The following is a 54,729-nucleotide window of genomic DNA, read 5'->3' as shown; positions in this document are numbered from 1 at the left end:
AGTTGCAATAAGGTAAATGTTCAAGATCTGGTAGAAGATATCGTGATTCTATCTAGCTTTCAGGCTTTCACTATATCTGATGACACACTAAAAAAGGGATTTATTGAGTTTATAAATGATACTATTCTCAACACGGCATATCAAAAAAGTTCCAGTGGTAATGACCCACTTCTCGGTATGAATCATGATGTTTTCGGCAATCTAGTTCTTAAGTACAACCACTTTAATGAGGTAAAGCCAAAATTTCACGATGAACTTTTCGAAAATTCATTTGATTCAGGCATCGAGTTAAAAGATGCTTGCCTTATACAAAAACACTTTTCTGGGAAAAGTGAATTCAACAAGCTTCATCCTGTCCTTCGCCGCTCTATGCTCCCTACGCAAATGGTTAGAAATTTTGAAACCACGGGAAATAGTTATTTCTTATTATACATAGATTGCATTCTAAGGTACATTAATGTAAGATATGTGGAATATGCTGAAGCATGTGCAAGAAAAATTGGCATAGCAACGCAAAAGAAAAGAGAAAACCATTGATGATTGAAGCAGGCTCGCCCTGCTTCTCTACTTAAATCATTAATTAATTAAATAAATAAATTGAAGGAAAGAGACAGATGAATCCTCATGCTCAGATTTTAGATAACAGTGCAATTGAAACATATCAATCACTAATGCTACGTGATGATAAAGGCAGCTATGAACACTACTTGGCTATGGTGTCATTTGCGAACAAATGCAGCACTCAGTATTACGTAAATGATGTTTCAATCATTCCTGATGCAGATTATGACATTCTGTACCGAGAGATTCAAAAGTTCGAAAAATCCAACTCAAACAATATTGAGTCTACCTCACCAACTCAGCGTGTTGGTGACAAGCTTTCTGATAAGTTCAAGTCCGTTAAGCATAAGAAGCCTATGCTTTCACTTGATAACGCCTTCGATAACGAAGAACTTAAAAAAACAATGCAAGGTAAAGCAAGCGTTGGTGGCAAGTACGTAGCGGAATTGAAACTGGATGGTCTAGCACTATCTATTTTTTACAAGAACAACAAGTTTGCATACGCTCTAACAAGGGGCGATAAAGAATATGGCGAGGATGTGAGCCATACAGTTAAAACCATCACCGACATCCCTATGGAACTTGATTGCGACATTATCATCCCTGAACTTGAAGTTCGCGGTGAAGGCTTTATGCTCAAGAAGCAATTAGAAGATTACAATGCCAAAGCCGAAGCAAATGGCAAAAAAGGCTTAGCAAACGCAAGAAACGGTGCTGCTGGAGCAATCCGTCAACTTGATCCTAAACTGAGTAAAGAAAGAAACCTTAGCTTTATTCCTTATGGTCTAGGTTATATTGAAAGTGGCGATCTTGATATTTCTAACAGTCATTTTGAACGACTATCCATGCTGCATAAGTTTGGTTTCCGTAAAAGCCCATACACTAAACAACTTTCATCAATCGAAGATATGTATAATTTCTACGATGAAATTGAAAATATTCGTTCTGATATTCCTTTTGACATTGATGGAATTGTCTTCAAAGTTGATGATGTTGAAAGACAGGAAGAGCTAGGATACACGAACAGAATCCCTCGATTTGCTATTGCTAGAAAATTCCCTGCAATGACAGCCAACACGGATTTAAAGTCATCTGATGTTCAGGTAGGTCGTACAGGCATTTTAACTCCTATGGGGCGCGTAGAGCCTGTGCATTGTGGTGGTGTTACTGTATCCAACATTACCCTTCACAATTTTGAGAAGGTAGAAAAGCTCGGTTTACGAATCGGTGACACTGTAACTATCTCTCGCAGAGGCGATGTAATCCCACATCTTGAGGGCGTACTTGAATCAAATGGTGGAGAGTTAATTAAACCGCCGACTCACTGCCCAGTATGTAATGCACCTACTATGACCAAACCAGATATTATTGGTATCTTTTGTAGTGCAAGGTTAACTTGTCCAGCGCAGGCTATTGAAGCGATCTCGCACTTCACTGGCAAGAAGCAGATGAATATTGAAGGTATCGGTGACAAGATTGTTGAAGCGCTATATGAAAAAGGGGCAATTAAAAATGTCCTTGACCTGTACAAACTAGATATTGACGACATTCAATATCTACCAGGCAAAGGTATCGCAAGCGCTAAAAAAGCGATTGCGAGCATTCAAGCTTCAAAACATTGCCGCTTGGATAAGTTCATCAACAGCATTGGTATTCCTGGTGTTGGCGAATCAACGTCAAACGACTTAATGAAATACTTTGGCTCACTCGACGCGATTATGAATGCCAGCCATGATGAATTAATAAAAGTAAATGATGTGGGTGATGGTACTGCAAGTAACATCATTGAGTTCTTTGCTAGTCAAGAAAACATTGACCTTATCAATGGTCTTCTTGAGGTAGGGATTACCTTTGAAGAAGTCGAAGCTGCATCAAGTGAATTAGCAGGTCAAACGTGGGTTGTTACTGGCACATTGGAAAACTTTGATAAAAACAGCATCAAAGAACTCCTTCAACAGAAAGGCGCTAAAGTAAGCGGCTCTGTAAGTAAAAAGACAAGCGCTGTTCTTTATGGTGATAAAGCTGGAAGCAAGCTTTCTAAAGCACAAGAACTACAAAACAGCGGCGTTGATATTAAGATCTTGAACGAAGCCGACTTCATGGCTCAATATATGAGCTAAGAGTCATCTTCTTGCAAATCAAAGCCGCATCAACGATGCGGCTTTTTATTTGAATATAAATATTGTTGAGCGATCTGTCGGATGATATTATTCACATAATATAAATAATAATAAAAAAGAAATGACATGATTTTAAATAACCAAACTCGCCCAACAAGAAGCTATCAATTTGATAACGCTGACAACGCAATTTTATTCTCTGCAAGGAAAAGACCTCGCATATCTAAATCATATGCTGAATCGCACTTATCCTTATTAGAAGATATGAACAGATGCAAGCAAACCATTTCTGAATCAATTACAGAGTCATTACAAACTGTAAATGGAAAGGTTTGGAAGATTGATATCAAATCGCTTCCATCTATAGGCTTAATTTCATATGTTAGTGAATTAGGACGTGGAATAAGTAAGCCAAACTTTTCAATTGGTTCTGGCTGCTTTTACAATGAATTAGATGACTATCAAATTTCGGATGACCATGTTTATATAGTTTCCAAAAAACCCATAGAAAAGGACGTAATATCTGATGGTATTGCTTATTCTGTAGCTGAAGAAATTGTTGCCACGATTGAATCCTTATCATCAGAGAATGAGATTCAGATGAAAGCCGAAAAAGTAGGAACCAACCTCATTCTAACGATACCAAACGGAAAAAGGCTCGTCACTACACCAGAACTTGAAAAATACGATTTAATAAAAAAGACTGATTAATAATCAGTCTTTTTTATTTCGGCATAAACTCTAGGATTTTACCTTTAACATCATTGCAAACAGACTCAAAATCCACTTTCGAGATCTCACTTGCAAATCCTTTATAGCCACTAATGGTGCCAATTTGTTTAGAGCTAAATGGTGACTGTTCAGAGTTTCTCCAAACCTCCAAAATAGGAACCTTACCTGGACTATCTTCGCATATTACGGCAACCTGAAGCTGTGAATCCTTATAGATTAGCTTCATTGCCCTTTTCAATTCTAGTGACCCAAAATATTGAATAATCGCTTCTTGGTTATTCATCTTAATTTCTGCTTAATTTATTAGTTTTGTTGATTCACTGTTCGTCATTTTAAATAAAACGTAACTTCTAACTTTTGTGGCATCAATCGGGGATAACTTCTGGATTTCGTTTTCCAAAAATGACGATCTTTCGCAAGATTCACAAGTATCAATGTACCAGTATCTTTCCAGTGGAGTAAGCTTGCTTAAACAGCTTTTGCAAGATGTTGATTCAGAGCTAACTGATACAGCCTCTAAATTTTGCTTATGATTAATAACACCTAACCTTGCTTTATCATCGAAAATCAAGGTCATTCTTTCGATTATAGACTCTGCCTTTTGCGATATATCAAGACTCAAAACTTTTACCATTTGATTATTTTGTTTAATGCTATACCAAAAACAAGACAATAGTCAATAAAAAAGAAGCACTTAAAGTGCTTCAATCGACAATGTTTCTACTTCGTTCTGTAAATTGGTTTTCTATTGTAGTCAATTCTACCCTGATTTTGCTTTTCGTAATTCCACCAAAGCTTACATTCCTGGTAGTCATCCCAATCTGACATTTCATGAACCTGATCTCTACCGCTATACGGTACTTTAGATAACTGTGTTTTGATATCTGAAATTGTTTTTTGAGTATTGTATTCTTTTTGCTTAATCAATTTAGCGCGGTTTTCTTCATGCATTTCATTCTGCATTTGATAAGTGGATTCATATTGACCAACCAACTTTTCATAGCGTTGAATCTGCACCTTAAACTGAGCTAATGCCCTATAGGTATTGTATTGGAATTCATGCGCCTTACGCATGGTTTCATCAATAAATGCTCTATTGCTAGAACCGATTCTTGAAACCTTATCCAATTCAGCAGAAAAATGACCAAGCTCAGGGTAAGGACCATCATAGTCAGACACTGAACCAAATTCTCGGCTATAACCTACATTTTTGTACGTATCACAGATTGACATATAAAGCTTTACGTCAACATACCCATAGGAATCTTTTTGCAAAGAGACGTTTTGAGTGGAATATGCCATTGCTGGACTAGCTAATAAAGCAGTTAAGATTCCTGGCAGCATTAATTTCTTAAACATTTTTATGCCTTTGATTATTTATTGTTCTTTTAAATGTATGTTAAACCAATTTGTTTGACATGGCAAAGCATATGAATTAGATTTTAGTTGTGAAATTAAATAAGGAATAAAAATATGATTAAAATTAATAGCAATAGCTTAGAAGTCACTGATGCAATCCGTGCTCATGTTGATAAAGTAATCGGTAAGATCAGTGAGCACTTCCATATGGATTCCGCAAACATTTCATACTCTGCCGAAGGAAGTCAGTTCAAAGCAGTGATTGAGTTCCGCAGCGGTAAGCTTCAAGCTACTGGTACTGAAACTGATCACGATCTGTACAAAGCCTTAACTGATTCGGCAAATAAGGTAGAGAGACAACTCAAAGACCAAAAAGAGAAATCTCTATAACAAGAAAACCCAGACAAGAGTCTGGGTTTTTTTATAAATATAAACTTTGCTGTATAGTAATCCACCAATATGTTAATATTTAAATAATAAATAAAAAATAATAAAGGATTGCTTATGAACATTACTGATTTCAGAAAGGCTCATGACCAATTGTTCGATTGCTTATCAAAAAGTGAACAATTAAAAAATAAAAGCATTCAAGATACAATCAATGCACACGCTGACACCTATTCTCAGAGTGGAACATTTACTGCAAGTGACGTTGTCACGCTTTTGAAGAATCAAAACATAAGCAATCCAGACTACATCTCGTACCTGAATAGCTTATCTTCCATTTTGGAGAATGAGCAGTATCCAGAAATATCTGAGAAGGTCAAAAAGATCACTGAGCACATGAAAAAGTCTAAGGACATTCCTGAAGATATGGCTTCTGGTGTTCATTATGCCCTTAAAGAAATTGAAGGCTACAAGGGTAATGATTTGAAATTGCATACTGCTTATCTTAAGAAGATGCTTGGCAACAATGAAGACAAGGGGTTTGTAAGCGGCGCATTGCAAACCATAGAGTTCTTTAACAGCACCTATAAGGCTCCCGCAACATCTAGATCTAACAATATGTCTACGAAGCTTGGTATGCCAAAAAAGTTTGTGGGTTTTTTAGGAAAGCATGAAAATTTATTTAACTCCCTCAGTGAAACTGATAGACATATTTTTAAGCCATTTAAAAATAGGTTAAATAATTATATTGAGAAGTTATGCAGAGCTGGTGGAAATATAGAAAATATTTCTGTTTGCGATACAATTACTTCCCTATTGTACCAAAGCCTAAATGATCCAGAATATTCAAGATACTTAAAGCTTGTTGATAATATATTAGAAAACGAGCAATACCCTGAAGTATCTCAAAATAAGCTGCAAATCATCACACACATGAGGGAGTCGTCTAAAATACCTGAAGAGGCAAAAGACGGTGTTCAGTTTGCTTTGGAGAAAATAGAGGCATACAAAGGTAACGCATTAAACAAATACATCAGCGTTATGATGATAGATCTCGATGAAATGAAATCCGAAAAATCAAAAGATTTTATTAGCGGAGCAACACAAGCGTTGAAGTTTTTTAATCAACAATTCAAATTCCCGACACAGCAAAAATCGGTATCCATTGAAAATTCAATGAGTTAAAAAAGGAGGCTATGCCTCCTTTTCATATTTTATTATGGATTATGCGCTCTTGATAAGAAAGTCTTCTTTACTTGCGCCGCTATCAATAGCCTTCTGAATTGGAGCTGGTGTACGACCTTGACCAGTCCAGGTTTTTTCATTGCCTTCTTCGTCTTTGTAAACGTATTTAGGCGGAAGCTCTTTGCGCTTACCCTTTGACACAGCCTTGCCTTTAGCTCTCGCCAAGACATCTTCAGCATCAATTCCATCTTCTAGCATCATCTTAACGATAAGATCAAGTTTTTCAGCTTTTAGAGCTTCTTGCTCAGTTAATTGCTCGTCTTCCTTTTGACGCTCAACTAGTAACTCAGCAGCATTTTCTTGAATACGCTCAATTTGCTCAGTACTTAATTCACGCAACGCTGGACGCATTGAACGCAAAGACATTAGCTGCTTAATCTCAATAGTTTCAGACATTGTTTCACCTCGGTATTGTTCGGTAGCACCCTACTGTGAGAATACTAGACCAACATAACTTTCTATGTCAATTAAATAATTAATATTTATTAGTCATTTACACAAATCAGTCATTATTTTTTTCGTCTCATAGCAAGATTGATAGTTTTAGGGTTGATGCAAAACCCTATACAATCAACCGCTTAGGTGATTTTATCCTGCGTAGCGTTCTTAACAATAATAAGATCTATGTATTTTGCTGTATATAATCACAGATAAAAGTAAAGTCAATTTTTGTGAGATTGACCTAATTTAATTGATTATATGATCAGCAATTGACATCATTTCTCGATTTAAATCCCTATGATTTCCAGACTTTTATTGAAGTATTTTGAATTTTTCTGTAGTGTTCTAGAAACAACAATAATGAATCCAACTCATGAAAATCCGAAAAAAGTATAAGAAGAGAAAGATTGTGATGAAAGACAAAGAAGTGATGGTCTATCACTGCCCTTTCAAGGGTTGCCCTGCGAGCAAAGAATGGTTTGGTGATACAAAATCTTTACTCACACACATAGTTGACATCCACAGTGAAGATGAAATTGAAAAAAGGCTTAGAGTAAAGAAGAAAGCTGTTAAAATAAGCCCTACAAGCGATTCAGACGGCTTTAATGTTCCTCACTCAATTAGCATATTCGTAAACGATAGACTACTGGAAGACGTCCATATAGAAGATGTAGGCATCTATGAGACAGAGAACGAAGCTGTCCTATCAAAATGTGAAAGTCTCATAAACCTAAAGAACACCTTCGGACTAACCTTTATTAGTCAAGAGCACCATAGTAGCTCATCAACAACATTACAGTTTAAGAGATAACCCCCGCCTTGAGGGGGCTTTTTTATGCCGCTTCTTTCAAAGAAACCACATTCTTAACATTATTTTTCACATTTATTTTCCATCGTCTTTTTGAAACGGGAATAAGCATGTTATGTTTTGTAAGCTCTCTGATAACCTTAGAAGTAGACTTTTTGAATGTGTTCTCTAGAGACTTTTTACTGACATATTCAGAGTTTTTACAGAAGCAGGTTTCTATGGTTTTTCCTGATTTAAATATAAAAATATCATAGAGAAGCTGATCCCAAATTTTCGAAGTGTAAGACGTGTCTAGGGAAGCATGTGATTCAGTAACTTCATCAAGGAATCGTTGATTTAGAAGTCTGTCGTTGGAGAGTAAATGGACTGTGTCCGAAGGTGTTATATCATGGTCAGAGAGGTGATTCTGCAAGCTTTTGACTAGTAGGTTGTCAGCCTTATCCTTTTCTTGCCGATTAAATATTATAAATTCGATATGGTCGAAAGGGTTATTGTTCGAAAATATTTCTTTAGGTATTGGAACCTTATTTGAACAACAGATAATCAGTTTTGTTTTTTCGTGCGGTATTTTCCAATATGACAATACCTTACTATTACCAGTGTTTTCTATATCCCAGAAAAGCCAGTGCATACAGCCCCCTATATCAGGATACTAGTTTTGACTCATTGGAATCCCCATAGCTCGTAAGATTTTTGAGTTATGCCCATTTTTTTTGGCATCCTCTATTATTGCGAGCAAAATGTCATCCAGGCTTCTATTCTCCGCCACAAAACTATGTAACCTAAACTTATCAATTTTTTGATTTTTGTTATTAATCAGCGTATTTCTAAAGCTGCTATCTCCATCTTGGCAGCTTAAGAACAAAGGAATGTTATTTTGGAAACAAACAAGAGCAATCCTTTCAATTAAAGGGTGTATGTCATCAACATATACTTGTTCAATATCTTTACTTTCATTCATCATAAAATTCCTTTATTCCATATTAACATTAATTAAATTATAAAAAAACATTCTTCACATTAACATTGTATGAGTTATCAAACATTGTTAAGAAATCTCTTGAAGAAGGGCTGACAAGCACAAAACCACCACCATCGTTCTGAATAAACTTTCTCAGTGTTTCTTCAGATAGCTGTAGGATTGTTGACTCTAGTAAGTCACCCGTTGAAATTGCCTTAGAAATATCACACAACGTCCCATAATCACCATTAGAGTAAATCATCTGCATGATATCTTCACCATTACTAATCTTGTAAAGACTCAAGCAATCTGACGGATCGAAAGCTGGGTTCATTTTCGCCAAATCAATCAATGTATACTTCCAATATTGTGATAGCTGCTCTTTAATATGGTCAATATTGATAGTGTCTTTAGTTTTTGATAAGTCTACAGTCTCGTTAGACATCATATTGGTAAAAAGCTTAAGCCTCATTGGAGTGGAGTCCATTAATGTAGCCGCATCTGTACCGCTATTAACAAACCTTGCTGCGTATGAAGCTGCAACTCTAGACTTCCACGCGCTCAAAGAGTCACTATTAGGCTCTTGATATATCATAGTTGTGGCACTTAGATACCTAAATACATCATTAAAACTATTCACTTTGTCTCTAGTGAACATATAAAATGCACCTAACATAACGGAGTTAGATTTAGATACGTGTGATGGGTATTCTGATGACAATAATGAAAATGATGATCTTGATAGAACTTCAAGCGCATAGGCATTCTTATACGAAACACCCAAGTTCTTAGCTTTACTCTCTACGTCATTTCCAACATAGACAATATCAACACCCTGATATGACTTAAAACCCCCATTTCCAACCCTTTCAAGAAGGGATTTTACATCTGGCGTTTCAATCATCTCATACCCTTTTCCATTGGTATCCTTATCGATTTTAATCTTCAGAGATAAATAGTAAGCCTTACTAAACAACTCAATTACACGATCTCTAGAATCTGAATCAAATGAGATAATATATCTATCTTTAAAATACGGGTGATGTGATATTCCAGGTTCACCAATTTTAGAAAATATCCGCTCATCAAAATCTGATATCAAATCATTGCTTTTGATTTCTATAGCCTTACCGTAAGAAAAACCATTAGATGTAAGGTCTCCAGCCACTGCATGGCTGGAGACACTTAAAATAGAAAGTATTGACAGTGCTATTAATTTCTTAATATTCATATCCGATTTTTTCATAAACTTTTTTAATTTCGTTTATTATACCTAATTCACTGAGTTTGAATAGGTATTTCATTGCCAACTGCTTAAGTTCCTTTTCAGTTGTTGTGTTGTCAAGCACATACACGTACCCACTGTAAATAGACAAACGCGCTTTATCATTTGGGTGCTTGTACATTACGTAACACAATTTTCCGATTACTTTACCAGCTTTAGTAATCGTTATAGGTAACTTGCTGCAATTCCTTATCCAATTGACATTGTTTGCCCTATTTATTCCATAACCATCATGAAGATCCTTATAGAAATCGTAGTGATCAGAGAATGTATTGACAATGTCGAATCTGATACCATCAATTGTAAGTGAATCTATCAATAAATTTTTTCTTATATGAGATTGATTCAAAATTGATTTGATATCCGATTTAAATCTTTCTACCGATCTTAAAGAACTTTCTTGACTTATAAATGATCCCTCAATATCTATGTAAGGCTTATTGAGATATTCCCTGTTATTTCTATACAACTTGTACAATTGTTCATTTTCTTCAATAAACTTGATTAAAGAACCATATACATTTTGATGATATTTACTCTGTATTGACTCTAGCTTAGACCAAAACTCTGGGTAATATGATACTTTATTGTACTGTTTAGAGTTTAGAAGTCCTTTTTCAATTTTAACATCCTTAAGTGCAATAAGGTCTTTAATAACCTCCGCATGTCTTGGCTGCCTAACAAGTGCTTTCTCAGCTTGTTTTTTCGTAAAGTTAACAGGGATCAGTACATTCTTATTGCTAGAATAATAGTGATTTATGATATTTACCGCATGTTCTTTAAGAATGGCTGCGTAACCGATAACCTTACATTTAAGTCTCTTTTCGAGCAATTCTCTATGAACACCAGATGTAATATAGTCGGGTAATTCTAATGTTGTTGTTAAATCATATAAAGTTTGCTTATCTTTTTCTTCGGAGCTACTTCTCGGAGAATACTTAAATTCTTGCAAATGATAACCTGGCATCAAATGCTTAATAGAACCATATTTCTCTAAGTAAACTTTACCCATTTTTGGGATTTTATATTCCATTACATTGCAATAAAATGTATTGTTTCTCAATAGGGATACCAACTCAAGCTCTGACTCTAAAACATTTTCTCTAAAGGATTTATTATTGAGCAGAAGCGCAATATTCAATGCACCAAGCGTTCTTTCTTCGTCAAAATTCAATCTAAGCTCATTCTGTTTTTTAATTAGTCGTATAAGTGTATGGCTCGGTCTGGTTGCATTTGTAACTTCAAGCTTTAGCGAGTTTAAAAACATGAGAAACTGTGGCGTAAAGTAAATTTTCTTGGTCGTTAAACACACACCTACTTGAGTACAATTAATATCAAATCCTTTGAGGATGCTTGAAAAATTTCCACTAGGTGATTGCACTATAACTGAGTTAATTAACCTTTTTCTAAACACATCACAGATGCGGTATGTGTCATTAGATGTGGTGTTATGGTAAGAAAAATACCCGTTAACTATATCAATATTTATGGTGTGAGTTTTTTCAAGACATTTAAGGGTATTAGCATAGTCTTCAACATCAGTTTCCATATCACCTAGTCGAGAGAAATAATTCTTGATTAAATCTTGACTCTTATTTTCAAAAATAGATTTGTCTTCTGAAGACTTGAAAACCTGCAAGTTTTTTCTATCTAAAGATAAACCGTTCACTATCTGAAATGAGTTAAATTTTTTCTGCGAATAAGAGTTAGAAAACTTTTTAACAATGTGAAATATATCAATATCATTCAGAACTATTTCTTTTGATAATCCTTTTAGATACATCAAAACACCACAAACTGCCTGACCAGCTACAAATCCATGTTTTGGTAGTTCACAACTAAAGTTCTGTTCGATGAATTTTATTATTTTCTCACCATCATTATTGTAAATATTAATCATATTGCTAATTCCTCTAATTCATATACTTCATTATTATTATTTGATTCGAAATTATCAGAGTCTGGAACTTCTTCAATCTGCTTGTATTCACTATGTGTGATTAAGCTGATGTACCATACTGCTTCATCACTAAGCTCATAGGTATCTATATAGTAATAATCCGAATTCGGATTAAACATAGTTTCTCCAAGACCTTGAAGAGCTTCCCCTTTTGTTTCGTAGTTTGGGAAGAAGAGGAAATCGGTCTCACTCTCTTCGCCCAACCTTCCAAGCTCATAAGGATCAATATCAGTAATGTTTGGGTCTAGTGAAAATAGTAAGTTCCATGTTTTATCATCTACTTGATAAAAAATGAAAATTGCAAATTCATCGCTCTTAATCGTTTCAACATAATCTTCGCTGATGTGCTCTATCTGCATTTTTATTCTCTTTATTATTGGTTCGCGGACGGTTTATTATTTTTTTATTATTTATTAACGACTTTTGTATGAATATCAGGCTCAAAAGTCTGCTGTTCAGTTCCATGTCATAGTTACATAGTGTATCATTAGTTTGTTTAATAAAAAATAATTTGGAGTCAAAAATGAAGCAACCTTTGCTTTTTATCAATGTGACAAGGCAGTGTAATATTAACTGCCCTAGATGCTACCTCACAATTGAGCAGAGAACACGTAAGGAATGTATACCTTTCGAATACATAGACAAAGCACTTTCTGATCCGTTTTTTCTAGGGGATGATATCGAGCCTATCATTGCTTGGGAAGGTGGCGAGCTTACTTTAGTTGGTCAACATGTACTTCGCGACTACATGCAGAGGGTAAGAGATAAATTCCCTAAGGTTAGACAAACAATGGTTACTAATGCCTACAACACTCCTAATTGGCTTATTGACCTATGTCGCGAGTATATGGATAACCATTTCGAAGTAACATATTCAATGGGTCATAAATTCACGCTTGATGGCTCAAGCGAGAAATATCAAGAACGCTTTCTTCGCTCTATTCAAAAGGCAAGAAAGGCTGGTATGTCTGTGACTGTGAACGTCGAATTGAACAAAGAAACCTTTGAGGCTGGTGCTGGCGCTCTAGTCGAAATTATGAGGAAAAGTGATGCGAAAATTTGGGAATTCGACGCATCTGTACAATTTGATAAGTTTTTAGAAAGTCCTCTTTACAACCATATGATGTACCCTGTACTTCCACTTTCAATCAATTACGATCAATTCTCTAGCTACTTGATTGAACTTGTTGATAAGTACGGTCATGAGCTTCAAGAAATGGGTATTCAATCAAGTATTTTATGGCATTCACAGACCCAGGCTAAATCTCAGTTCTTCAATGTTAAGAACTCGGACATGATGTTTACCTTAAATCCAGATGGGACTGTTGTAACAGACGTTCTCTGGTGTGATATGGGCGCAATGATCTTAGGGAACATTAAAGACCAAAAAATTAGTGATTTTATGGATCACCCTATCAGAAGAAAACACAGCCGATGGGAAAATAAACTTCGCTGTAAATCATGTGTAAACTGTGAATACTACCATTCATGTCAAGGTGGACCATCACACGTACCAGTTTACGATGGTGTGACAAATGAATGTGCAGGCGCGAAGAAGCTTTATCAGTTTATGGAAAAGTACAAAGGACCATATGATTCTGAAAACCAAATGTTTGATCCTGTGAAATAAAAAAAACCTGAGCAATGCTCAGGTTTTTTATTGATAATTTCTGCGTTATGCAGGATTATTCAAAGTTTCATTGAAGAAATTAGACTGGCGGTATCTTACTCGGAATGATCGTCCAACATGAACTTTTTCACCTGTTTTAGGGTTACGACCTACACGTTCATCATACTCACGAACTGACATGCTACCAACACCGCGAATTTCCAATCTTTCACCGTTCTTAAGACCATCTTTGAGCACATTAAAGATCGTATCAACACCGTGACGAACTTTGTTTTTTGACATATCTGGAAGTTTACTTACTATATTTTCAGTTAATTGTGATCTGTTCATTTTCTTAATCCTCATTAGAATATTTATCTTTTAATATTATAGACTTAGGTTTTATTTTCATTTTTTACAATGTTATTACTTGCGCCCTATTCGAGTCAAGCAACTTTTCAACACTTTTTCTAGTTAAAATACTATCAATTAAGGATTTTTGGAAGATCTTAGCCTGCTCTTTCACCTTCTCTTCGATCTCAAGCTCTTCTTCATCAACAATAAAAACAAACCTACCCTCAATCGGGTCATATTTCATAACTGTTTTACCATCAGAGAGAGTCAACTTTTCTCTTTTTGACTCAACAATAATCGAAGGATCTTCTACAGGGTTATCTTCGTAAAATGCTCTCACTTCGATTGGGCTATTCCCTGTTACAAACATGTCAACTACCCACAAACGATCTGTAAGATTGAATTTACGATTGTCGTCAATTTCAACAATATATTTACCTGATGAATCAATCAATAAAGATGAGAAAGAGCCACTTGAAATTTTCTCAGCGTTAGCTGAGTTATCAAATATTAAGTCATAACAAACCGTTACCAGCTCATCTTTATCTTTCTTTGCAAGCTCAGACTCATAAGCTTCCCTATTCGCTTCATCTGAAATATCCCCTGACTGAATCCAGGATTCTACTATTGCCTTAGATAACTTATCCAAACTAAAAGTGTTATACAAAGTGCTATACACTTCGCTCATCACATACTCTTGTAGGCTTTCTATTTCATTCATTGTCTTTACTTTCAAATTAATTTATTTCATATTATTTTATGCTATTGATAGTAAAATTTAAATTACTTTAACTGTTACATTGTCACTGCCTTTAATGGCATAAAAAAAACCACCGAATTCGGTGGCTTTTTGGTTATCTAGTACAAGTGAATTTCCGAGATTCGTCCATTCATTGATACGGCTTCATCGAAATATGGTGAGTTTGACACATCTATTGAGTGGAAGCTGTTCTTGCTATCCACCGCCAATATTTTGTCAACCAAACCAATTAGCACCGAACTCTTATCGATCATAGACAAGATATGTTTCACCATTGCTGGGTTTTGACAAGCCGCTCCATCATGCACAACGCCTTTACTATGTAGCAAGTGCGCTAGAACCTTAACCACAACAGATGGTTGCAGTTGCATTGCTGGATGATCAGACTCAGTATGTTCTGATCGTTTGGCTTCAAACAAGGATGATGATGCCATATCTGTTATGACTCTACAGATATCTGGTGATAGTCCCAACTCTCTTCCGAACGTCACATTAAGAGTATCTGAATCGACACCAAACAAGCTTCTAATGATACTTGCAATGTGCTGATGTTGATTGACACTCATATAGTCTGTAAATCGGTTGAAATCTGAAAACTCCAAACAAGAGAACAAAGCTAAGTCACTGAAGTTATACAGGCGAGATGCTAAACGCATTTCGTCTAAATAGTCATCAGATAGACCAGTAAATGAATCACAATCCGACATCATCTCAATAATAGTGTACAAATAATGAACCATTTTTTCGTGCCTCGTTGTAAAGAACGCCTGCTCATTACAATCAATAACACTAGCCTGACTCATCCATAGAAGCATTTCATTTAACTCTTCAAGGCTAAAACATCGTGATAGACGAGAAGGTGTTAAAGGTTCCCTGACAGCTTCTAGCTTAGAGCCACCCTTGATTTGGCTAAATTTCACCGCATTACAATAAAATGTAATAGACTTTTCACACAAAGATCGAATATCGTCTTGATAAAAATCACTATCAATCAAGATCTCTATCTCATCTTTGACTCCAGCAGTTATCGGCAAGATATCATATGTCTTGTCAGAAAACTTGAAGCCACTTTCATTGATAAGACATCTACGCTTCTTAAATGTACCAGAAACCAAGCTGCTTTCATGATTAAGTGATGAGGTGATATCGCCTTTTAGGTAATCGCCAAAGTAGCTGTTAAACTTATCTGGAGAGCACCATAAAGTATCCATACCAGTCTTACTGAATTTATTATCCCTTAAATTAACCATATCCTCCTGAAACACAGAAAGATCAATGATTGTTTGACAACCTTCATTGTTTAAAATCGGATAAGCCCTAGAAACAGAATACGCGTAACAATGGTTTGTTATCCTGTAATCCGCCGATAATGATAATTCGCCAACTAACTCCTTGACTTTTTCAAGTGAAACCAACCTTTGCATCGGAATGAGGATCTGATAGTGCCGACCGCTCTTTCCCGTGAGAAACACTGCGTGGAGAGCATTATTTGGTCTTGGGATAACACTGTATCCAACACCTACGTAAGACTCTGTCGCAGATTTATTTATTGCTATTTTTTGCACATCAACCTCTAATGAACCTGATATGGTTTATTTTCGATTTGATAATCGAAGCGCATGTTATATTAATTAGTCACTTAGATCAAAGTTTTCTCTTACAAATTGTCGAAAAATATCCGACACACATCACGGAATTCTCTAGAGAAATGCAACGTTTTGCATAAAAAAGCCATGTAAGTGATTGTATATCTGAAAAATCCTATTTAACTGTACGGATTATCTGATATTTGCAGGATGATATCACAGCGAGTGTTGTTCTCGAAGTCTCAATATTAGTTTTCACATTATCCCAAAAAATGTCCGTGTCAGCTAATGAGTCAATAGAGTTGATAAGGTCGTCAATATATTGACTTAAACTCGATAAGTCTTTTGTTTTATATAGGCTATCGTGGTTAATCGTTTGCTTTTCCGTAATTGACACATGCCTTGATACCCACTCATCGAGAAACTCACTTCTGCTTTTCTTACCCAGCTCTAACAAGAAATTATTGGATTCATGAATGTATGAGTAATAGCAGATATGCGCCAGCGCAAGCTGAATATTATTGCATATTCCCATCAACTCAAGCAGTAATAAGCCACTTTTAATTTTATAGTGACAGCTTTTTGCAATAACAATTGAGTTTTTAATGTACTTACAAATATCCCCTTCATCAAAGGGGGCATCATCAATATATTTATTATTGATTTTACTAATTGTGTCGCGGTACATCGTTGAAGTTTCTGAAAGCCCTCTAAACTCTTTAATCAGCCTAGCTTTATACCTAACCATTAACCTATTATAAAATTTCTCAGAAAGTCGCTCCTTCTCTTTCCTTAGCCCGTTTACTCTTGAGTTTTCAAACTCTTTTTCTATCCAGTAACTTGCTGTATTGAGAACTTGTTCACAAAATTTAATATCATCTAAACCTTCTAAATAGGCAGCTAAATCGCTTTTTGTGTTTTTTAATCTATAAAGCATCGTTTTCTTAATGATGACCTTATCATTATCGGTGATACCACCAACACCAAGACCGAGTATAAACCCAATCTTCATCATATTATCATCGATTAAGCTTTCAATTCTTTTATTGTTCACAGGAGGGTGCGCTATTTAATATTTATTACAATGGTTTAAAAAACATGATATCTTATAGGTTGCACTCTATCAACAGCAAAAAAATAAAGAGAAAAGAAATGAATGGAGCAGAATTTTTAAGTAATTTAGAACAAATAAATAGACCTGTAAAATCCATTAAAAAGATTCGAAAGGCATTATTAAATCTGAAAGAAATTGATCTTATTGACACTCCTGTAATGACATCTATTGAGAGAGACGATCTCATTCTGAAAGGGAAAAGCTTAGCTGGAACAAAATACAGCTACAATATCCTATCTGGTGTTAAACCTATCCATACTCTTGGTTTTCTAAGCGCGATAGTAATTGGATCACCTACTCTTGCACTGACTAGCTCAGTCATAATTTCTAGCGCTTTAACATCAGGTGTTTTTTATTCATCATTCAAAATGAGAAAGGCATGGATCAGAGAAAGAATAGAACTCCTTTCTGAGCGAAAGGAATTTAAAAACGAAATAAATATCATAGCCGAAGGCATAAAGTATCTTGAAAGCTTAGAATTGACTTATAATCTAGGCTCAATTAAGCAGACCACATTCAAAATTCTTCATACTACAGATGAAATCTCTGCTGGAGAGATTATAACTCTTGTTGATGAGTTGGAAAAAGCATTCATTTTTAATGAAGAGATCGGTTTCTTAAGAGAACAAGCATTTGATGAATGCTATGTGCCACTCAACTACAGATCGGATGATGAAAATCTAAGTAAATTAGACTTCCTCACTATTGAACCAAACTACAAAACTGTCAAACAAGAAGCAGAACAGGTTCAATCAGAATTTGAGCAGCTAATAGACAGACCGTTCAAAGAACGTGATGTTGACGCTGTAAGGTTATCTAAGACACTTGCAGAAGCTAAGAAGGAAACACCTTTAGTTAAACATAAGTCTGAGCCAGACACAGAACATTCTCAATCAAATAACGATAGCCACGAGGGGGTTTCTAAGGCTTCTGTTATTGCTACTGGTGTGGCTACGGGTATCGCGATAACAGATAGTATTTCCGATAAGAGCGAAGAAACAGTTGATAATGATTCTGAAGCTGATAGCACACCATCTATTGATACTGATAGAAAAGAAGAAAATCAAGATTCTGGAAGTGATGAACTAAATACAAATGATCTAAATACTGAGATTCCTCAGTATGATTTGGATAAAGCTGCAAAAGCTGAAGACGAGTCTTCAGCCATAGAACAACGTTTTGTCTCTGAACAGAGTCTCTCTGAATTACTTTCTTCTGACGAAGATGAGGAAGATGACGAAAGTAATCTGGGTGATGATTTTGGTGATATTGAGGATGAACTTGATTTTGATTTACACGCTTCTGCTAGCGCACCTGATATAGAAATTGATGATGATTCAGATGATGGTCTATCCGAAGATGAGTTAGGTTCATTATTAAATGGTTTTGAAGACTAATCTATAAGCGGCTAATTGAGCCGCTTTTCTATTACCTTACCATTCATTAAAAGACTTGTTTTAATGGTGCTCAAACTATTGTTTAATTTGGGCATTTTTATTGACTTTTCACTATAATGCTGATAGCTTATTCTCTGATTATTTGAGGAAGCTTGATGAACATCACTATTAATGCTGACAATTCTTTGCGTCTATGTCCTATAAGAACCACTGAGAAAGATTTCGATGACATGAAGAATAGAGTAGCTTCCTATGTAAGAGTTGGAATAGATCCAAGACATATTATTAATGGCTATTTAAGTAAAGAAGATATAGACAGTCAACACAAGGTACTTCAATTGCTAGTGTCCCTTGCTCTATATGAACAGGTAATAAGTATGAGCGACTTAAATAATGATGTATCTTTATTTGTTAATCCACTAACCCTGGACATAAACAAATACAATCCAGACCAGGATTTGGTAGTAAATGTTATAAAGTCATCTGGCGAAAAGCTCGATTTTTCATTCAAAACAGATGAGTTTGTAAGATTTGCTATTGATTCAATGGGTTTGTCTGACAGCGACTTAGTCCCTGAAGATCTTCCAGCTAATTCCATTCTTTTTCATTCTGTATCTGTTGTAGCTAGAAACAACTCGCAGATGTTTGGTGAACAGATATCTGATGGAAAAGTTTCAGTCCTTCTATCTGAATGTAGACCAATGCTAATAAACAATAGCTCTACTGTATGCAGCCTTCATACAGCAAGCACCCCAAGATTACCACATTAAAAAAAACCGCACAGATAAACTGTAGCGGTTTAACATATTCATCAAAGATGCAAGCGTATCTTGCATCTTTCTTATTTGTAAAACTGTAGCTCGACTCTACGGTTACATGCTTTACCTTGACTGGTTTCATTATCGCAAATAGGTTGGCTTTCTCCAGCACCCTCAACCTTAATTCGACTGTAACCGACTCCATGAGATGCAATGTACCTAGCTACCTCATCAGCACGTTCCTGGCTTAGCTTTTGATTATGATCTTCTTTACCTGATGCATCTGCATGACCAGTTACTGAAAGCTTAACATCGCCAAACTCTTTCATTACTTTAGCCACACTTCGCAGTGTTGGTTTGGCTTCATAACTTAACTCCTTAGAGTTAACTCCAAAAGCTAAGTCACTCTCCATCACTAGAGTTAATTTACCTTCTTCTTTTGAAACCTGCACACCAGTTCCGACAAGTTCTGATCTCAGGGCTTCAGCTTCAGCATCAAGGTTTACACCTTCAATTCCAGCAACGATAGCTCCGCCAATACAACCAATAGCTGTGCCTCCACCAGGAGCAACTACAGTACCAGCAAGTCCACCAGCGGCACAACCCATGACAGATGATGATGACTGACTAGTAGGAACCTCATCACCAGTATATGGTTCTTCACGCGTTAACTGACACCCTGAAAGCGCCATGAGACCTGTAGCAATTAAAGCTAGCTTCATACCATTTTTCATTATAAACTCGATTTATATTTATTTATTTATTTAAATAAATATACAATGAAAAAAATACTGAAACAAGACATATGAATAAGAATTTGAGTTTTTTTATTATTTGACATATAATTACCTTCTTTATAACGGAGAATTTTATGTCTTGTTGTAATTTACTTCAGGTTTCGCCAAACTCTTTATCGGGGCAGTTCTTCGGCAATATTGATTACATATCTTTCGATTTTAAGTCGATAATTCACTCTCTTTCGAATCCTCAGTGGTTTAGACCCACAAGTTCAAAACCAAGTAATGATGCCATCTTAAGTCACTCAAAGCTATTATCCAAACTATTGCTATCATCCACTTTTAATATCATGGTGATTGATTTCAATAACTTTGACACTCTCGAAAAAATAAAAGCTGATTCTCTTTATCATTCAATACATAACTTTGCAGAACTACACAATATAAGTGTTGTATTTGCTGTCAACACATATAAAGTTCACATGCAAGGACTCAACGGGATTTTTGACCTTTGGGGGTTTGACGAGATTGTAGCCAATATGTTCATAAAAGACATGAACTCCAAACCTATCGGTTTAGAGTTCGAGACTTACAGGATTAATCATTTAACATCAATTTAGAATTATCTGAAAATAGCCTATACAGCTATCCTTATGTCTTTCTTTATCTTCTATGAGTGAGTTTATGTATCGCTCTGGCGGTATAGAAACGAATTTAACATTGCGATCCTGGATGTTGAAGCTAAGCGTTTTATCCATACCGCTGTCTATGAACGTCTTGACACATAGTGATAAAAATTCATTCACATTACGGGGGTTTTCAAACGGTACGTAAAGTATTTCAAAGCCTAGAAGTCTCTCTATGCCATCGCTATAGTAAGCAATTAGTTCGCCATCTTCTTCAGATGTTTTTGTGCAGAGATACCTATTTAGATATTCTTCTATCAGTGATGCCGTAATCTTTTTTTGAGAAAACATGAAAAACCCTTAGTAATGAAACTAAGGGTATGTTATATCAGCGAAAGCGACAGTGCAAAGATTACCTTACTTTAAGGTTTCTCTTCTGCTCCATATCCTGCGATTTCTTTTTCAGACTTTCTCGCTTATCGTAATTATTTTTGCCTTTAGCCAAAGCAAACTCGACCTTAAGCTTTCCATTTTTCCAATAAACAGAAGTCAGTACGCATGTCATACCCTGCTTGTTGATATCGCCTACAATTTTGGCAATTTCTTTTCTGTTAAGCAGTAGTTTCTTGATTCTTAACGGATCTGCTTTAACGTGCGTACTAGCCATAGACAGTGGTTCAATGCGAAGATTGCTTACAAACATCTCCCCGCCTTTTTCGAAAACATAGCTTTCCGTAACATTAATTTTTCCTTCACGTAAAGCTTTGACTTCCCACCCTTCTAGGCAAACACCTGCTTCAAATCGATCCTTTAGGTGATATTCAAAAGAAGCCTTTCTATTCTTTGCAATCGCTTTCATTATTAACCTTTTTTTATAAAAATCTTTCAGTATTGATAGTTATGTTACTATGTGGTACATTCCCGTTCTTTTAAGTAATTCTCAATAACAGATACTATCGTGAATCGCATAATCTTATATGTAAACATAGCTTTAACTATGGTTGCTACTATAGCCATAAGCCAAGTTTTTTTAAATTCTATTTTAAATGAAGAGTCAATTGTTGACTCTGAGTTATACTACATCTCTAATAAAATAAATACAATACCTTATAAGGAAAAACATAAAGAAATTCAAGCGATTCTTGAAAGCAGCATACTTTCAAAAAGCGGGTATTATCTCGAATTCCGTGAAAAGGATACCCCATTAATCAGAATCAACCCTGATAAACTACCTGCACAATCAAGCAGTAGCTTTAAGAACTTTATAGACAAGATTTTCGGAAGAAACCTATCAAAGTCATATCGAGTAAGTCAGCAAGCAACAATCTATGTAAATGGTAAGTTATTAGATATTACATTCTCTAAATTTTTCCTAAGCAGTACTCAACTACCATTCATATTGATTGCAGTCTGGTACGCAATATTTTCCATTTACTCCGCAATTGCTTACCGAGATGCAGTAAATTATATCCATAATGCTAAAAACTCTCTTATCAAAGGCTTACCTATCAGGACATCTAGAAGACATGTTTCATATAACATATTCAACGAGATAGAAGCTTTTATTGATGAGATTAAAAATAAACATCAATGTAACATTGATTACATAAAAATGTCATCAAAGAATGAGATCATCAATCTCCATAATCAAAATGATGAAATTAATAATCAGCTTGATCATATGATCTTAGAAGCCTCTTCCCTTGCTTCTTCTCAAAAGAAACTCATCAACAATCTAATGATGATGACTGAAGAGCTAAAGGGAAGAACTGCTGATAAGGACAGCACCCTAACCATTATACAGATGGAGCGTATGCTTAACTCATTGATGAGTAACAATAATAATTTTATCGATGCTCACGACATTTTAAGGAAGAAATTTGAGCCAATTGCTCAAGACTTTTTCTATCTTAGTGATGAATGTTGTATCAGCATCAATACGATTGCAGATTTGAACAGCATTGATATTTTCTATGTTGAGCAAACTGACATTCCTACTGAATTATTCATTAATAGCGCTATATTCAGAGATACACTACTTGAAATGGTTGAGCACGAGGCTTCAAGCTCGTTTACTAAATCAATTAATGTGTCAGTGAGTTATATTGACAGCCAGGATAGTCACTTGCTCATTGAGGTAAACACATGCTTCAATGGAACTGGACTGGTTTCGTACACAAGAAACCATCAACCCAGCTTTTCAAACCTACAGAAAAGCTTAAAAGCCATTGGAGGCAATCTGAAGTGCAAGTTCATTACAGACCATAATCAGAATAATTTAACTGTTGAGATACCAGCAATTCAAACAGGTAATGAAAGCTCATTGTATAAATCAACCCTGCTTAAGCTTTCTGATAAACAGACAAACATCTTGGTGATCGACACTAATCCGTCTACCACCTTTATTCTTACATCTAAGCTTCGTAAGCTTCTGTTCAACTACAAGAAGGAATCATCCATTCAACGCGCAAAAGAGCTGAATCAAGAGTTCGATGTAGTGTTTGTTATTGATGCACAAAATAATCAGAGCCTTATCTCTCAATCAAGAGAAATTGCTAGCCTGATCGTTGGCATCGAAAACACCTACTCACAATCAAAGCTTGATGAGATCCAGAGAAGAACGGACATTGATGTCGCACTCCCGTTAAACATTCCTTACGGAAGGCTGACAAACTGCCTAATGAAATGTGCAGAATATTGCTGCACAACAATCAAAAATAAGAGGGTTCTAAATGAATTCATCGCTACTGAGAGCTTATTGCATAAGCTCTCTTCAGATAACAACAGCTTTCAAGTAACAGGTAAACCAACATTCGCACTTGGCAATAGCGTAGTAGAATCAGTTAAAGCTAGGAAGAGTGTCGTTAGTGGCAAGCATGTGCTTGTTTACTCTCGTGACAGTGAGGATATGGGACAAATGTCTCAAGTTTTGTCCTCAATGGGAGCAACTTGCACTAGCACAACCAGCTATAATGAACTATACTCCTTCGCAATAAGTAGTGACGTGGATTGCATTTTTATCTGCTTACACTCACCACTGAAAGAAGAGTATGATGTTATTTATAAGCTTAAAAGAACACTGAGTGGGGAAAAGCCCTCGTTTTATCTCTTAGGTGCTCAAATTCCGAGCATACAAGATGTTGAGTTTTTGAATATTTTTAGATCCATATTGATCTATCCTATCACTCAGGATAAGGTTACAAAGGCGCTAAGCCAATAAATTCTCAGAGGTTAAGTCAACCTCTACAAGATGAGAGAAAAGTCATGCTAAGAGTAGTTGGAGATAATGCTAGTTACGAACAACACTGTTCTAACTATGAAAACTCTCCTTACATGATCCTTTTGAGTAGTGAAGCCTTAGAACAAGTAAAATCGGTTCAGCTACTACCTCTTAATGGCACTTTTGAATTCAATGCATTAGTCCGAATCAGCAACGACTATCGCTGGCATTGGATTACAGACCATATATCAGACATTGATTTTATAACCGAAACAATTTATCAAATGATAGACAGACATTTATCTCTATTCCCTGAGGATGAAGAAGTGTTCATCGATTGGAAGCGAGAGTTAAAAAATACAGATAGAATTGAAACTAATGGCATATCATTAATGTACGAAGAATTACACTAATAAAAATCCAGCACCAGATGCTGGATTTTTTAATATTACCTTGCTGTTAATTTTGTTTTTTGTAATACTCTCTTTGTTATTAACTAATAAAAAACAAAGACATTTATGAAAAAGACTATTATTTGTATGGCATTAGCCGCATCAGCAATGTCAGGTTCAACCCTGGCAAACCAAGACAAACCAGCAAATCCATTTATTGATCTAAATACTGATATTGTCGATATTTATCACGACTATATCCAAGCAAGCTACAATGTAAATGAGTCTCAGAATGGATTTTCTGTAAAAGCCAGCAAAAGCCTGAATCGATTTATGTTTGTCGATCTAGGCTTGAACTACATTGATCCAAAAGAAGAAGTAAGTGCTAACAGCTATGGAAAATCTATCGAAGTTGGTTTTGGTCTTAACTACCCACTTCCCATACCTGTAGATGTTATGGTCGCGGATCTGTACGTTAGAGGCTTTGGTCACTACTTAGATTCTGGCAATTACAGCTACAAAAATGTAAATATTGATGATATCAACAGAAGTTTAATTAGCAGTAATTCATACGGCGCAGTTGCGGGTATTAAATCTAACTTCGGTAGTGATAGCTTGTACCTAAATCTTTATGGTGGATTTGAGGTGAACAGCTTTACAGATAAAGTTGACTTTAAAGACAAAGACAACAAAGTAATTAATGATATTGATGATGAAACACTCCCAATTTACGGTGCAGAGCTTGAGTTTTTGATTGGCAAGAAAACATCATTAATCTTTGGTGGCGAGCATCGTCTAGATGAAAACTCTCTAAAAACATCACTAAGATACAGCTTCTAACTAAAAAGGTGCTTCATAGCACCTTTTTACTTTTAAGCCTACTGACAAGAGAGCTTCTGACTAAAACCGACTTATCAAGGTTTTGATTTCTGATTCAAGCTTGAAGTTGAGCAATGTATGCATACTTCTACATGCTCTATCTTTCATTTCATCAATATTTACCATTTCGTAAAAGTCTGCCTCAGGAACTTCATACTTTAGCTCATCAATGAATGTGCTTCTACACTTCAACTCTTTCACATCAAGAGAATCCACTTTTAGTATGTAAAGGTACAGATCTTTAAACTTATTGTAAAAAAACCAGCCGATATCAATAAGATCTTCTTCTTTTACTACCAAGCCTGTTTCTTCTTCCAGCTCGCGTACCGCCGTTTCTTTGGTGGTCTCGCCAGGATTTTGCGTACCTTTAGGGATATCCCAGTGATCTTGACCCGTCACATGCTGCATTAACACTAAATTGTTACTATCAACAACTATAACACCGCATGACAGCTTCTTTTTTTCTATCATATAGCTCTCAATCCTTTATTTATTATTCGATTTAGTGAACCGACTCTTTATTATTCATCAAAACACCTAAAAAATAAAGACATCTATATAAAATTGTTAACAGTATTTTCATTCAAAAATAAAAAAGGCGCGACAAACTGCCGCGCCTTTAATTAAAGCATTTCTCGTGCAATCTTACTTGCCATAGGCTTTTCAAACTTACCTGGATACTGTTGAGAAAGCTGTTTCATAGCATCCCCAATCGTTTCGAACTGTAGTTCTGACATTACCTTCCTTAGCTCGTCTTCACCCATCACATCAGGCAATAGAGTCTCTAAAAAGGCAATTTCCGCTCTAAGATTTGCACACTCTTTGTTTTCTAGCAGATCTTTATTAGCTGAAATTGTTTTATTGATACTATCAAAGATAGCAGCGTCAGAAGGCTCTGCTCCAGCGGATCCCCCTACTAAGCCATCTTTAGTATTTGCCATGCTTAGCACGTATGGTATCAAGCGTTTTGCAACACTGTCTTTTTCCTTGAGCGCTCTTACTTTTTCATTTCTTAATCTTTGATGCATGTTCATTTTATTGACTCCTTTTGTATTTAACGTATCATAAATCAATTCCAATTGAATTCAAAATAAAAATTAAGTATTTATGAAAAATCCAATACCTTTATTAAAAAAAGTTTCAACCATAATCAGTTACAATCTAGATTTTTTCAAAATGCTAGGTAACTGCATACTTTCAGCATGTTTAATTATCTATGCTGCAAACGTATGGCCTGTAATTGACGAACTACTAACCCTAAGCGAAAAAAGCTTAAAAGCAGGTGTAATTTCCACGTCCACCCTTACAATTCTTATTTTGTGTTCAACTTTATTTTTGAATTTTATACTAAGACTCGTTGGTCTGTTTCAACATGGCTTAGCGGGAATTACGGCTGTTAAAATCTCTGTTGAGATTATGCTAATGTTATCTGTAATTTCGTTCGCTAGTCGCGATTCGGTCTCAGTCATAATTGACCAACCAGAAAATCAGGCAATTATTTTATTCCTGTTAATTGTGTTTTGTTATCTGTTCAACCCTTTAAGACTATTCGAAAGAACAAGCTCAGATATGCAAATTGCAACTGCTGTAAAATACGTAAAATCATTCGATGACTCTCAATCCCGTCTTATCGCTTATCATGAGTGCGGTCATCTTATCGCCTATCTTGATTGTCTTGGAGATCAAGAAGACAATGGGCTTAATATTTACACATCAAAAGAAAGAGGTTGTGTTTACACTCCTAATAGCCATCTTTTGACATATGAGCAACATATCTACCTTTGCCTTGCTGGGTACGCAGCAGAATTGCTATACATGCCTTCTCTCGCTAACAACTGGCAGACATTTAGACAATCCTCTGACTATCAAAATGCTGCTAAACTAATTTATGCTATTAAAGGTACAGAAGAACCTCTTCATGATGATGAATTTGATTTGTATATGAAGCACACAATTGAGATTTTAGTCAGAAATAAACTATTATTTGAGAAGTTTTTTGATGAGGTTTTAAGCAAAAAAATACTATTGAGTAATGAAATTTACGAAATAAAAAGGGGCTTTGCCCCTCAATAACGACTTTTTACTTTTGCTTTGTTTTTATGGTGCCTCGAAGTGGAGTTGAACCACTGACGCGAAGATCTTCAATCTTCCGCTCTACCAACTGAGCTACCGAGACAAATTGGATGCGAGAGAGGGAATCGAACCCCCGACCTCCAGGATATGAACCTGGCAAGCTAACCTCTGCTCTATCTCGCAGACTGGTGGAGGCGAAGGGAATCGAACCCTCGACAATTGACTTGCTAAGCCAGCACTCTACCTACTGAGTTACACCCCCAATAAAATGGAGCCTAGAGGCGGATTTGAACCCCCGACCTGCTCATTACAAGTGAGCTGCTCTACCAACTGAGCTATCTAGGCATGGTTCCCCTTGCTGGACTCGAACCAGCGACCACATGATTAAAAGTCACATGCTCTAACCAACTGAGCTAAAGAGGAATTATTTCCGAAGTGCTCTCGTAAAAGCACTTGAGAAATGGCGGGTGATCCAGGATTCGAACCTAGCACCTGTTGGTTAACAGCCAACTGCTCTAACCAGATGAGCTAATCACCCAGATTTGGTTCCGCCTGCTGGACTCGAACTAGCGACCTTACCCTTATCAGGGGTATGCTCTAACCAACTGAGCTAAGGCAGAATTGTAATGGCGGAGATGACGGGGATTGAACCCGCGACCTCTTGCGTGACAGGCAAGCGTCATAACCACTAGACTACATCTCCAAATGTGGAGCACTGTGGCAGATTTGAACTGCCGAATAATGGATTTGCAATCCACCCTCTTAACCGCTTGAGTAACAGTGCATGGTGCCTCAGAGTGGATTTGAACCACCGACGCGAAGATCTTCAATCTTCCGCTCTACCAACTGAGCTACCGAGACAAATTGGATGCGAGAGAGGGAATCGAACCCCCGACCTCCAGGATATGAACCTGGCAAGCTAACCGCTGCTCTATCTCGCAAAATGGTGGAGATGGAGAGAATTGAACTCCCGACATGCAGCCTATGAAACCGCCGCTCTAACCAACTGAGCTACATCTCCAAAATATGGAGCCTAGAGGCGGATTTGAACCCCCGACCTGCTCATTACAAGTGAGCTGCTCTACCAACTGAGCTATCTAGGCATGGTTCCCCTTGCTGGACTCGAACCAGCGACCACATGATTAAAAGTCACATGCTCTAACCAACTGAGCTAAAGAGGAATTATTTCTGAAGCACTCTCGTAAAAGCACTTTAGAAATGGCACTGCCAGCGAGGATCGAACTCGCGTTACAAGCTTGAAAGGCTTGTGTCCTAACCAACTAGACGATGACAGCGCAATGGTGTGTCGGGCAGGAATCGAACCTGCGACCTACGGGTTAAAAGCCCGTTGCTCTAACCTACTGAGCTAACGACACAAAATGGCGGGTGATCCAGGAGTCGAACCTGGCACCTGTTGGTTAACAGCCAACTGCTCTAACCAGATGAGCTAATCACCCATAATTTATAAGACAACTAAAATCTAATTGTCTTATAAATTATTTTTATTCCTAAAAATAATTTAAGGTCGCCTTGGTTACAAATCAATCTATTCCCATAAAATATGTCTGAAATAGTCGATTTAGCGACCTAACCCGAATCAAATTTACAAATATATATTCTCAATTCGAATTATTACATTCCAAGTTGTTAAAGAACAAAAAAGCCCAGTGAAACCTTAGGAAGTCTCACTGGGCTAATCATAGCTTACGTGTAGTTTGAGACTTCCGCCTCAAACCTTTTTAAGTATGAGGCAAATCAAGTTGTAATTTCGATCTTATTATCCACATTCATTTTTTCCGCACAGCAAATATCAGTCACAATTGCGTTAAACATCGCATTGCACTTCTCAATTTTTACTGTCGTAAATGTCGTGGTAAACATAATAAAATCCTGATAAATGGTTTTTTAGATATAAAAAAGTCAGCTTAGCTATTGCCTCGCTGACTCTATACAAGAAAATCTTGAAATCTTTGAGGCAACCCTCAAAGATACAATTATCCTGAAGGTTTAAATATTGCTTTTACAGTCAAATTTCTTAGCTGTGTTCTTCTCACAGGCAAACATATTGTCTGTGTTTGTTTCAATCGTATTTTTCGCGATGATAATAAACATAACATTACCTGTGAGTTAAAAAATGGTTTAAGTGTTAGGCTCTTGCCTTCCGATGAGTTAATAATAAACCTAAAAGTTTTTTCAGGTCAACACTTAATTTCATATTTTTTATGTTTTTTTTGATAAAAAAACAAAGAGAGTCAAAAAGCCCCTTTATTCAATAACTTACAAAACTTTGTTTTTTGCGTTTTTTTCGCCAAACTTATAGTTTTTTAACTTAAAGTTGTTTTGTAGCCGCTCTTCCAACACACCCTTATCATTAAAAACTAGCTCTCTTCCCTCATAATACCAGGTAGATGTTCCACCTATTGGTTGAGAAAGATCGTATTTCACAGATGGGTCAAACAACTTGTAAGGATTAAATCTAGTAGATTTAGAGTGTTCAGTGCGGTCAAATTGATAATTGTATTCTACTCTTTCTGGAGAACCTAGACAAAGAAACACTTCAACCTTGTTCATACCATAATTAATTTCGCTAGACTTAATGCTGGAGTGATGAGCCTTACGAACTAAAGGCGACTTCAACGGATCTTTGTATACAATTCTGTTGATATCAAAAGGTACATTTACCCTTTCACCATCATTAAGTCTAACCACAAAACTAAATTGTGATTCATCTAATCCATACCCCGTATTTAACGAGTAATCAATTTTCTCAACTTTCAACGGTTGGTTATGTGGTATTCGAATCGTATCAGAGCTGTTTGTTCCATATACCGAGGTATTTGTTTTGTCAGCCCCTCGCCCTAAGACATAAATCGCCTTACCCACATGTTCTTCAGCAGTTCTCAAATCTGAATTATGGATTAGCTGTAGTTGCGATTGCATTTGTCTAAATGGAAAAACGCCATCCCTATCATCATTATTCTTATCAAATACTGATGCAAAATTTCCGAATTCAGGAATAACGACTTCAATCGATTTACAATTATCCAGAACGCCAGAATAAACACGATAGTGTCGAAGCTTGCCAGGCTCATTAGGGTCTTCATCTGTTTTTGAAATGAAGCGGGTTGTGTCGATTTTTAAATCACGACCATAAACGTCTGATTCAGTGAGAGGTGTCTCTTGATATCTTTCATACAGGTATGAGTAAGAATCTTGGGGAAGATTATTCATTCTATTATTGAACTTGAGTTCGGCAGAGACGTTCCCTGCTTCGAACTCAAACCCACGAATAACTTTGTAATTGCATTCGCTTGCGAATGCTGAAGATGAGATAACGCCAATAGCTAAAGCTATAGTCGTTTTGAGAAATTTATTCATTGAATTACCCGTTTATTATTAATTTGAGTAATATAATGGCATAAATAAATTTCCAATTCTAGGAGTTAATAACCAACTCTATTCTTTTTTGCATATCTGAAGATACTTCAATGCCGTTACATTGTAACACGCCCATCATATCTTTAATTAGCAGTACTGCATCACTTTCCACCTTATCTGAAGTTTCCATAACTTCACTATCAATCTCTGCATCAGGAGAAAGTTCTGTAACCGTACAAGAGAAAGCTGTAGCAAGCTTAATTAGTAATTCATTATTTACAGGAGCTTTACCATTAATGATCTGCGAGAAACCCGCTTGTGTTTTGAGTCCAAGCTTTGACTGACAGAATTCTTGTTGAGTCATACCTGTCATGTCTTGGTATTCGTGCCATCGCATTTTAATGTTTTTAGCTACATTTTTCAATTTTTCTGAGCTTAATCCACATTCGCTTGAGCGCTTTTCCTTTAAGAAGCTTTTGAATTCAGCATGATTAAAATCATACTTAATCATTTGAGGCTCAACATCCAGTCCAGAAGCGATCTTATCAATTACGCTGTCACCAAGTGGGAGTGTACCTTTCAAATAAGCTGAGAAATTTGAAGTTGTAGTCCAACCAATGCTTTTACAAAAAGTGCTACGTGTAACGTTTTCTCTTTCGGAATACTGCTCCCAAAGAAGATTTAAGTTTTCTCTGGCTTTATCCTGAATTTTTGATTCAATAAGTGACGCTGAATCACACTTGCTCAGGTATAATGCATTTAAAATAGAGCCTACTGTTCGATTTGTAGACATATTGTTCTCGTTTATTAGAAAATCTTTTACTTCACCACTTTGTATTGCTAAAGCTTTCATTAAATTCACCAATTTATTTAATTAATTAATAAATATTTATTCGTTATTCATTTTAAATTTATGGGGGTTAGTAAGGTAGTTCGTCTTTGTATTCGAACATATTTTCCCCATCTCTCAACTGGTTATGTTGTTGAGACTCTTGATAGTCTGACTGTGGAGACTGGTATCTTTGCTGTTGCGCTGTTGAATTGCCTAGTGCTTTTGATTCATTAATATATTTAGCGCCTAGTACAACTTTCATATCAGCTTGATTGCAAGAGAAACCAAGCCCAACAAATCTATTTGTGTTTATTAAGTAATGCTTTCCAGATAACATAACAATAGCGCCTATCCCAATAAGCCCTTCATTTATTACATTTTCTAGACTGTTTTTATTAGGGGAATAAATATTGCACTGATACCACTGATCTACAGATCTGCCATTAATGAAGTCATTAACGCAAAGCGGAACCTTTATAAAGTATCCATTTTTTCCTTGTTTTATTTCAGGGTGCTTTCCAACTCTACCTAATATTACCGTATTCTGAGACATTAATTACCTACTGCATTAACTAATTGTAATTTAATTGGTTCATGTTTTTCTTCATTCTTTTGGATTTCACTAATCATACTAAGAAGCTCTACAGACTCACCTCTTAAAGATTTCGGTACACCTTTAGATTGAATAAGTAAGTTTTTAATCAAATCAGAAGATTCAACTAACAGGTCATTAAAAAGTTGAGCTTTTTCACTATCACTTAATAATGATAAAAAATTGCCTAGTTCATTGGTGCTGGCATTACCTGAGCCTACTAAAGACGCGCAGCTAACTAGCCTTAACTTATTGTCCATATTATTTATTTTCTTTGATTTTCTGATGCTTCAGAGCATTATAACGAGATAAATATTTTCTGCAACCCCCTGATATAAAATTTCTTATATGCATTCTTGTGCTCAGTATACATAAAATGATAAAATATAATCAATTAAACAATAATAAAGGCAAAAAATCATGGCAAGCTCAAGAAACACAATCATAGCTAAGCTAAGCACTACGCAATCAAATGTGAGAAGTGTTCGTATCAATGTACATCCAAAGTACAATGAGACCGACTCTGGATATCCTATTACAATTTACGAAACACTAAACAGTAGAAATCTACCTCCACAGAAAGCATTTTTAAATCTAAAAGCTGGTGGAAATGATCAATGGCTATCAATTAGCACATCAGCTCGTGCAACAAACGAGAATGGTGATTATAAGCTAGCTCCAAAGAGGAATGAACAAGGATGCCTTGTTAATAGAAAGGGCGATGTTGTTCAAACTGAAGAAGAAGCAGCAAGATCTTTTATCTATGAAAAAGAGGATGGGCGTAGCTTCAATATAGAGCTAGGCACACTATCTATTAAAAACACTAACGCTGAAGGTCAACCAACCAAATGCACCCTGATAAACGCTAAACTTTACAGCGATAAAGAAGCTATTGCGATCAGACAAATGATGAAGGAAGCTAAGAATACTCCAGAAGAGTATAGGCAATCTCAATATGATAAGATTTCTGATTACAAACGTAATCATGGTGATTGGAAAACTTTGTTCATTTCAGAAGGTCATGATTTCCTAAGAGGTTTAGGATTTGAAGTAAGAGAAAATACTCCTAAAAACCAGCCTGGTAATGACTATAAAGACGACATTCCCTTCTGATTTATTATAATTAATAAAAAAGACTGCGTAGCAGTCTTTTTTTACATCGCAAGCGATGAAATCCGATTGGCTTCTTTCTTCTTCGTCTTTAACTCATAGACATTCCGCTTGTCTATTGTTACTACATTACCGATATTAGCGTCTATTTTATTAAGATCTTCTGTTGTACAAAACATCCAATCCATATGATCTTCTTCAATTTGGATGAGTCCTTTTGAAGAATACCATTGCAAAAGCTTTTCTCTGCTTTTTTCAGGATTCATTCCTAATGTGCGATATTGGTACGAAGAACTTAGGTGAGAGCATAGCTGTAATGGACAAGCTTGAAGCACCATTAAACCAAAGTGTTTTCCGTAGTGCTCAGGGAAGAATTTCAGCAAGTATTCACCAAAACCTTTACCCAAGAACCTTGGCTTTACTTTTAATTCCTTAATAAATATTACATTTCTTTTTATTTCTTTATTTGAATTTTCTAAATGAGATTTTACAGAATCATGAAATTCCAGATCCAGCTTGTTTGTTCTGTAATCGTAAGTATTATGCTTAGAAAGCCATGAGAAAGCTGTGGAAAACTCGCTATCTGCTGATGCTGACCTAGACATAACTGATAGAGGATTCCCTTCTACTAGCAATTTCTCTAATTCAAAGCACAAAAATTCCACTTCGCAAACCACTTCACCAGTTCCATTTTGCATAAGCTGCGCAACATTATTGGTGAGATACCCGTAACTATTTCGAACCTCTGACAAAACAGTAAGCTCTATTTTTTTAAAAATGCTTTTCATGAATTTATTTATTAATGATTTAAGATTTTTTACTTTTTCAAATACTCAGAAAAAGTTAGTTTTTCATTTTTTCCTGACGTTGACCAACTTAGAACCCACTTTTCGGCATCAATAATCGGAAAGAAGGTATCAGCATCCTCAACAACCACATCAACAACAGTAACCAACAACCGATCTGCTATTGAAATCGATTCTTTATATATCATACCTCCGCCAATAACAAGTAATTCTTTGAAATTATTATCTCTATAAACCTTTGTTATTGCGTCTGGAATTGAAGCTATTCCGCAAACTGTTACAAACCCTTTTTCCGAAAAAAAGCTCTCATCTTTTTCACTACAAAGAACAAAATTATGTCTATTTTTAAGAGGTGCTGAGTTGGGCAAAGAACGAGCAGTCCTTGCCCCCATGATGACGGGCTTGCGCATAGTGTTGGTCTTGAAAAACTCCATATCTTCACTGAATGAGAACAGCAAATCATTCCCTTTGCCAATGGCTAAATTTTTAGATACGCAAGCTATAAGTGTTATCATTCAATAACCACTCCCTGATAGTTACTAATCGCATAAAGTTGTGTGCCAAGATTATTTTGCTTAATCTCTTTTTTTAGTGATTCTGTTATTTCAGCACTATATGCAAATTTTCCGTTGTAGTAAACGTAAGCCCTACCTTGGAACTCATAAGTTAAAATTAACCCCTTTACAGTGCCTAACTCCCCGACCCCATCATGATAATTTAGCATACCTGATGAATCACTATACATCTTTTCATATACTGAAATGTTTTCGTAGTCACCATTTGTTCTAACTTCAAAGTCTGAAATAGATAACGCTGCACTTGATAAAAACACTCGGTTTGAGAGTCCCGTTAGCTCTTTATATTTTGGGTCAGCAAATGAGCTTGTTGAAGCTGTCATAAGCACAATGCCAGCTATCATCATGTGTTTAAGTTTCATTATTATTATTCTCCAATAGTTGTTTTCTTAGTTGTTCTACTTGGTTTATTCTTTCTCTTAACGTTTTATCAATGTCTAATGTCTCAGATAATAATGGAGCAACGATATCCACATCTGGATTAGTCATATTCTTTTCAAATTCTTTATGAATTTCATCTAATCGATTCGATAGCTTTGAGTAATTTGTTTGTTCTAAGCCTGACATTTACTTATTCCTTACATTAGTAAAACAGAATATTACATCCCGTTCAATATTTAATCTTGCTTGCTTAATTCGATTCTAGGGAATTCACGAACTTTTTCAATTTGGTTAATACCCACTCGCACGATACCATCAGACAAACTAAGTTTAGCTTCCCCTTCTTTTAGGTCATTCACGCTAGTAACAAGCGTCTCATCCTGATTCAGTAATGAGTATCCCTTATTTAAGATAGCAATAGGATTATTCATCATGATCATCATTAGCTTTTCTTTTCGAATGTTATCCGCTGAAACAAGAGTATCTTTCGAGATCGATGATATTGATGTGATTTTTTGATCTAGGGTGTTTCTTGCCCTCTCAATCACGACTGCACTATTATCAATAATTCTTGAAACCTTACCGTCCAACGCGCTCTTTGCAAGTAAAACGCTTTTTTCAGACAAACTTATGATTCGTTCAAAATTTCGAGCATCCTTCTCTGATGATGAAATGATTATATCTCTAATCATATTTACTACCATTGAAGGTGTGGCGCATCTGGTATGTGAAATTTCATCTATAATTGTATTGTCTCTTTCATGCCCAATACCGCAGAATATCGGTGCGTTAAGGCATAACAAAGATTTAGCTATTTCATACTCATTTAAAGCATACAATCCTGCTTTATCACCACCACCACGAATCACGCATACCGCATCGAATGGATTTCTTTCATGATCAGCATTTATCTTACTAACTGCTGAAGTGATCGTGTTTATGGAATTATTCCCCTGGAAAGTTGCAGAATAATAACTGAATTTACATAGACCCAAACTATCCAAAAGTGATGATTGCGTCTTAAAGTCACCCAAGCCAGCAGCCATATCTGGAGATAGAACAGCAACTCTGAAAAAGTTATCTGGTGCCTTCATTCTCTTGTTGTTAAGAAATATTCCCTCAGATCTTAATCTATCTCTAATTGCATTTAGCTTTGCTTCCATCTCACCGATAGTAAATGATGGGTTGATATCAATGATGTTCAGACTTAAGCCGTACTTCTCACTGAACTCAGGTTTTACACAGATAAGAACCTTCATGTTATGAGCCAGTTTCATGCCTGTTGAACGATCAAATTTGCTAATGATGTCTTTTCTCTTGCTCCAAATCATACCTCTAGCTTTCGCCAATTCAGACCCATTCGAATCATAATCGGAAAGTTCTAGGTACACATGTGAACTACCAGTAATATTTGAAATTTCAGCAGTAAGCCATGAGCCTTCAGTGAAGGTTTCTTCCATGAGGTTTTTGATTACACCCAAATATACTGACAAGCTTGATGGCTTATTGCTCTGCTTGTTCAGCATATGCTGAAACTTGGGTGTCCACCATTTCTTGAAAACTGTAACATCGATGCCTTTTGGTACGTACCAACAAACAAACGCACCATTACTTGAGTAAGGTAAAGCACCTAGTCTTTTTGCTTCTTCACGCTCCCCATATGGGACTTCGAGCCGTAATTTTCTATCTAGAATCATTGAAATCTCCATTTTTGGTAAATTATACATGAAATCTATCCCGTAAACCACTGATGATCATAATCAATTGATAAATTATCAATTTTTATCTTTCATACTATATGCTTTTGATGTAACATTGGTCAGTCTTTTAATAAGCCAATAAATATCAAGAGTAAATAGAAAATGAGCGATAAGTTAAATCAAAAAATCCAAACACTAAACCTAAAGAAAGATCCAGTAATAATCGACCTGGTTAAGAAAACCGCAATCTCGTTAGAGAAGAAGGGTATTAATCTGGACAAGGACGCTGCCCGAGTTGCTTTGTGCATGGACTTCTCAGGCAGTATGTATTGGCTAATTAAGAACGGTGCTGTCAGTGAGTTAACACAACGATCATTGGCTCAAGGCATCGTTATGGATGATGATGGTGATATTGAGGTCTTTGGCTTTGGTTCTGATGCAAAGTACATTGAATCCATCAACGCCGACAACTATGTAGAGTACTGTGAAGGTGTTCAACGAGACATGCCAGATTTCGGTTCAACCTATTACCATAAAGCAATTAATCTAATTGTAAGTCACTATGACCGCATTGGTTATGATAAACCTGTCTATGTCATCTTCGTAACTGATGGAGATACCTTCAGCAAAGATGAAACTGAGGAAGTACTAAAAGCAGCTTCAGGCAAGCCAATCTTCTGGCAGTTCATTGGTATTGGACAAGATGACTACGATCCTAATCAGGTAGATGCCAAAGTTGTTAAAAAACCTGGAGTAATCGGTCGTTTCCTTGGCGCTAAAGAAAAAGAAGTTCCTAACACGAAGTTTGAGTTCTTAGTTAAACTTGATGAAATGGAAGGTCGCGTGGTAGATAATGCTGGATTCTTTGCTGTAAAAGATCCAAAGAGTATGAGTGCTGAACGTATGTATGACTTGATGCACAATGAATACCCAGAGTGGCTTAAAGAAGTACGAGCTAAAGGCATTCTTCGCTAATTTGTAGATTTAAGCGAACAAAAAGACATGGGGAAGCCCATGTCTTTTTTTATTTCAGTTAATAATTACATTTCAATATTGTAAAGCAAAGCCATCTCACCCAGACCCACAACCAACATTTTGTTTTCAAAAATCCTGATAGGGAAAACCTGACCCTCCTTTGTCTGAATGGTATAACTGGCGCTATTAGGTAATTCAATTTGCTCTTGGGTGATTTCAGTTATGTTAAAAACCTTGCTTTCTAGTTGAATCTTCTCATTTGATAATTGAATTGCAGGAGGTAAGCCAAGCTGTGTTTTACCTATTACCATACTATGCGGCTTGAATGAGACTCCAGATTCAGAACTATTAAATGGATTCACAACTACTTGTTGAGCAACTACTTGTTGAGATTTTGCGCTAATTGCTATATCTTCATCACTTCTAAATCCATTAAAAAATGCAATTGCTACAAATATATAAAGCACAATAAATGGCAAACTTGTTATTTGTTCAATAAATACTAACTTTGTGCTTAGTTTTCGTTCCTCTGGTGAGGCGCAATCTTCAAAATGACAAAATTTTATTTTATTTTTCATAGGTACACTCATGTTTAGAATTTGTATGTTATTTTTATTAATTTCTTCTGTTAGCTTCCCTGCCTATCCGCACACTCAAACCAAAGACAAAATTCTAGTAATCAAGTCAGAAAGAGTATTACTACTACTGAAAAACAATAAAATTGCTAAAGAGTACAAGATCGCTCTGGGAAAGAATCCTGTCGGAGACAAAGTAAAACAGGGAGATAATAAAACACCAGAGGGTAAATATCAAATTGTCAGTAAGAACAGTCAGAGTAAATTTTATCTTAATTTGGCAATAAACTACCCATCTAAGTTGGATATTAAAGAAGCAAACAGGCTAGGCGTTAATCCAGGCGGTAATATTGTTATTCATGGCTTACCCAACAAAGCTCCTAGCTTTATTCACGATGAATTAATGAGCGAAGACTGGACAAATGGTTGCATATCTTTACATAACAGCGATATTAAGGATTTGTTTGATTCAGTTCCTGTCGGAACAAGTATCGATATTCTTCCTTGATTCTTAGTCTTTGTTTTTTAAAGGTCTTTTAAATTGAATGAACATGCATTAGACATAATCTATTAATGTGGTAAAATTTGCGCCGTTTTGACATACGACTACGGGTTCCATATGCGCACTTTTGAAGAGATCGGAAATATAGCGATAAATGCATTGCTATCTTATCATTGCTCCCCTGAAAGAATGAAAGTTTCAAAAGAAGCTACAGTTAGACTATATCTTAAGAAAGTGCTATCTCGAAAAAAGTACAGCAAAAATTCATGTTATTACCTAAAGTCACTCTTACAAAAAGCTACATCATCCTACTCAATGTATAATGTTTTAAGTGGAATTGCTGAAAACTACACTAAAGTCATATCTCATGATAAGAAATTTGATGACATTTGCTTTTACGATAGATTTCAATCTTTATTTAAGAAGATGCGTGATCTTGGTTATGAGCTGCATATAGACATTGAAGGTGATTCACTGTTTCTAAACGAAAACAGTAAAGCTATGGTGATTTTCAAAAATGACTATATCAATTTAGAACCGTCTGGTGATCTTACTGGAGTTCTTTATGTCACTGTCGTTAATAAATGTATGTATGATTTTATTGAGTCAGCATTTAACTCAGGTCTATACCCAAAACTCTTCAAAGAGAGTAGTAACGTTAGTAAATTTGAGATTCATCCTAACAACAACCCACCAGCACCAATTTCATTTATTTCTACAAAGGAAGATTATCTTCATAAACGCCGAGTTATGGCTAATGAGAAATCATTATTTGCTGGCAAGGTAAACCCGTTCCAGTTAAAAATGAAGAAATCCTAAAATTTCTGTTGACTTTCCTAGACCAAGAATTATAAGCTTTAATTGTAAACATACATTTTTAAGGATTTTATTGTGAAAGCTAAAACATTTATTACCTCTAAAGTAGGTATCCAGCAACCGTGGCAACAAGCTTATGTGTAAGTTTTAGCTTTCGCATGGCTAAAACTTAGGTTTTAGCCACAGGAAAGACACCTAACCCCTGATGGCTCTCCATCAGGGGTTTTTTTATGCTTAAAAAATTCAGATGGAATGAAGTCAACTTATCTCTGCATATCTATGCTGGAGAGTAGGTCTTATGGTTTTAATGCAAGTGATTGATTTTATTGAATTTATTTTAGTTTTCTTGTTGACAGATAAAATGTTCAGGTTTAATATGTAGTCATACAGTAAAGAAACACACGGTGAATAGCGCAGCCTGGTAGCGCATCTGCTTTGGGAGCAGAGGGTCGAGAGTTCGAATCTCTCTTCACCGACCAAATTACATTGTTGGGGTGTAGCCAAGTTGGTTTAAGGCAATAGACTTTGATTCTATGAACGGGGGTTCGAGTCCCTCCACCTCAGCCAATTTCCTTTCTGATTCTAAGAGGTTTTTATGTCATATAATAATTTTTGTCTAATCATGAAATGCTTAGATATCATTGAGACAGAACTAAACAATATTGCTGAACATGTTGGACATCCAACATTCGATGAATTCATCAAANAGCCAGAACAACAAAGTGTAGAGGTAGCTCAGTTGGTAGAGCCTCGGATTCCAAACCCGATGACGGGGGTTCGATTCCCTCCCTCTATGCCACACTCGGTGAATAGCGCAGCCTGGTAGCGCATCTGCTTTGGGAGCAGAGGGTCGAGAGTTCGAATCTCTCTTCACCGACCAAATTACATTGTTGGGGTGTAGCCAAGTTGGTTTAAGGCAATAGACTTTGATTCTATGAACGGGGGTTCGAGTCCCTCCACCTCAGCCAATTTCCTTTCTGATTCTAAGAGGTTTTTATGTCATATAATAATTTTTGTCTAATCATGAAATGCTTAGATATCATTGAGACAGAACTAAACAATATTGCTGAACATGTTGGACATCCAACATTCGATGAATTCATCAAAGGAAAGTCCTATGAATGAAGATAAAATGGTAAGTGACATTGAAAGGATGCTGTTTTTAGTAAAAACACTAGACACACTAATAAGAAGAAAACTAGGATAATTGTTATTCCCCAGATATACATATCTGGGGTTATTTATTTAGCTATTGCAATAGGAATATATCTTCAATTTGCTTCCAATCTTCAATAACTGGATAAGTAGATTCTGCCCCAGCTTTTCGATTACTAAAAAGATAAGACTCAATCCCTAAATCTACAGCCTCTTGAACATATTTTTCGTTACTATCTATCAATCCAGCAATTTTATTGCCTGGAATATCCATCAATAGTTCCAATACCTCTCTTTTAGTTTCAGATCTACCAACAAAATGATAACCACTAAAAATATCACCAAAAAGTTCTTCTAGATTTTTTTCTCTTAACTGCATTTCATGCTCTGAACGTCCACAAGACATAACAAGCGAAATGTCATATCTGTAAGATAGCTCAATCAGAACTCGTTTAACACCTTGTGAATGCAGTTCTAATGACCCAATATACTCAGAATCACAGTATTCAGAATATAGTGATAACGCCTCTTCAAGAGAACTTGAACCGAACAAATCAACGATCCTTAGTGGATTAGATGTTTCTCTGGATTCCAAGTGTTTTGTACAGATTCCTTTATCGTCAAGAAACTTTTTTATGCCGCTTATAGGATTCAGAATTATTCCCTCGGCATCAAGTATCAAGATATCTTTCTTTTTCTTCATTTTATTTCTCATGTTTATTTGGTTTTGCAATAAAATAGCAATAAAAAAGCGCCATTGCAATTGTGGCGCTTTCAAGTATGGGGATTGATAAACTAAAGCTATTTTTTGGTTATTAACTTAACCCCTGAGACAAAAAATAGTGCTAAAAATGTAATGCCAACAAGGTTAGCTGACTCTGGTGTTTTAATCGCTGTTTGTAACAAGTTGGTTCCTAGAACCAAGATTGTAGTTAGCAATAGAAGCATTGCGCCTATTACATCACTGAACTTTTTAAATTTTAACATACTAGTTTCTCCCCAAACTCTATATTAAGAATCTTATATTATTCGATACATAAAATCAATAATAGTTCAATGAAAATATAGTTGTCTTTTAGAGGTTTACCCAATTAACTGCCTTTTGACCGTTACCCAAAAGGAATTGATTGCACTTATAAAAACATTTTGACCCAATAAAAGGGACAAAGTCTACCCCTTGCTTGTTTGATCCAAGCGGACTTGGATGAGATGTCTTTATTACGCAATGATGAGTACCCTCAGCCAACTTGGTTATCTTATGCGCATCCCTGCCCCATGATAAAAATACAAGAGGTTTTTCTCTTTTAATCAGCGCTTGAATTACATTATTTGTAAATGCATTCCAACCCATCTTCTTATGAGAATTTGAGCTACCCTTTCTAACCGTTAAGGTTACATTAAGCAACAACACATCATCTGTCCAATTAGACAAGTCGCCAGAATCACTAGGTTGAAATTCAGGGTAGCAATTTTTCAGTTCCTTATAGATATTATTCAAACTTCTTGGTGGCTTGACCCCATTAGGTACTGAAAATGACATCCCCATTGCTTGAGGAATCCACTCTCCATCCACAAATTCATGATTTATATATGGATCTTGACCAATTATTACACACCTAACATTTTCAAGAGACGTTCTTTTGAACGCATTAAAGACCATTCCCTCAGGGGGATAAACAACAAACTCAGTTTTTTCTTTTTCTAATTTATCACTAATGGAAGACAAAAGATCAAAATTTGACTTAATCAAATCATCCCATCCATTTAGTAATTTTAACTCATCTATAATTGTCATATAACACTCACTAACATATATAAACAAAACATTTATTGTGCTTTCTATCACAAAAACCTTTACATACACGTTGTTTTATTTAAGAATATTATTTAAGAATATTACTAAAAGAAAAACAACAAATAATAAAAAACGAGGCCAGTATGTTAAGAATAAAAAAATCAGTTCTTACGATTTCTGTGGTCGCTAGTTTATCAGCTTTTAGCATGAATTCACATGCTGAAGAGGCAAACACAGCTCCAGTAACAGCAAATCTCAGGATTCCAATCGCTAACTTAGTTAAGTCTAATGCACTTCCATCAGAATTTACACCTTGGAAGGAATTCACTCCACATCGTGATCACACACCTTGGGAACCATCTACTCCAAGCATTATGGCTTCCACACAAGGTCATCGCGGAGTAATCTTTAAAGATTCAGATGCCGATGTTAATGTCCCTGATTATTCTCAAAGCAGAACATTTACGGTAGATGAGTTCCGTATGGAACAAAAGAAAATCGAAGATGGTCGTGGTGAGGTTGCAAATGATGGTGATCCAATTAGACATGAAAGAACCATCAATAAACAAGAAAGCCGTGTAGTCACTGTTGACAATACAGCTTGGGAAGATACAAGCACAGTATCATGCACTGAGTGGAACTCTATTGGTTCAGCAAGTAGATACCTTACTCCGTACACTCAAGATGCCGAAGGTCAAGAGAGAACATGTTCTGTTGAACAAAAGCGCTCAATTACACTTAACGATCCAGACGGTACAGTTTCATACGATCAGATGAGAACATACCGTTATATTGAGACATCGACACAGCGTGGTTTGATGGATAACAGAAGCTGTAAAACTCTTCTGGATTTCTATAATGCAAACAAGTCAGAAATCGCATCTGCACAACCAGGCTGGAATCCAAACGGATGGAAACGTTTAGATGTTACCCCTAGTAATTCATACGTTACTTACTGCAACAACGGTTGGACAATGGTAGCAGCACAGCGCGAGAATAGCCCTGTTGCATGGACTGGTGGTAACTACCAATACGATCTAGAATCTATCTACAATAGAGGTGTTGGTTTTGCGATCCCGAATGAAGTATTACCTATCCACACTCGTTGGGGCGTTGGTCAGAATGGAAGTGTAACTGTCGGTTTCGATAGTGGCAGATACAGTACAGGAAACATGCACGCTACCTTATATTCAGGTGGTAGAGCTTACATTGTTCATCGTTCTACAGGGAATCACTTTAGATGGCATAACCCGCGCTCAGATTTAATGTCTGAAGGTCAGTACAACAACACACTGACAGTAGAAGACTTTACTGGTCATTACGGTAGTTACTACAGATGGGCTTTCTCTCCTTGGCACTCAGCAGCTTGTTCGAGAGGATACGCTCTTAATGGCGCGAAGTATGGCTATGTCACAGGTCAAGCTTGGACTGTATTCGTTTACTAACGAATGTAAAACAAAAAAAGGATGAGTTTAAAAACTCATCCTTTTTACGTCTCGCGTATTACAGACGGGATTCAAAAGCAGTTTGAACTTCATTCTTGAAATTGTCAGAAGGGGAGAAAGTAACAACACGTCTTTCAGAGATCATTACCTCATCACCTGTTTTTGGATTGCGACCTGGACGGCTTTTTTTATGATTAATATTGAAGTTACCAAAATTAGATAGCTTTAAAGGCTCACCGCTAGCAATTGTTTCTTTAATTTCATTAAAGAAAGTTTCTACAAGTGCAGTCGCATCTTTAGTCGTGAAGTTATGCTGATCAACTAAACGTTGAACTATATCTTTCTTGGTAAGGTTTTTTTCTAAAGTTGTATCGGTCATGATCTTTTCCTTATTTATTTAAAATTAAATATTTGTTCTTTAAGGTAATATTTTAATTTATCTCAATCATAATTTTATGAATCAAAGAGCTAACAGTCAACGAATTTTTGATTTAAATTGCTTTAAATCAATAAAATATTCAATAGCTTCTATCTTATATCCCTTGATTTTGGTCTCAATGATAGAATTTGATTAATAAAGGAGATAAAAAATGAATTACATGACTTATAACCCTGTTGATTTTATCAATGGTGAAGGCACTAGATGCTCTATCTTCGTTTCAGGCTGCGAACATCATTGTCACAAATGCTTCAACGCAAAAAGCTTTCCATTCGATGCTGGCAGTGAATTTAATAGCGAAATAGAGAAGACTATTATCAATGACCTAACAGACACAAGAATAAAGAGAAATGGATTAAGCATACTTGGTGGAGAACCTCTCCATCCCAAAAATCTAAATTCAGTATTAAAGCTTGTTAAGCGTGTTAGAAGTGAGTCACCACAATCAGATATATGGTTATGGACTGGATATCGACTTGAACAGTTAGAAAAAGAACAACTTGAAGTTGTTAATTACTTAGATGTATTGATAGATGGTAGGTTTGACCACAAATTAGCCGATCCATCCCTTAAATGGAGAGGAAGCAGTAATCAACGCGTAATTTATATTAAATAAAAAAAGCCATGCTGAGCATGGCTTTTTAATAGCTACTCTAAACTTCAGAGAGCATAAAATGTGTTTCTACAGTCAACACATGTGACAACAAGTCAATTTGTTCCATACTCAACAAATCTTTTACCAAAGGTTCACGTTCAGTTGATTGCTCATCCTCAAAACCAGCAATCATAGCAACCATTGTAAGCGATTCAAGCTCTCTTACTCCTTCTGCTAATAAATCAAAGAAATCAAAAGGTACAAAGAAATCTTCATAGCCAGGCTTTGAAACAGATAGAACATTCACTTCAATACCATAGAAATTATGAGAAAAAATCGTAAACACTATATCATTAAGGGTGATGACGATATTCTCATTTGAAGTGTCAAAATTAAGATGATCAAGATCCTCATCTTTAATCTTATCAATCATGTTTAACACTAGTTGATAATTTTCATCAACCATTTCCAAGTAGCCAATATCTAAAATATCTTTAGACATGAGTTTATCTACAAGTTCTGGAAGGTGTCTTCTACTATTAAACATTTCATTTTTGTCAGATATTTCAATAGCTATTCTTGCTAATGAAGACTTATTAGGCAACAACGTAAAAATTTCATTTTTATCACCAGGTCTTGTTAAAACGAGACCATTTACGAGCACCCTGTTCGCTACATTAATCTTGAAATCATCCGTTAGACCGCTTTCACCTTTCATATGCTTATTGAAATTGAAACAGCCCGATTCTCCATCAAGTAAATGAATCATAGTCAAAGCAGGGACTGAAAGAAGCATTGTTGGCAAATTATTAATGTTATTCATAATTTATACCCTACTTTTGTGCTTGATGATGAAATCATTTACTAATGGAACTTGAGTGTATCCATATAAACCTTCAAGAACGACCGCAAGATGCACTTCACTTGGAAAACTAAATCTATCTAGCAGTAAACTCTTCACAGAAGATCTGACATCACGACCTAAATTCTTTGAGTCAATTACTACATTAACCAACTCTAAAAGAGAGATCGAAGATTGTTCGTTTGTTGCCAACATTGTAGCTCTTGCTTTCTGTAAAACATCTTCACTTAATTGAGGATTCAACAAATATTTATCTTCCTCAATGCATGGAGTGAAAATCATTTTGCTGCGTTTTAGTTCATCAACAAAGTCAGGATTTCGAGTAGAACTTCTATTTTTTGATTTAGTTTTAGCCTTTTCAATCAAATCAAGAAGCAATTCAGCAGAAGCGAAAAAGTCATTAATTACGATTTCTTGTTTGAACGCTCCAAAGACATTCGCATTAAAATCATAAAGCATGATCTCTTTAGTGTGACTTTCTAAATCCAATTTCAACTTGAATGAGCCAAAATCCTGATGACCTTTCCCTAGATATTTTGGAGCAATATGACCATCAGCATCAATAAACCCATTTTCTTCTAAAGCTAGCATAATCAGTTGAAGTAGTTGACGGTCTTCATCAAGATAAGTTGAGTTTAGATGGTACGCTGAGATAGCTTTAAAATAAGCCAAGGTAGAAGGATTTCTAATCTCAATTTTAATGTTTGATTTTACATCACCAGAGTTAAGATCTGTTACATAGTATCCATAATCACCATGTACAGCGACAGCATAATCTTTACTCTGATCATCATTGAACACTAACAGAGCAACGGCAGACCAACACATGACTTCTGAAACATCAAATGACGAACTTTGAGAGAGGGTTTCAAATAGTTTTTTCACTTCTTCTCTTGTGTGAATTCGAATAATTGTATTCGCATTTTCCGTGTAAATGTTTGACATGTAACCACCTAAACCATGAAGAAAATTTTATTAACAAGAGCAACTAACTGAACATATGGATACTCATAAGTGTTTCCAGTATCCTTCAGCTTCTTGTTGATCATATCTTTAACATCTCCGAAATTAGAAAAATTAGATTTCGAGAACTTAGCCTTAAGTTCAAATACAATATCTTCAATTTCTCTTTCAGTAAGAGGTTCATGCTTTGTGGATGTACAAACAGATTTTACTGGTCGATTTGATGTCAAGCATGTGTGCTCGTCAGCAAACACTGGAATCGATAACCCATATGCCAAGCCAGAGAAAACTCTAGTTACGTATTCAGTATTCAGTTGGTATTTAAAATAATCAATCTCAAGCTTCTCTACAACAAATTGAGGTGACTCTTCAACAATAATTAAGGACAACTGACCAAGATGATCGTTTAGACTCATAACTTCAAATGGCTCGATTCTAAAGCCTTCAGGTGCCTTCTCTCCCATACTGTTTACGATATGAGTTAACTGATCCTGGTCAAGATTTAAACATCCTGGATTCTTACCATAGATTTCAGTCAGCATCGTGTACAGGGCATTCTCATTCCGAGGAACTATCTTCAAGAGCTTTTTGTCATGCTCATAGACTAAAAAAACTGTTCCATCAAAACAGTCTCCTAGATAAACATTTACATTTTTATTCATAATATTAATTCTTTAATAGTGATTAGTTTTTGCGCAACTGCCTGATCGCGTATATGTTTTAGTTTAGTTTAGTTGATAAGAATACATTAGAAAAACTAGAAAGTAAATAAAATTGATTATTGAAAATACAAAGTATTTTCTTACTAATCATAGTTATAAATATATACTTAATAGTAATTATATATAAATAATATTAATTGATCACAAACCAATTCGTGTCAACTTTTTTTTAAAAAAGATCATCAGAAAAAAGTCTTGATCTTCCAGAATGACGATCTATAATCCGATCCGCCTGATTGATACTGATGTGTTTGATTTTTGAACGTTATCTTGAGATAACCGCGACAAGCGCGGAAAATCAATTCACTGTTTTGTTTACGTTTTTTTGTTGATAATTAATTAAAATAGAATGAATTTCATTGTGAAATCTGCTGATAGCAAGCTTTTTGTGTTTTTGTCATACGCCCTAAGCCCGATAGCCATAACTAGCACTTACGTGCTTTTTGTTTTGCTTGGAGCAGGTGTATGGACTATTCCACCAGCGATAATCTGCATAGGTTTAGCGATCTTTGCGAACTACTGGATCGTTTCGAATGGCTTTGAATGGGAGAGAAAGTCAGCAATCGCATGGCGTTTTCTTCCTCTGACTCCTGTTAAAGAATCAGAAATCAGAGAAAACATCAAAAGAGAATCGAGAGAATTTTCCGATGAGTGGGCTTTTGAAATTGGCAGTGATGAATGCGATAAAATCATAAATGATCTCAAAAAAAGAATAGAATTTATGATGAATACCTTTGGCTTGTTGAATGAAATCTCACTTCTTATTGAGCTAAACAAAGCGCATGAGATCGCATATTCGTCATATTTAAAGAAGATCCAAATGGAAGACGATAAAGAATTCGTCGAGTTTATTAGGAAATGGGGATGGCAAGACTAAACCAAATTAGAAACAAAGGGGGTTTCCCCCCTTTTGTTATGCTGCTAATTGTTTTTTAGTTGCTTTCTTTACGTACTTAAAAAGAGAAGCGAAAAGAATTAGCGGCGTAATTGCCAAACCAGCAGCTTCAATGATAGAGAAGTTTACTAGAAGGCTTTTCGGTAGCATTGATGTAATGCCTAGAGAGAACATGAACGCTCCCAAACCCAACATTGACCATTTATCTTTGTAACCGATGAATTTTACAACATCGTCAGCGACAATGATTAAAGATACAAAACCTAAACTTTTCAGGTATACAACATTTGTTGTGTAAGTAGGGTTTAGAGATAAGACAACCGAATATACAATAAGAAATACTGTTAAAACGGTTGCGCAATAGATGATGGTCGAAGACATGACCGCCATTGCTAATCGTGTGTTCATCATAAAAGTTTCCTCTTTAGTTATGTCTTTCCCCAAAGACGAAACAATTATGCATCTATGCGATTCAATTGTCAATAAAATAAAAAAAGATATTGTATATTTTTTATAATATATAAAAAAGAAGCTATTGCCTCTTTTTCGTTCACTCAAATCTTAAGCAGTTTTCAAAAAACTCAGATGATGTCATCTTAGCTCTATAGTGAGGGATATCAGTCTGACTCAATACATCAAAAGCATCACTAGGCTCAACATAAATGATCTTAGCATTGTAGGCTTTATGACAACCCCTTATTGGTTCTTCCATATATGGGAATTGAAGTGATGTTCCAATCACAAATACGTGACTGACAGGCTCTCTCAAGAAATCTTCTAGTTGATAGATCTTTTCCATATCAAGCATACCATTGAACGGTACGATGTTTGGTCTCAAATCCGACTTACAAAATGAACAAGCTGGAGCATTCCTTTTCGTCTTAACATTCAAGTCTATGTCACTTATTGGAATGTAGCCATGTTTGATTCCTCGAACATTAATGCAGTTTTTGCAATACACAACAGATAAGTTTCCGTGAATGTCAATGACGTTTTCCGACCCTGCTTTCTGGTGGAGGTTGTCTACTTGCTGAGTGAATACACACGAGTCTTTGACTAGCTTTTGAATCTGCGCAATCTGTGTGTGAGCTATGTTAGGCTTGTAGCCTTCGTAACCCTTAAGTAGAGGCGAGATTACATCCCAAATCACTCCTGGTCTTTTATCCATGTTGAAGGCTGACAATAAATGCTCAATCTTTCCCTTCTGGTTTGTATAAAGACCTCCCTCACCTCTATAAGTAGGCAATCCACTTGCTACACTTATTCCCGCACCTGTAATGAACAAAACTCTATCTGAGTTTGAAATCTCAATCTCATTGTCATTTAGGCTTATTACTGCTTTTTTCATAAATTATCCTATTGCTTATTTATGTTATCTATACACTATCTGAACCTCACAATCAATACTTTACCCTGCCTTAATTTTATGTATAATTGTGATAGTTATCTAGGGGTGTTTTATGTCATTCGAAATCTACAAAACTAAGTATCAATACTGCATTTCATCAAAAAACCTACTTCATATCACAAAGCAGAATTTTGGGTATGTTCCTGGTTATGACGAATTTATGCGAAGTGAAGCTGAAACACTAATTCAGACAAATGACATTCTTGGTTATAAAACAGACGCAGAAGAGAATTACTGGATCAACAATGGTTGCCCTACAATCTTTGTTGAGGATAAAGATCTGATCAATGACCTGTTTATCGCCAAGTACAAGACTGGTTTGAACGCAATGCTAGCGGCTCCCTTCCCCATTTTCTCTTTTTCGTTTCCGAGTAAGACTGTAATTAATGGAGTTGAGTTGCCACCTTGCTTAGTATGCTTATCAGGTGAAGCTGATATTTACGAAAACATGACTACTCCTTATGACGAAAAATACTTAGGGGCTGAGTTTACTCCAAAGCCTTTAACTAATAGGACATTCCTATCCATTAGTTATAGGACAAAGGATGGGTATTTAATGAATAAGTCTGTGATTATTGAAGAGGTCATGGACATCATTAATGACATGAATGAAATGGGTGATGCTAAGTGCTTCCTATACGATCAATCTTTGAATGAGCTTGAATCAAAGATGATTCTAACCCTTACAAAGATTGTTGCAGGATTGCTCATCTATCATTCAGCAACGGAAGGTAAAGGGCTTAGAAAGGGATTCCCATCAAAAACGGTTAAACTTCCAAAGCAGACAACCAGAGTAAACTATATTGGTATGTCACTATCAAACTGCAATGAATACACTCCAAAGCAAAAAGGAAGCAGTAATTCGGGTGGATATAAAATCCTATCTAGAGAATCTTTCTTTAGAAACTTGCAGGCTGAACGCTATTATCAAGGAAAATTCCAAAATGAGCCTAATGGTAGTCGCTGGGTTTACGTTAGTGGAATTAACCGCGATGTAGATGAGTACACTCAAGGAAAAGCATAGGCTCACCACTTCTTTTAAGATTGGACATTCAATGCTAAAATTATATTTAACAATAAATATAAGGTGCATTAAATGTCCAAATTTACTTATGTAACATCATGTGTTGGGGCTGATGGTGACGATATCAATGAAATGAAAGATGCCCCACTATCAATTGAAATTGATAAATCCGATTTCTTCAGAACTATTGGCTCAGGTATAAAAGACCAAATCGTTGATATATTTGAATTGAATAGCATTCAAGAATTTATAGATGACTGGTACATCAGTTCCTACACTTCTTATTATCAAGGAATTCCTTGCTTATTCGTACAGCATAGCGGTATTGAACATGTTTTCGTTGACTCCAATCGAGTTCGAGAACTTAGACACGGTGAAGAGATTGAAGAGCGCCGTGATGCAATTTCCGATATAGAGGACTTGTTAGATGAGTATCAACCTTGGCAGGATGCACAAGGAAAATCCGAATGGTTTAAAGCTCTCTCAAGCTTTGTAAAAGAGAATAAGGCTCAGTTCGATGCGCACAACATCTTGCTCAGTTCCATTTACACCAGCGGATACCCATACAGTGAAGTTATAGCTGAAATCGATAAAAAACTACTTATAGAACCCAGATCCAAGGAAAGAGTGTCTGGACTAAATCTTTAATAAAAAGCCCTTCATGATGGGCTTTTTTCTTATGATGGACATAAGGTTTGTTCTCTTCTTAAAATTTTCTTCTGTTCTAGAACTGTCCTTGCATCTTTAATTAAAGACGAATCGACATCCCAATCGAATACTCGCAATACTATAGCTTCCTTACACATGTATTCCCACGCTGGAGCCTCTGAAGCTTCACCAGACCAGTACTTCAGTGCTGCTTCCTTAACAACATCACTTTCAACACAGAAGCCTGAATCCATTAACTCAGTCACCTTTGTGCTCCAATACATATCGTGTTTCGTAACATCTCCTTTCGGCACGACCAAAAAAGTGTATTCCTCACCGCCACCAGCGTATTCAAGATCTTCAAGCTCTTTCACTAAAAACACACTATCTTTATGTGCAGTGAACTTATTAGGTCTATGGTATTCCAACCCCCTATAAAATCCAGCAGCTCCCCACTTTCCTTCATAATCTACACAATTTCTTAGTTTTGTTCCTGGTGGAAGGTAATCATCTGAACCATGATAAAATATTTTAGACATATAATTTAATACGAATATAAGATTTGTTATTTATTAAATAATATCACCATTAAGAATAGATATCTTTTCAAAAAAGAAAAAAGAAGATCTTTTTTGATCAAAATTCACATTGCATTGTATAATATGAATAAAACGTCTGAAAAATATAAATAACATAATATTCAGTCTGAAAAAATTGATTAATAAAGAAATAAATTCAACATGATAAACCAAAAATACGCCACAAGTTATATAGAAGGCTTTGGAACCGAGAGTGTGTTCTGCGAATTAGCTCAAAGTAAAGGTTTCAAGGTCATTCCTGCGTCAAAGAAAGAAAACATTGAGGATCATATAGATTTTTTTCTATATCGAGACGGGAAGCAATATTCGGTTGACGTTAAGGCAATGAAGCGCATAAGCAGAAATTCTATAAATAAAGATGAAGATGCAATCTGGATAGAATTCAGAAATGTTCGCGGGAATAATGGCTGGATATACGGAAAACAAGATCTTGTAGCCTTTGAATTTGATAGTTATTTCGTTTTAGTAAAAAGAAAAGAGTTATTGGATTTTGTAACAGTTAGTCTTAACTCATTTACCAAAGTTGTTTCATCGTCAAGACATGCATTGTTCAACTTGTATCAAAGAAGAGGAAGACAGGACTTGATAACAAGAATTAAAAGAGATAATATTCTAGCTCTAAAAAATAAAATTTGGATTAAAAATGAAGGATTTAATCAAATCCCAGAAGCAGTTAATGCAGTCCATTAATTCAAGCTTTTGCACAAATGAATCAGAAATTCTTGAATGGTACGATGGACCACTTTTCGTAAAAAGCAAGATTGAAGGCAAAGATTTCTATTACCACATTTTAAATATTTCTAAGGGGTACTTTGCAGCATTTCATCTAAAACCAGGCATTGATGCTATTGAGGGAGAAACTTTAGACCCTGCTTTATCAAATGTATTTTTGAATGAGTTATTTCACGGCAATAATGCTTATGAGCATCTATATCTTTACGATTCTGTCTCTGGTAAAAATCAAGCTTTAGATTCAACGAACATAAAAGATTTCATTACCCCTTGGAAAGAAAGGGTGTATGAAAGAGCTATTTATCAGTTCTTAGTTAAAGGTGTTTCTGAGTTTTACGCTTCAATAGACAACAAGTCGGATTCACTGCCTCATTCAACCAAAATTGATATTGACACTAGCTATGATGAAGTACTTGTTGAACTTGTAAATGTTGCTCGGCTTTACGGCTGTAGTGATACTTTACCTAAAACACAACAAGTATGCTTATTGGTAAAGTCAGGTGAACAATTTAATGGCTGTTTCAACTATCGAATCACACAACAAATTTCTGTAAAATTTAACTTCTCGATTGATAATGAAGTTATTAAACTGAACCTACATCTTGTTCCAGCGGAAGATGATGATTAACAATATGTTAATTGAATAAAGCCTCGCCATCTAGTTATGGTTGATAAAAATTGTTGGTGCAGGGCTTGTGTTCTGCACTCATTTTTTCTTCTAAATAACAGATAAATAGGAAAGAGAGCAAAGATAGAGATTCATGAACAACTCCCACTAAACGCTACGCGTTTTGAAGGAGTTTCAAAAAGAAAGCCTAAGCTGCCTTTTTAGGCTGGTTCCCAGCCTGAATGCCTAACGCCCAGTTTAAATTAACTTGCGCACTGGCTACATCACGGGGCTTCTCACAGCCGCATTTGCATGAGTGCCAGCGTTCAGCTAAGAATTTTTTCTTCTTAGCTCCGCAATCTGGACAGGTTTGACTTGGCTTAACTTGCTTCGTTGGCACTTCAACAAATTCGCTACCAGCTTCTTCCGCTTTGTATCGCAGCAAATTAAGAGTCATGGCTGGAGCAGTGTTCAGGATCTCCCTATTCAAGCCAGCTTTTTGTTTTACCATTTTTCCGTGTTCTTCGGCAGTGCCTTTGGCACTGCGAGTCATGTTCTTAACAGTTAGCTTTTCGGTGGCTATCAAAGCGGCCACCCCCACTAATTTCGCAGTTTCTTTGTGAGTAAAATCGAGCCTTTGACGGGCGATTTTTTGGTGGAGTTTGGCAATTTGATGCTTTAGTTTGCGGTGGGCGCGAGTTCCTTTTTTAGCCAAAGCCAAATCACGTTGCAAAGCCGCTAGTTGCTCTTTGCTATTCCTGAGATAGCGCGGATTCTCGACTTGCTTAAAATTACCATCTTGATCGATAGTCGAAAAATAGTGAGAAACACCCCAATCTAAACCAATGGCTTTAGTGCCACATTGTCTTTCAATGGAATCGTATTCCATTGAAACTGAGATGAACCACTCACCATTCTTGCGAATGATCTCGGCAGTTTTCGGCTTGCCGTCAGCGTTTCTAGCTTTACCTCGGATCTTAACGATGCCAACATCAGCCAGATAAACAGCACCATGCTTTTTTTCTTTTAGGTGGAGCTTCCAGCCGTCACCATGTGCCTTATAACCCCAGCCTTTAAAGCGTTGAAATGGCTTAAAACGCGGGAATCCAGCCTTCTTATCACCTTTTTTAAATCGACGGAAAAACCCATCAAAAGCTAGCGCGACACGCTTTAAGGTGACTTGTTCACTCTGAGCATTGGCATTGAAAATGCCATGCGCTTTGCGATTGTTGCG

63 protein-coding genes and 22 tRNA genes (1 of these 85 running past the window's edge) are annotated in these 54,729 nt (G+C 36.0%); 29 read left to right on the top strand and 56 right to left on the bottom strand.

The annotated features are described in order from the left end of the window. The 3 genes from AACT42_RS12335 to AACT42_RS12325 all read left to right on the top strand — a co-directional run. On the top strand, nucleotides 1–537 hold the 3' portion of the coding sequence (locus AACT42_RS12335; protein ID WP_094132639.1) for a hypothetical protein. The gene continues 96 nt to the left of window position 1, outside the view; only the last 537 of its 633 coding nucleotides appear in the window; the start codon falls outside the window, past its left edge; the stop codon is at nucleotides 535–537. 77 nt (nucleotides 538–614) lie between these two features. Continuing rightward, nucleotides 615–2,681, top strand: coding sequence for an NAD-dependent DNA ligase LigA (gene ligA / locus AACT42_RS12330; protein WP_094132642.1), 2,067 nt, complete (start codon nucleotides 615–617; stop codon nucleotides 2,679–2,681). A 126-nt stretch (nucleotides 2,682–2,807) separates the two neighbouring features. Next, entirely contained in the window at nucleotides 2,808–3,392 is a 585-nt protein-coding gene (locus tag AACT42_RS12325) for a hypothetical protein (protein ID WP_094182829.1), read from the top strand. 13 nt (nucleotides 3,393–3,405) lie between these two features. On the opposite strand, the gene AACT42_RS12320 is transcribed toward AACT42_RS12325, so the two are convergent. Beyond that, a complete protein-coding gene (locus tag AACT42_RS12320; RefSeq protein WP_094182828.1) occupies nucleotides 3,406–3,696 on the bottom strand; it encodes a hypothetical protein in 291 nt (96 codons plus the stop codon). A 437-nt stretch (nucleotides 3,697–4,133) separates the two neighbouring features. After that, nucleotides 4,134–4,772 (bottom strand): hypothetical protein, encoded by a 639-nt coding sequence (locus AACT42_RS12315; protein ID WP_038129090.1) that lies wholly within the window; start codon nucleotides 4,770–4,772, stop codon nucleotides 4,134–4,136. A gap of 114 nt (nucleotides 4,773–4,886) precedes the next feature. On the opposite strand from AACT42_RS12315, the gene hpf reads away from it, so the two are divergent. Then, on the top strand, nucleotides 4,887–5,162 hold the full coding sequence (gene hpf / locus AACT42_RS12310; protein WP_094182827.1) for a ribosome hibernation-promoting factor, HPF/YfiA family: 276 nt from the start codon (nucleotides 4,887–4,889) through the stop codon (nucleotides 5,160–5,162). 114 nt (nucleotides 5,163–5,276) lie between these two features. Further along, on the top strand, nucleotides 5,277–6,344 hold the full coding sequence (locus tag AACT42_RS12305) for a hypothetical protein (protein WP_094134133.1): 1,068 nt from the start codon (nucleotides 5,277–5,279) through the stop codon (nucleotides 6,342–6,344). Between the two features lie 39 nt (nucleotides 6,345–6,383). Here the strand turns inward: AACT42_RS12305 and AACT42_RS12300 are convergent, their stop codons facing one another. Beyond that, nucleotides 6,384–6,800 (bottom strand): H-NS histone family protein, encoded by a 417-nt coding sequence (locus AACT42_RS12300; RefSeq protein WP_094134134.1) that lies wholly within the window; start codon nucleotides 6,798–6,800, stop codon nucleotides 6,384–6,386. A gap of 418 nt (nucleotides 6,801–7,218) precedes the next feature. On the opposite strand from AACT42_RS12300, the gene AACT42_RS12295 reads away from it, so the two are divergent. Beyond that, on the top strand, nucleotides 7,219–7,656 hold the full coding sequence (locus AACT42_RS12295; RefSeq protein ID WP_094134135.1) for a hypothetical protein: 438 nt from the start codon (nucleotides 7,219–7,221) through the stop codon (nucleotides 7,654–7,656). Nucleotides 7,657–7,678: 22 nt separating this feature from the next. Here the strand turns inward: AACT42_RS12295 and AACT42_RS12290 are convergent, their stop codons facing one another. From AACT42_RS12290 to AACT42_RS12270, 5 genes are read right to left on the bottom strand one after another with little or no spacing between them, the layout of a single operon-like run. After that, the gene (locus AACT42_RS12290) at nucleotides 7,679–8,284 is read right to left on the bottom strand and encodes a hypothetical protein (RefSeq protein WP_094134136.1); all 606 of its coding nucleotides are present in this window, start codon (nucleotides 8,282–8,284) and stop codon (nucleotides 7,679–7,681) included. 21 nt (nucleotides 8,285–8,305) lie between these two features. After that, the gene (locus tag AACT42_RS12285) at nucleotides 8,306–8,617 is read right to left on the bottom strand and encodes a hypothetical protein (protein WP_141193274.1); all 312 of its coding nucleotides are present in this window, start codon (nucleotides 8,615–8,617) and stop codon (nucleotides 8,306–8,308) included. A gap of 34 nt (nucleotides 8,618–8,651) precedes the next feature. Then, nucleotides 8,652–9,845 carry a hypothetical protein gene (locus AACT42_RS12280; RefSeq protein WP_094134137.1) on the bottom strand — a complete coding sequence of 398 codons (1,194 nt, stop codon included), beginning with the start codon at nucleotides 9,843–9,845 and terminating at the stop codon, nucleotides 8,652–8,654. Then, nucleotides 9,835–11,799 (bottom strand): hypothetical protein, encoded by a 1,965-nt coding sequence (locus AACT42_RS12275; RefSeq protein ID WP_094182825.1) that lies wholly within the window; start codon nucleotides 11,797–11,799, stop codon nucleotides 9,835–9,837. Before AACT42_RS12275 ends, AACT42_RS12280 begins: the two co-directional genes overlap by 11 nt. Then, nucleotides 11,796–12,218, bottom strand: coding sequence for a hypothetical protein (locus tag AACT42_RS12270; RefSeq protein ID WP_094182824.1), 423 nt, complete (start codon nucleotides 12,216–12,218; stop codon nucleotides 11,796–11,798). The genes AACT42_RS12275 and AACT42_RS12270 overlap by 4 nt, the downstream gene beginning before the upstream one ends. Before the next feature lie 164 nt (nucleotides 12,219–12,382). Between AACT42_RS12270 and AACT42_RS12265 the strand changes: the two genes are divergently transcribed. After that, entirely contained in the window at nucleotides 12,383–13,489 is a 1,107-nt protein-coding gene (locus tag AACT42_RS12265) for a radical SAM protein (protein ID WP_094133715.1), read from the top strand. 45 nt (nucleotides 13,490–13,534) lie between these two features. Here AACT42_RS12265 and AACT42_RS12260 read toward each other — a convergent pair whose 3' ends face one another. From AACT42_RS12260 to AACT42_RS12245, 4 genes are all read right to left on the bottom strand, one after another. Next, nucleotides 13,535–13,819, bottom strand: a complete 285-nt coding sequence (locus AACT42_RS12260) for an HU family DNA-binding protein (protein ID WP_094133714.1) — start codon at nucleotides 13,817–13,819, stop codon at nucleotides 13,535–13,537. Nucleotides 13,820–13,883: 64 nt separating this feature from the next. Further along, nucleotides 13,884–14,543 carry a hypothetical protein gene (locus AACT42_RS12255; RefSeq protein WP_094133713.1) on the bottom strand — a complete coding sequence of 220 codons (660 nt, stop codon included), beginning with the start codon at nucleotides 14,541–14,543 and terminating at the stop codon, nucleotides 13,884–13,886. Between the two features lie 137 nt (nucleotides 14,544–14,680). Then, nucleotides 14,681–16,147 carry a hypothetical protein gene (locus AACT42_RS12250; protein WP_141193254.1) on the bottom strand — a complete coding sequence of 489 codons (1,467 nt, stop codon included), beginning with the start codon at nucleotides 16,145–16,147 and terminating at the stop codon, nucleotides 14,681–14,683. 196 nt (nucleotides 16,148–16,343) lie between these two features. Beyond that, nucleotides 16,344–17,222, bottom strand: a complete 879-nt coding sequence (locus AACT42_RS12245) for a hypothetical protein (protein ID WP_094133711.1) — start codon at nucleotides 17,220–17,222, stop codon at nucleotides 16,344–16,346. Nucleotides 17,223–17,320: 98 nt separating this feature from the next. Here AACT42_RS12245 and AACT42_RS12240 point away from each other — a divergent pair, with 98 nt between their 5' ends. Both AACT42_RS12240 and AACT42_RS12235 read left to right on the top strand, forming a co-directional pair. After that, nucleotides 17,321–18,679, top strand: coding sequence for a hypothetical protein (locus AACT42_RS12240; RefSeq protein ID WP_094133710.1), 1,359 nt, complete (start codon nucleotides 17,321–17,323; stop codon nucleotides 18,677–18,679). Between the two features lie 155 nt (nucleotides 18,680–18,834). Beyond that, nucleotides 18,835–19,449 (top strand): hypothetical protein, encoded by a 615-nt coding sequence (locus AACT42_RS12235; protein WP_094133709.1) that lies wholly within the window; start codon nucleotides 18,835–18,837, stop codon nucleotides 19,447–19,449. Between the two features lie 71 nt (nucleotides 19,450–19,520). Here AACT42_RS12235 and AACT42_RS12230 read toward each other — a convergent pair whose 3' ends face one another. From AACT42_RS12230 to smpB, 3 genes are all read right to left on the bottom strand, one after another. Then, the gene (locus tag AACT42_RS12230) at nucleotides 19,521–20,159 is read right to left on the bottom strand and encodes an OmpA family protein (protein WP_176432220.1); all 639 of its coding nucleotides are present in this window, start codon (nucleotides 20,157–20,159) and stop codon (nucleotides 19,521–19,523) included. Nucleotides 20,160–20,785: 626 nt separating this feature from the next. Next, nucleotides 20,786–21,151 (bottom strand): hypothetical protein, encoded by a 366-nt coding sequence (locus AACT42_RS12225; protein ID WP_094133706.1) that lies wholly within the window; start codon nucleotides 21,149–21,151, stop codon nucleotides 20,786–20,788. 61 nt (nucleotides 21,152–21,212) lie between these two features. Next, nucleotides 21,213–21,659, bottom strand: a complete 447-nt coding sequence (gene smpB, locus AACT42_RS12220) for an SsrA-binding protein SmpB (protein WP_094133705.1) — start codon at nucleotides 21,657–21,659, stop codon at nucleotides 21,213–21,215. 99 nt (nucleotides 21,660–21,758) lie between these two features. Here smpB and AACT42_RS12215 point away from each other — a divergent pair, with 99 nt between their 5' ends. The 3 genes from AACT42_RS12215 to AACT42_RS12205 all read left to right on the top strand — a co-directional run bounded on the left by AACT42_RS12215 (nucleotide 21,759) and on the right by AACT42_RS12205 (nucleotide 25,252). Next, nucleotides 21,759–24,020 carry a hypothetical protein gene (locus AACT42_RS12215; RefSeq protein ID WP_141193232.1) on the top strand — a complete coding sequence of 754 codons (2,262 nt, stop codon included), beginning with the start codon at nucleotides 21,759–21,761 and terminating at the stop codon, nucleotides 24,018–24,020. 44 nt (nucleotides 24,021–24,064) lie between these two features. Then, on the top strand, nucleotides 24,065–24,433 hold the full coding sequence (locus AACT42_RS12210) for a hypothetical protein (protein ID WP_094133456.1): 369 nt from the start codon (nucleotides 24,065–24,067) through the stop codon (nucleotides 24,431–24,433). 105 nt (nucleotides 24,434–24,538) lie between these two features. Beyond that, nucleotides 24,539–25,252, top strand: coding sequence for a hypothetical protein (locus tag AACT42_RS12205; RefSeq protein ID WP_141193233.1), 714 nt, complete (start codon nucleotides 24,539–24,541; stop codon nucleotides 25,250–25,252). A 60-nt stretch (nucleotides 25,253–25,312) separates the two neighbouring features. Here AACT42_RS12205 and AACT42_RS12200 read toward each other — a convergent pair whose 3' ends face one another. Beyond that, a complete protein-coding gene (locus tag AACT42_RS12200) occupies nucleotides 25,313–25,762 on the bottom strand; it encodes an NUDIX hydrolase (RefSeq protein WP_094133458.1) in 450 nt (149 codons plus the stop codon). A 152-nt stretch (nucleotides 25,763–25,914) separates the two neighbouring features. After that, entirely contained in the window at nucleotides 25,915–26,325 is a 411-nt protein-coding gene (locus AACT42_RS12195) for a GatB/YqeY domain-containing protein (RefSeq protein ID WP_094133459.1), read from the bottom strand. Nucleotides 26,326–26,398: 73 nt separating this feature from the next. Here AACT42_RS12195 and AACT42_RS12190 point away from each other — a divergent pair, with 73 nt between their 5' ends. Continuing rightward, the gene (locus AACT42_RS12190) at nucleotides 26,399–27,364 is read left to right on the top strand and encodes a hypothetical protein (protein WP_094182822.1); all 966 of its coding nucleotides are present in this window, start codon (nucleotides 26,399–26,401) and stop codon (nucleotides 27,362–27,364) included. A gap of 27 nt (nucleotides 27,365–27,391) precedes the next feature. Here AACT42_RS12190 and AACT42_RS12185 read toward each other — a convergent pair. From AACT42_RS12185 to AACT42_RS12080, 22 genes are all read right to left on the bottom strand, one after another. Next, nucleotides 27,392–27,467: transfer RNA gene (locus AACT42_RS12185), tRNA-Phe, on the bottom strand. A 4-nt stretch (nucleotides 27,468–27,471) separates the two neighbouring features. Next, nucleotides 27,472–27,547: transfer RNA gene (locus AACT42_RS12180), tRNA-Met, on the bottom strand. Nucleotides 27,548–27,550: 3 nt separating this feature from the next. Next, a tRNA-Ala gene (locus tag AACT42_RS12175) sits at nucleotides 27,551–27,626 on the bottom strand. A 7-nt stretch (nucleotides 27,627–27,633) separates the two neighbouring features. After that, nucleotides 27,634–27,709, bottom strand: a tRNA-Thr gene (locus tag AACT42_RS12170). A 1-nt stretch (nucleotide 27,710) separates the two neighbouring features. After that, nucleotides 27,711–27,787 (bottom strand) — tRNA-Lys (locus AACT42_RS12165). Nucleotides 27,788–27,825: 38 nt separating this feature from the next. Continuing rightward, nucleotides 27,826–27,902, bottom strand: a tRNA-Asn gene (locus tag AACT42_RS12160). Nucleotides 27,903–27,907: 5 nt separating this feature from the next. Further along, nucleotides 27,908–27,984, bottom strand: a tRNA-Ile gene (locus AACT42_RS12155). A gap of 7 nt (nucleotides 27,985–27,991) precedes the next feature. Continuing rightward, nucleotides 27,992–28,067: transfer RNA gene (locus AACT42_RS12150), tRNA-Asp, on the bottom strand. A gap of 5 nt (nucleotides 28,068–28,072) precedes the next feature. After that, nucleotides 28,073–28,148 (bottom strand) — tRNA-Cys (locus tag AACT42_RS12145). 1 nt (nucleotide 28,149) lies between these two features. Beyond that, nucleotides 28,150–28,225: transfer RNA gene (locus AACT42_RS12140), tRNA-Phe, on the bottom strand. A gap of 4 nt (nucleotides 28,226–28,229) precedes the next feature. Beyond that, nucleotides 28,230–28,305 (bottom strand) — tRNA-Met (locus AACT42_RS12135). 3 nt (nucleotides 28,306–28,308) lie between these two features. Further along, nucleotides 28,309–28,385: transfer RNA gene (locus AACT42_RS12130), tRNA-Met, on the bottom strand. 6 nt (nucleotides 28,386–28,391) lie between these two features. Further along, a tRNA-Thr gene (locus AACT42_RS12125) sits at nucleotides 28,392–28,467 on the bottom strand. A gap of 1 nt (nucleotide 28,468) precedes the next feature. Beyond that, a tRNA-Lys gene (locus tag AACT42_RS12120) sits at nucleotides 28,469–28,545 on the bottom strand. Nucleotides 28,546–28,583: 38 nt separating this feature from the next. Further along, nucleotides 28,584–28,659 (bottom strand) — tRNA-Glu (locus tag AACT42_RS12115). Nucleotides 28,660–28,663: 4 nt separating this feature from the next. Then, a tRNA-Lys gene (locus tag AACT42_RS12110) sits at nucleotides 28,664–28,740 on the bottom strand. Nucleotides 28,741–28,744: 4 nt separating this feature from the next. After that, nucleotides 28,745–28,821 (bottom strand) — tRNA-Asn (locus tag AACT42_RS12105). A gap of 298 nt (nucleotides 28,822–29,119) precedes the next feature. After that, entirely contained in the window at nucleotides 29,120–29,245 is a 126-nt protein-coding gene (locus AACT42_RS12100) for a hypothetical protein (protein WP_254918650.1), read from the bottom strand. A 396-nt stretch (nucleotides 29,246–29,641) separates the two neighbouring features. After that, nucleotides 29,642–30,742: a hypothetical protein gene (locus AACT42_RS12095; protein WP_094133283.1), complete on the bottom strand. Its 1,101-nt coding sequence runs from the start codon at nucleotides 30,740–30,742 to the stop codon at nucleotides 29,642–29,644. 58 nt (nucleotides 30,743–30,800) lie between these two features. After that, entirely contained in the window at nucleotides 30,801–31,595 is a 795-nt protein-coding gene (locus AACT42_RS12090) for a helix-turn-helix domain-containing protein (RefSeq protein WP_094133284.1), read from the bottom strand. Nucleotides 31,596–31,662: 67 nt separating this feature from the next. Next, nucleotides 31,663–32,127, bottom strand: coding sequence for a hypothetical protein (locus AACT42_RS12085; protein ID WP_085762444.1), 465 nt, complete (start codon nucleotides 32,125–32,127; stop codon nucleotides 31,663–31,665). Further along, on the bottom strand, nucleotides 32,127–32,426 hold the full coding sequence (locus AACT42_RS12080) for a hypothetical protein (protein WP_094133285.1): 300 nt from the start codon (nucleotides 32,424–32,426) through the stop codon (nucleotides 32,127–32,129). Before AACT42_RS12080 ends, AACT42_RS12085 begins: the two co-directional genes overlap by 1 nt. A 160-nt stretch (nucleotides 32,427–32,586) precedes the next feature. On the opposite strand from AACT42_RS12080, the gene AACT42_RS12075 reads away from it, so the two are divergent. After that, complete coding sequence (locus AACT42_RS12075; protein WP_094133286.1) at nucleotides 32,587–33,279, top strand: hypothetical protein; 693 nt, start codon at nucleotides 32,587–32,589, stop codon at nucleotides 33,277–33,279. A 41-nt stretch (nucleotides 33,280–33,320) separates the two neighbouring features. Here the strand turns inward: AACT42_RS12075 and AACT42_RS12070 are convergent, their stop codons facing one another. Genes AACT42_RS12070 through xseA form a run of 5 tightly spaced genes read right to left on the bottom strand, consistent with a single transcriptional unit; the run spans nucleotide 33,321 to nucleotide 36,765 of the window. After that, on the bottom strand, nucleotides 33,321–34,064 hold the full coding sequence (locus AACT42_RS12070) for a hypothetical protein (RefSeq protein WP_094182821.1): 744 nt from the start codon (nucleotides 34,062–34,064) through the stop codon (nucleotides 33,321–33,323). 29 nt (nucleotides 34,065–34,093) lie between these two features. Beyond that, entirely contained in the window at nucleotides 34,094–34,597 is a 504-nt protein-coding gene (locus AACT42_RS12065) for a dihydrofolate reductase (protein WP_094182820.1), read from the bottom strand. Further along, on the bottom strand, nucleotides 34,594–35,019 hold the full coding sequence (locus AACT42_RS12060) for a hypothetical protein (protein ID WP_038129189.1): 426 nt from the start codon (nucleotides 35,017–35,019) through the stop codon (nucleotides 34,594–34,596). Before AACT42_RS12060 ends, AACT42_RS12065 begins: the two co-directional genes overlap by 4 nt. Beyond that, nucleotides 35,009–35,224, bottom strand: coding sequence for a hypothetical protein (locus AACT42_RS12055; RefSeq protein ID WP_038129191.1), 216 nt, complete (start codon nucleotides 35,222–35,224; stop codon nucleotides 35,009–35,011). The genes AACT42_RS12060 and AACT42_RS12055 overlap by 11 nt, the downstream gene beginning before the upstream one ends. A gap of 50 nt (nucleotides 35,225–35,274) precedes the next feature. Further along, nucleotides 35,275–36,765 carry an exodeoxyribonuclease VII large subunit gene (gene xseA, locus AACT42_RS12050; protein WP_141193279.1) on the bottom strand — a complete coding sequence of 497 codons (1,491 nt, stop codon included), beginning with the start codon at nucleotides 36,763–36,765 and terminating at the stop codon, nucleotides 35,275–35,277. Nucleotides 36,766–36,900: 135 nt separating this feature from the next. Between xseA and AACT42_RS12045 the strand changes: the two genes are divergently transcribed. Then, on the top strand, nucleotides 36,901–37,713 hold the full coding sequence (locus AACT42_RS12045; RefSeq protein WP_094182819.1) for a VWA domain-containing protein: 813 nt from the start codon (nucleotides 36,901–36,903) through the stop codon (nucleotides 37,711–37,713). A gap of 65 nt (nucleotides 37,714–37,778) precedes the next feature. On the opposite strand, the gene AACT42_RS12040 is transcribed toward AACT42_RS12045, so the two are convergent. Further along, a complete protein-coding gene (locus tag AACT42_RS12040; RefSeq protein ID WP_094182818.1) occupies nucleotides 37,779–38,291 on the bottom strand; it encodes a hypothetical protein in 513 nt (170 codons plus the stop codon). Between the two features lie 10 nt (nucleotides 38,292–38,301). Here AACT42_RS12040 and AACT42_RS12035 point away from each other — a divergent pair, with 10 nt between their 5' ends. From AACT42_RS12035 to AACT42_RS12005, 7 genes are all read left to right on the top strand, one after another. Next, nucleotides 38,302–38,796, top strand: a complete 495-nt coding sequence (locus AACT42_RS12035; protein WP_094182817.1) for a L,D-transpeptidase family protein — start codon at nucleotides 38,302–38,304, stop codon at nucleotides 38,794–38,796. Nucleotides 38,797–38,907: 111 nt separating this feature from the next. Continuing rightward, entirely contained in the window at nucleotides 38,908–39,609 is a 702-nt protein-coding gene (locus tag AACT42_RS12030) for a hypothetical protein (protein WP_020331444.1), read from the top strand. A 399-nt stretch (nucleotides 39,610–40,008) separates the two neighbouring features. Further along, nucleotides 40,009–40,085 (top strand) — tRNA-Pro (locus tag AACT42_RS12025). Nucleotides 40,086–40,096: 11 nt separating this feature from the next. Beyond that, nucleotides 40,097–40,173: transfer RNA gene (locus AACT42_RS12020), tRNA-Gln, on the top strand. A gap of 157 nt (nucleotides 40,174–40,330) precedes the next feature. Continuing rightward, a tRNA-Trp gene (locus tag AACT42_RS12015) sits at nucleotides 40,331–40,405 on the top strand. Nucleotides 40,406–40,409: 4 nt separating this feature from the next. Then, nucleotides 40,410–40,486: transfer RNA gene (locus AACT42_RS12010), tRNA-Pro, on the top strand. Between the two features lie 11 nt (nucleotides 40,487–40,497). Continuing rightward, nucleotides 40,498–40,574 (top strand) — tRNA-Gln (locus tag AACT42_RS12005). Nucleotides 40,575–40,855: 281 nt separating this feature from the next. Here the strand turns inward: AACT42_RS12005 and AACT42_RS12000 are convergent. The 3 genes from AACT42_RS12000 to AACT42_RS11990 all read right to left on the bottom strand — a co-directional run bounded on the left by AACT42_RS12000 (nucleotide 40,856) and on the right by AACT42_RS11990 (nucleotide 42,556). Then, nucleotides 40,856–41,464, bottom strand: coding sequence for a hypothetical protein (locus AACT42_RS12000; protein WP_094182816.1), 609 nt, complete (start codon nucleotides 41,462–41,464; stop codon nucleotides 40,856–40,858). Between the two features lie 98 nt (nucleotides 41,465–41,562). Continuing rightward, nucleotides 41,563–41,748 carry a hypothetical protein gene (locus tag AACT42_RS11995; RefSeq protein WP_038129201.1) on the bottom strand — a complete coding sequence of 62 codons (186 nt, stop codon included), beginning with the start codon at nucleotides 41,746–41,748 and terminating at the stop codon, nucleotides 41,563–41,565. 88 nt (nucleotides 41,749–41,836) lie between these two features. After that, complete coding sequence (locus AACT42_RS11990; protein ID WP_094133246.1) at nucleotides 41,837–42,556, bottom strand: uracil-DNA glycosylase; 720 nt, start codon at nucleotides 42,554–42,556, stop codon at nucleotides 41,837–41,839. 143 nt (nucleotides 42,557–42,699) lie between these two features. On the opposite strand from AACT42_RS11990, the gene AACT42_RS11985 reads away from it, so the two are divergent. Then, entirely contained in the window at nucleotides 42,700–44,001 is a 1,302-nt protein-coding gene (locus AACT42_RS11985) for a hypothetical protein (RefSeq protein WP_094133247.1), read from the top strand. 58 nt (nucleotides 44,002–44,059) lie between these two features. Here the strand turns inward: AACT42_RS11985 and AACT42_RS11980 are convergent, their stop codons facing one another. After that, a complete protein-coding gene (locus AACT42_RS11980; RefSeq protein ID WP_094133248.1) occupies nucleotides 44,060–44,380 on the bottom strand; it encodes an integration host factor subunit alpha in 321 nt (106 codons plus the stop codon). A gap of 211 nt (nucleotides 44,381–44,591) precedes the next feature. Between AACT42_RS11980 and nrdG the strand changes: the two genes are divergently transcribed. Further along, nucleotides 44,592–45,056, top strand: coding sequence for an anaerobic ribonucleoside-triphosphate reductase-activating protein (nrdG, locus tag AACT42_RS11975; RefSeq protein WP_094133249.1), 465 nt, complete (start codon nucleotides 44,592–44,594; stop codon nucleotides 45,054–45,056). Nucleotides 45,057–45,093: 37 nt separating this feature from the next. Here nrdG and AACT42_RS11970 read toward each other — a convergent pair whose 3' ends face one another. Genes AACT42_RS11970 through AACT42_RS11960 form a run of 3 tightly spaced genes read right to left on the bottom strand, consistent with a single transcriptional unit; the run spans nucleotide 45,094 to nucleotide 47,522 of the window. Continuing rightward, nucleotides 45,094–45,858 (bottom strand): hypothetical protein, encoded by a 765-nt coding sequence (locus AACT42_RS11970; RefSeq protein WP_094133250.1) that lies wholly within the window; start codon nucleotides 45,856–45,858, stop codon nucleotides 45,094–45,096. Between the two features lie 3 nt (nucleotides 45,859–45,861). Then, a complete protein-coding gene (locus tag AACT42_RS11965; protein ID WP_094133251.1) occupies nucleotides 45,862–46,842 on the bottom strand; it encodes a hypothetical protein in 981 nt (326 codons plus the stop codon). 8 nt (nucleotides 46,843–46,850) lie between these two features. Next, complete coding sequence (locus AACT42_RS11960) at nucleotides 46,851–47,522, bottom strand: hypothetical protein (RefSeq protein ID WP_094133252.1); 672 nt, start codon at nucleotides 47,520–47,522, stop codon at nucleotides 46,851–46,853. A gap of 421 nt (nucleotides 47,523–47,943) precedes the next feature. Here AACT42_RS11960 and AACT42_RS11955 point away from each other — a divergent pair, with 421 nt between their 5' ends. After that, the gene (locus tag AACT42_RS11955; protein WP_094133534.1) at nucleotides 47,944–48,459 is read left to right on the top strand and encodes a hypothetical protein; all 516 of its coding nucleotides are present in this window, start codon (nucleotides 47,944–47,946) and stop codon (nucleotides 48,457–48,459) included. A gap of 36 nt (nucleotides 48,460–48,495) precedes the next feature. Here AACT42_RS11955 and AACT42_RS11950 read toward each other — a convergent pair whose 3' ends face one another. Beyond that, on the bottom strand, nucleotides 48,496–48,888 hold the full coding sequence (locus AACT42_RS11950) for a hypothetical protein (protein WP_021486088.1): 393 nt from the start codon (nucleotides 48,886–48,888) through the stop codon (nucleotides 48,496–48,498). 139 nt (nucleotides 48,889–49,027) lie between these two features. After that, nucleotides 49,028–49,825 (bottom strand): SIR2 family NAD-dependent protein deacylase, encoded by a 798-nt coding sequence (locus tag AACT42_RS11945; RefSeq protein WP_094133535.1) that lies wholly within the window; start codon nucleotides 49,823–49,825, stop codon nucleotides 49,028–49,030. Between the two features lie 112 nt (nucleotides 49,826–49,937). On the opposite strand from AACT42_RS11945, the gene AACT42_RS11940 reads away from it, so the two are divergent. After that, entirely contained in the window at nucleotides 49,938–50,909 is a 972-nt protein-coding gene (locus tag AACT42_RS11940; protein ID WP_094133536.1) for a hypothetical protein, read from the top strand. A gap of 72 nt (nucleotides 50,910–50,981) precedes the next feature. Further along, the gene (locus AACT42_RS11935) at nucleotides 50,982–51,557 is read left to right on the top strand and encodes a hypothetical protein (protein WP_094133537.1); all 576 of its coding nucleotides are present in this window, start codon (nucleotides 50,982–50,984) and stop codon (nucleotides 51,555–51,557) included. A 29-nt stretch (nucleotides 51,558–51,586) separates the two neighbouring features. Here AACT42_RS11935 and AACT42_RS11930 read toward each other — a convergent pair whose 3' ends face one another. Next, the gene (locus tag AACT42_RS11930; protein WP_094133538.1) at nucleotides 51,587–52,096 is read right to left on the bottom strand and encodes a hypothetical protein; all 510 of its coding nucleotides are present in this window, start codon (nucleotides 52,094–52,096) and stop codon (nucleotides 51,587–51,589) included. A gap of 201 nt (nucleotides 52,097–52,297) precedes the next feature. Between AACT42_RS11930 and AACT42_RS11925 the strand changes: the two genes are divergently transcribed. Together AACT42_RS11925 and AACT42_RS11920 are read left to right on the top strand one after the other, a co-directional pair. Beyond that, nucleotides 52,298–52,846 carry a hypothetical protein gene (locus AACT42_RS11925; protein WP_038129215.1) on the top strand — a complete coding sequence of 183 codons (549 nt, stop codon included), beginning with the start codon at nucleotides 52,298–52,300 and terminating at the stop codon, nucleotides 52,844–52,846. After that, nucleotides 52,800–53,516: a hypothetical protein gene (locus AACT42_RS11920; RefSeq protein ID WP_176432219.1), complete on the top strand. Its 717-nt coding sequence runs from the start codon at nucleotides 52,800–52,802 to the stop codon at nucleotides 53,514–53,516. The genes AACT42_RS11925 and AACT42_RS11920 overlap by 47 nt, the downstream gene beginning before the upstream one ends. Nucleotides 53,517–53,703: 187 nt before the next feature. Here the strand turns inward: AACT42_RS11920 and AACT42_RS11915 are convergent. Beyond that, the coding region (locus tag AACT42_RS11915) for an RNA-guided endonuclease InsQ/TnpB family protein (RefSeq protein WP_094182814.1) at nucleotides 53,704–54,729 on the bottom strand (1,026 nt) is incomplete at its 5' end.

This window comes from Vibrio sp. V15_P4S5T153 (assembly GCF_963874485.1).
Taxonomy (GTDB): Bacteria; Pseudomonadota; Gammaproteobacteria; order Enterobacterales; family Vibrionaceae; genus Vibrio; species Vibrio anguillarum.
Note: the sequence above shows the minus strand (reverse complement) of the source record. Positions and strands in the feature narration are given on the sequence as shown.

Bases quoted from the DNA above. Each gene is read 5' to 3' on its own strand.
- ligA (WP_094132642.1), top strand. From the start codon at position 615: ATGAATCCTCATGCTCAGATTTTAGATAACAGTGCAATTGAAACATAT.
- AACT42_RS12325 (WP_094182829.1), top strand. From the start codon at position 2,808: ATGATTTTAAATAACCAAACTCGCCCAACAAGAAGCTATCAATTTGAT.
- AACT42_RS12320 (WP_094182828.1), bottom strand. From the start codon at position 3,696: ATGAATAACCAAGAAGCGATTATTCAATATTTTGGGTCACTAGAATTG.
- AACT42_RS12315 (WP_038129090.1), bottom strand. From the start codon at position 4,772: ATGTTTAAGAAATTAATGCTGCCAGGAATCTTAACTGCTTTATTAGCT.
- hpf (WP_094182827.1), top strand. From the start codon at position 4,887: ATGATTAAAATTAATAGCAATAGCTTAGAAGTCACTGATGCAATCCGT.
- AACT42_RS12305 (WP_094134133.1), top strand. From the start codon at position 5,277: ATGAACATTACTGATTTCAGAAAGGCTCATGACCAATTGTTCGATTGC.
- AACT42_RS12300 (WP_094134134.1), bottom strand. From the start codon at position 6,800: ATGTCTGAAACTATTGAGATTAAGCAGCTAATGTCTTTGCGTTCAATG.
- AACT42_RS12295 (WP_094134135.1), top strand. From the start codon at position 7,219: ATGAAAATCCGAAAAAAGTATAAGAAGAGAAAGATTGTGATGAAAGAC.
- AACT42_RS12290 (WP_094134136.1), bottom strand. From the start codon at position 8,284: ATGCACTGGCTTTTCTGGGATATAGAAAACACTGGTAATAGTAAGGTA.
- AACT42_RS12285 (WP_141193274.1), bottom strand. From the start codon at position 8,617: ATGATGAATGAAAGTAAAGATATTGAACAAGTATATGTTGATGACATA.
- AACT42_RS12280 (WP_094134137.1), bottom strand. From the start codon at position 9,845: ATGAATATTAAGAAATTAATAGCACTGTCAATACTTTCTATTTTAAGT.
- AACT42_RS12275 (WP_094182825.1), bottom strand. From the start codon at position 11,799: ATGATTAATATTTACAATAATGATGGTGAGAAAATAATAAAATTCATC.
- AACT42_RS12270 (WP_094182824.1), bottom strand. From the start codon at position 12,218: ATGCAGATAGAGCACATCAGCGAAGATTATGTTGAAACGATTAAGAGC.
- AACT42_RS12265 (WP_094133715.1), top strand. From the start codon at position 12,383: ATGAAGCAACCTTTGCTTTTTATCAATGTGACAAGGCAGTGTAATATT.
- AACT42_RS12260 (WP_094133714.1), bottom strand. From the start codon at position 13,819: ATGAACAGATCACAATTAACTGAAAATATAGTAAGTAAACTTCCAGAT.
- AACT42_RS12255 (WP_094133713.1), bottom strand. From the start codon at position 14,543: ATGAATGAAATAGAAAGCCTACAAGAGTATGTGATGAGCGAAGTGTAT.
- AACT42_RS12240 (WP_094133710.1), top strand. From the start codon at position 17,321: ATGAATGGAGCAGAATTTTTAAGTAATTTAGAACAAATAAATAGACCT.
- AACT42_RS12235 (WP_094133709.1), top strand. From the start codon at position 18,835: ATGAACATCACTATTAATGCTGACAATTCTTTGCGTCTATGTCCTATA.
- AACT42_RS12230 (WP_176432220.1), bottom strand. From the start codon at position 20,159: ATGAAGCTAGCTTTAATTGCTACAGGTCTCATGGCGCTTTCAGGGTGT.
- AACT42_RS12225 (WP_094133706.1), bottom strand. From the start codon at position 21,151: ATGTTTTCTCAAAAAAAGATTACGGCATCACTGATAGAAGAATATCTA.
- smpB (WP_094133705.1), bottom strand. From the start codon at position 21,659: ATGAAAGCGATTGCAAAGAATAGAAAGGCTTCTTTTGAATATCACCTA.
- AACT42_RS12210 (WP_094133456.1), top strand. From the start codon at position 24,065: ATGCTAAGAGTAGTTGGAGATAATGCTAGTTACGAACAACACTGTTCT.
- AACT42_RS12205 (WP_141193233.1), top strand. From the start codon at position 24,539: ATGAAAAAGACTATTATTTGTATGGCATTAGCCGCATCAGCAATGTCA.
- AACT42_RS12200 (WP_094133458.1), bottom strand. From the start codon at position 25,762: ATGATAGAAAAAAAGAAGCTGTCATGCGGTGTTATAGTTGTTGATAGT.
- AACT42_RS12195 (WP_094133459.1), bottom strand. From the start codon at position 26,325: ATGAACATGCATCAAAGATTAAGAAATGAAAAAGTAAGAGCGCTCAAG.
- AACT42_RS12190 (WP_094182822.1), top strand. From the start codon at position 26,399: ATGAAAAATCCAATACCTTTATTAAAAAAAGTTTCAACCATAATCAGT.
- AACT42_RS12100 (WP_254918650.1), bottom strand. From the start codon at position 29,245: ATGTTTACCACGACATTTACGACAGTAAAAATTGAGAAGTGCAATGCG.
- AACT42_RS12095 (WP_094133283.1), bottom strand. From the start codon at position 30,742: ATGAATAAATTTCTCAAAACGACTATAGCTTTAGCTATTGGCGTTATC.
- AACT42_RS12090 (WP_094133284.1), bottom strand. From the start codon at position 31,595: ATGAAAGCTTTAGCAATACAAAGTGGTGAAGTAAAAGATTTTCTAATA.
- AACT42_RS12085 (WP_085762444.1), bottom strand. From the start codon at position 32,127: ATGTCTCAGAATACGGTAATATTAGGTAGAGTTGGAAAGCACCCTGAA.
- AACT42_RS12080 (WP_094133285.1), bottom strand. From the start codon at position 32,426: ATGGACAATAAGTTAAGGCTAGTTAGCTGCGCGTCTTTAGTAGGCTCA.
- AACT42_RS12075 (WP_094133286.1), top strand. From the start codon at position 32,587: ATGGCAAGCTCAAGAAACACAATCATAGCTAAGCTAAGCACTACGCAA.
- AACT42_RS12070 (WP_094182821.1), bottom strand. From the start codon at position 34,064: ATGAAAAGCATTTTTAAAAAAATAGAGCTTACTGTTTTGTCAGAGGTT.
- AACT42_RS12065 (WP_094182820.1), bottom strand. From the start codon at position 34,597: ATGATAACACTTATAGCTTGCGTATCTAAAAATTTAGCCATTGGCAAA.
- AACT42_RS12060 (WP_038129189.1), bottom strand. From the start codon at position 35,019: ATGAAACTTAAACACATGATGATAGCTGGCATTGTGCTTATGACAGCT.
- AACT42_RS12055 (WP_038129191.1), bottom strand. From the start codon at position 35,224: ATGTCAGGCTTAGAACAAACAAATTACTCAAAGCTATCGAATCGATTA.
- xseA (WP_141193279.1), bottom strand. From the start codon at position 36,765: ATGTATAATTTACCAAAAATGGAGATTTCAATGATTCTAGATAGAAAA.
- AACT42_RS12045 (WP_094182819.1), top strand. From the start codon at position 36,901: ATGAGCGATAAGTTAAATCAAAAAATCCAAACACTAAACCTAAAGAAA.
- AACT42_RS12040 (WP_094182818.1), bottom strand. From the start codon at position 38,291: ATGAAAAATAAAATAAAATTTTGTCATTTTGAAGATTGCGCCTCACCA.
- AACT42_RS12035 (WP_094182817.1), top strand. From the start codon at position 38,302: ATGTTTAGAATTTGTATGTTATTTTTATTAATTTCTTCTGTTAGCTTC.
- AACT42_RS12030 (WP_020331444.1), top strand. From the start codon at position 38,908: ATGCGCACTTTTGAAGAGATCGGAAATATAGCGATAAATGCATTGCTA.
- AACT42_RS12000 (WP_094182816.1), bottom strand. From the start codon at position 41,464: ATGAAGAAAAAGAAAGATATCTTGATACTTGATGCCGAGGGAATAATT.
- AACT42_RS11995 (WP_038129201.1), bottom strand. From the start codon at position 41,748: ATGTTAAAATTTAAAAAGTTCAGTGATGTAATAGGCGCAATGCTTCTA.
- AACT42_RS11990 (WP_094133246.1), bottom strand. From the start codon at position 42,556: ATGACAATTATAGATGAGTTAAAATTACTAAATGGATGGGATGATTTG.
- AACT42_RS11985 (WP_094133247.1), top strand. From the start codon at position 42,700: ATGTTAAGAATAAAAAAATCAGTTCTTACGATTTCTGTGGTCGCTAGT.
- AACT42_RS11980 (WP_094133248.1), bottom strand. From the start codon at position 44,380: ATGACCGATACAACTTTAGAAAAAAACCTTACCAAGAAAGATATAGTT.
- nrdG (WP_094133249.1), top strand. From the start codon at position 44,592: ATGAATTACATGACTTATAACCCTGTTGATTTTATCAATGGTGAAGGC.
- AACT42_RS11970 (WP_094133250.1), bottom strand. From the start codon at position 45,858: ATGAATAACATTAATAATTTGCCAACAATGCTTCTTTCAGTCCCTGCT.
- AACT42_RS11965 (WP_094133251.1), bottom strand. From the start codon at position 46,842: ATGTCAAACATTTACACGGAAAATGCGAATACAATTATTCGAATTCAC.
- AACT42_RS11960 (WP_094133252.1), bottom strand. From the start codon at position 47,522: ATGAATAAAAATGTAAATGTTTATCTAGGAGACTGTTTTGATGGAACA.
- AACT42_RS11950 (WP_021486088.1), bottom strand. From the start codon at position 48,888: ATGATGAACACACGATTAGCAATGGCGGTCATGTCTTCGACCATCATC.
- AACT42_RS11945 (WP_094133535.1), bottom strand. From the start codon at position 49,825: ATGAAAAAAGCAGTAATAAGCCTAAATGACAATGAGATTGAGATTTCA.
- AACT42_RS11940 (WP_094133536.1), top strand. From the start codon at position 49,938: ATGTCATTCGAAATCTACAAAACTAAGTATCAATACTGCATTTCATCA.
- AACT42_RS11935 (WP_094133537.1), top strand. From the start codon at position 50,982: ATGTCCAAATTTACTTATGTAACATCATGTGTTGGGGCTGATGGTGAC.
- AACT42_RS11930 (WP_094133538.1), bottom strand. From the start codon at position 52,096: ATGTCTAAAATATTTTATCATGGTTCAGATGATTACCTTCCACCAGGA.
- AACT42_RS11925 (WP_038129215.1), top strand. From the start codon at position 52,298: ATGATAAACCAAAAATACGCCACAAGTTATATAGAAGGCTTTGGAACC.
- AACT42_RS11920 (WP_176432219.1), top strand. From the start codon at position 52,800: ATGAAGGATTTAATCAAATCCCAGAAGCAGTTAATGCAGTCCATTAAT.